Source organism: Paraliobacillus sp. JSM ZJ581, from assembly GCF_044383835.1.
GTDB lineage: Bacteria > Bacillota > Bacilli > Bacillales > Amphibacillaceae > Paraliobacillus.
In genome coordinates this window covers 1-57,671 of sequence record NZ_JBISEP010000009.1, presented here as the reverse complement: position 1 = coordinate 57,671, position 57,671 = coordinate 1, and the positions used below count along the sequence as shown (strand labels likewise).

59 protein-coding genes, 1 pseudogene and 1 other annotated feature are annotated in these 57,671 nt (G+C 34.6%); of the genes and pseudogenes, 6 read left to right on the top strand and 54 right to left on the bottom strand.

Annotated features, from left to right (window positions below; genetic code table 11):
* Positions 1-240: 240 nt before the first annotated feature.
* The 8 genes from ACH6CY_RS07430 to rpsU form a co-directional block, all read right to left on the bottom strand.
* Positions 241-1,215, bottom strand: coding sequence for a PhoH family protein (locus ACH6CY_RS07430; RefSeq protein WP_374066706.1), 975 nt, complete (start codon positions 1,213-1,215; stop codon positions 241-243).
* A 3-nt stretch (positions 1,216-1,218) separates the two neighbouring features.
* Positions 1,219-2,439: a sporulation protein YqfD gene (yqfD, locus tag ACH6CY_RS07425; RefSeq protein WP_374066705.1), complete on the bottom strand. Its 1,221-nt coding sequence runs from the start codon at positions 2,437-2,439 to the stop codon at positions 1,219-1,221.
* A gap of 22 nt (positions 2,440-2,461) precedes the next feature.
* Positions 2,462-2,758 carry a sporulation protein YqfC gene (yqfC, locus tag ACH6CY_RS07420; RefSeq protein WP_374066704.1) on the bottom strand — a complete coding sequence of 99 codons (297 nt, stop codon included), beginning with the start codon at positions 2,756-2,758 and terminating at the stop codon, positions 2,462-2,464.
* A 171-nt stretch (positions 2,759-2,929) separates the two neighbouring features.
* Positions 2,930-3,388: a hypothetical protein gene (locus tag ACH6CY_RS07415; protein ID WP_374066703.1), complete on the bottom strand. Its 459-nt coding sequence runs from the start codon at positions 3,386-3,388 to the stop codon at positions 2,930-2,932.
* A 54-nt stretch (positions 3,389-3,442) separates the two neighbouring features.
* Positions 3,443-4,429, bottom strand: coding sequence for a flotillin-like protein FloA (gene floA, locus ACH6CY_RS07410; protein ID WP_374066702.1), 987 nt, complete (start codon positions 4,427-4,429; stop codon positions 3,443-3,445).
* A 13-nt stretch (positions 4,430-4,442) separates the two neighbouring features.
* Positions 4,443-5,732 (bottom strand): NfeD family protein, encoded by a 1,290-nt coding sequence (locus ACH6CY_RS07405; protein ID WP_374066748.1) that lies wholly within the window; start codon positions 5,730-5,732, stop codon positions 4,443-4,445.
* A gap of 216 nt (positions 5,733-5,948) precedes the next feature.
* Positions 5,949-6,395, bottom strand: coding sequence for a GatB/YqeY domain-containing protein (locus tag ACH6CY_RS07400; RefSeq protein ID WP_374066701.1), 447 nt, complete (start codon positions 6,393-6,395; stop codon positions 5,949-5,951).
* A 66-nt stretch (positions 6,396-6,461) separates the two neighbouring features.
* On the bottom strand, positions 6,462-6,635 hold the full coding sequence (gene rpsU / locus ACH6CY_RS07395) for a 30S ribosomal protein S21 (protein WP_067837072.1): 174 nt from the start codon (positions 6,633-6,635) through the stop codon (positions 6,462-6,464).
* A 181-nt stretch (positions 6,636-6,816) separates the two neighbouring features.
* Here rpsU and ACH6CY_RS07390 point away from each other — a divergent pair, with 181 nt between their 5' ends.
* A complete protein-coding gene (locus tag ACH6CY_RS07390; protein WP_374066700.1) occupies positions 6,817-7,740 on the top strand; it encodes a Na/Pi symporter in 924 nt (307 codons plus the stop codon).
* A 102-nt stretch (positions 7,741-7,842) separates the two neighbouring features.
* Here the strand turns inward: ACH6CY_RS07390 and ACH6CY_RS07385 are convergent, their stop codons facing one another.
* From ACH6CY_RS07385 to gpr, 16 genes are all read right to left on the bottom strand, one after another.
* Positions 7,843-8,670 (bottom strand): MetQ/NlpA family ABC transporter substrate-binding protein, encoded by an 828-nt coding sequence (locus tag ACH6CY_RS07385; RefSeq protein WP_374066699.1) that lies wholly within the window; start codon positions 8,668-8,670, stop codon positions 7,843-7,845.
* A 27-nt stretch (positions 8,671-8,697) separates the two neighbouring features.
* Positions 8,698-9,714 carry a uroporphyrinogen decarboxylase family protein gene (locus ACH6CY_RS07380; protein ID WP_374066698.1) on the bottom strand — a complete coding sequence of 339 codons (1,017 nt, stop codon included), beginning with the start codon at positions 9,712-9,714 and terminating at the stop codon, positions 8,698-8,700.
* Positions 9,715-9,730: 16 nt separating this feature from the next.
* A complete protein-coding gene (locus ACH6CY_RS07375; protein ID WP_374066697.1) occupies positions 9,731-10,390 on the bottom strand; it encodes a methionine ABC transporter permease in 660 nt (219 codons plus the stop codon).
* Positions 10,387-11,409, bottom strand: a complete 1,023-nt coding sequence (locus ACH6CY_RS07370; RefSeq protein ID WP_374066696.1) for a methionine ABC transporter ATP-binding protein — start codon at positions 11,407-11,409, stop codon at positions 10,387-10,389. The genes ACH6CY_RS07375 and ACH6CY_RS07370 overlap by 4 nt, the downstream gene beginning before the upstream one ends.
* A gap of 303 nt (positions 11,410-11,712) precedes the next feature.
* Positions 11,713-13,065: a tRNA (N(6)-L-threonylcarbamoyladenosine(37)-C(2))-methylthiotransferase MtaB gene (mtaB, locus tag ACH6CY_RS07365; RefSeq protein WP_374066695.1), complete on the bottom strand. Its 1,353-nt coding sequence runs from the start codon at positions 13,063-13,065 to the stop codon at positions 11,713-11,715.
* A 5-nt stretch (positions 13,066-13,070) separates the two neighbouring features.
* Complete coding sequence (locus ACH6CY_RS07360; protein WP_374066694.1) at positions 13,071-13,823, bottom strand: 16S rRNA (uracil(1498)-N(3))-methyltransferase; 753 nt, start codon at positions 13,821-13,823, stop codon at positions 13,071-13,073.
* Between the two features lie 22 nt (positions 13,824-13,845).
* Complete coding sequence (gene prmA, locus ACH6CY_RS07355) at positions 13,846-14,781, bottom strand: 50S ribosomal protein L11 methyltransferase (RefSeq protein ID WP_374066693.1); 936 nt, start codon at positions 14,779-14,781, stop codon at positions 13,846-13,848.
* A gap of 65 nt (positions 14,782-14,846) precedes the next feature.
* Positions 14,847-15,968 carry a molecular chaperone DnaJ gene (dnaJ, locus tag ACH6CY_RS07350; protein WP_374066692.1) on the bottom strand — a complete coding sequence of 374 codons (1,122 nt, stop codon included), beginning with the start codon at positions 15,966-15,968 and terminating at the stop codon, positions 14,847-14,849.
* A gap of 197 nt (positions 15,969-16,165) precedes the next feature.
* Positions 16,166-17,998 carry a molecular chaperone DnaK gene (gene dnaK / locus ACH6CY_RS07345; RefSeq protein WP_374066691.1) on the bottom strand — a complete coding sequence of 611 codons (1,833 nt, stop codon included), beginning with the start codon at positions 17,996-17,998 and terminating at the stop codon, positions 16,166-16,168.
* Between the two features lie 30 nt (positions 17,999-18,028).
* On the bottom strand, positions 18,029-18,583 hold the full coding sequence (grpE, locus tag ACH6CY_RS07340) for a nucleotide exchange factor GrpE (protein ID WP_374066690.1): 555 nt from the start codon (positions 18,581-18,583) through the stop codon (positions 18,029-18,031).
* A gap of 179 nt (positions 18,584-18,762) precedes the next feature.
* Positions 18,763-19,785, bottom strand: a complete 1,023-nt coding sequence (gene hrcA, locus ACH6CY_RS07335) for a heat-inducible transcriptional repressor HrcA (protein ID WP_374066689.1) — start codon at positions 19,783-19,785, stop codon at positions 18,763-18,765.
* A 118-nt stretch (positions 19,786-19,903) separates the two neighbouring features.
* On the bottom strand, positions 19,904-21,064 hold the full coding sequence (hemW, locus tag ACH6CY_RS07330; protein WP_374066688.1) for a radical SAM family heme chaperone HemW: 1,161 nt from the start codon (positions 21,062-21,064) through the stop codon (positions 19,904-19,906).
* 563 nt (positions 21,065-21,627) lie between these two features.
* The gene (gene lepA, locus ACH6CY_RS07325; protein WP_374066687.1) at positions 21,628-23,448 is read right to left on the bottom strand and encodes a translation elongation factor 4; all 1,821 of its coding nucleotides are present in this window, start codon (positions 23,446-23,448) and stop codon (positions 21,628-21,630) included.
* A gap of 121 nt (positions 23,449-23,569) precedes the next feature.
* On the bottom strand, positions 23,570-23,899 hold the full coding sequence (locus ACH6CY_RS07320) for a hypothetical protein (protein WP_374066686.1): 330 nt from the start codon (positions 23,897-23,899) through the stop codon (positions 23,570-23,572).
* 22 nt (positions 23,900-23,921) lie between these two features.
* Positions 23,922-25,100, bottom strand: a complete 1,179-nt coding sequence (gene spoIIP / locus ACH6CY_RS07315) for a stage II sporulation protein P (RefSeq protein WP_374066685.1) — start codon at positions 25,098-25,100, stop codon at positions 23,922-23,924.
* Between the two features lie 108 nt (positions 25,101-25,208).
* On the bottom strand, positions 25,209-26,309 hold the full coding sequence (gene gpr / locus ACH6CY_RS07310; RefSeq protein WP_374066684.1) for a GPR endopeptidase: 1,101 nt from the start codon (positions 26,307-26,309) through the stop codon (positions 25,209-25,211).
* Between the two features lie 162 nt (positions 26,310-26,471).
* On the opposite strand from gpr, the gene rpsT reads away from it, so the two are divergent.
* Positions 26,472-26,738 (top strand): 30S ribosomal protein S20, encoded by a 267-nt coding sequence (gene rpsT / locus ACH6CY_RS07305; RefSeq protein WP_374066683.1) that lies wholly within the window; start codon positions 26,472-26,474, stop codon positions 26,736-26,738.
* 62 nt (positions 26,739-26,800) lie between these two features.
* On the opposite strand, the gene holA is transcribed toward rpsT, so the two are convergent.
* The 12 genes and pseudogenes from holA to ACH6CY_RS07245 form a co-directional block, all read right to left on the bottom strand.
* Positions 26,801-27,829 (bottom strand): DNA polymerase III subunit delta, encoded by a 1,029-nt coding sequence (holA, locus tag ACH6CY_RS07300; RefSeq protein ID WP_374066682.1) that lies wholly within the window; start codon positions 27,827-27,829, stop codon positions 26,801-26,803.
* Between the two features lie 315 nt (positions 27,830-28,144).
* Positions 28,145-30,409, bottom strand: coding sequence for a DNA internalization-related competence protein ComEC/Rec2 (locus ACH6CY_RS07295; RefSeq protein WP_374066681.1), 2,265 nt, complete (start codon positions 30,407-30,409; stop codon positions 28,145-28,147).
* 43 nt (positions 30,410-30,452) lie between these two features.
* Positions 30,453-30,896, bottom strand: a pseudogene (locus ACH6CY_RS07290) (ComE operon protein 2); the annotation flags it as partial.
* A 63-nt stretch (positions 30,897-30,959) separates the two neighbouring features.
* The gene (locus tag ACH6CY_RS07285; RefSeq protein WP_374066680.1) at positions 30,960-31,565 is read right to left on the bottom strand and encodes a helix-hairpin-helix domain-containing protein; all 606 of its coding nucleotides are present in this window, start codon (positions 31,563-31,565) and stop codon (positions 30,960-30,962) included.
* 263 nt (positions 31,566-31,828) lie between these two features.
* Positions 31,829-32,578, bottom strand: coding sequence for a class I SAM-dependent DNA methyltransferase (locus ACH6CY_RS07280; protein WP_374066679.1), 750 nt, complete (start codon positions 32,576-32,578; stop codon positions 31,829-31,831).
* Between the two features lie 3 nt (positions 32,579-32,581).
* A complete protein-coding gene (gene rsfS, locus ACH6CY_RS07275; RefSeq protein WP_374066678.1) occupies positions 32,582-32,938 on the bottom strand; it encodes a ribosome silencing factor in 357 nt (118 codons plus the stop codon).
* Positions 32,939-33,511, bottom strand: coding sequence for a bis(5'-nucleosyl)-tetraphosphatase (symmetrical) YqeK (gene yqeK / locus ACH6CY_RS07270; protein ID WP_374066677.1), 573 nt, complete (start codon positions 33,509-33,511; stop codon positions 32,939-32,941). It lies immediately after the preceding gene.
* Complete coding sequence (locus tag ACH6CY_RS07265) at positions 33,489-34,067, bottom strand: nicotinate-nucleotide adenylyltransferase (protein ID WP_374066676.1); 579 nt, start codon at positions 34,065-34,067, stop codon at positions 33,489-33,491. Before ACH6CY_RS07265 ends, yqeK begins: the two co-directional genes overlap by 23 nt.
* A 10-nt stretch (positions 34,068-34,077) precedes the next feature.
* Complete coding sequence (gene yhbY, locus ACH6CY_RS07260; RefSeq protein WP_374066675.1) at positions 34,078-34,368, bottom strand: ribosome assembly RNA-binding protein YhbY; 291 nt, start codon at positions 34,366-34,368, stop codon at positions 34,078-34,080.
* A 1-nt stretch (position 34,369) separates the two neighbouring features.
* On the bottom strand, positions 34,370-35,203 hold the full coding sequence (gene aroE, locus ACH6CY_RS07255; RefSeq protein WP_374066674.1) for a shikimate dehydrogenase: 834 nt from the start codon (positions 35,201-35,203) through the stop codon (positions 34,370-34,372).
* Between the two features lie 22 nt (positions 35,204-35,225).
* Entirely contained in the window at positions 35,226-36,329 is a 1,104-nt protein-coding gene (yqeH, locus tag ACH6CY_RS07250; protein ID WP_374066673.1) for a ribosome biogenesis GTPase YqeH, read from the bottom strand.
* Positions 36,317-36,832 (bottom strand): YqeG family HAD IIIA-type phosphatase, encoded by a 516-nt coding sequence (locus ACH6CY_RS07245; protein WP_374066672.1) that lies wholly within the window; start codon positions 36,830-36,832, stop codon positions 36,317-36,319. The genes yqeH and ACH6CY_RS07245 overlap by 13 nt, the downstream gene beginning before the upstream one ends.
* Positions 36,833-37,213: 381 nt before the next feature.
* Here ACH6CY_RS07245 and sda point away from each other — a divergent pair, with 381 nt between their 5' ends.
* Entirely contained in the window at positions 37,214-37,357 is a 144-nt protein-coding gene (gene sda, locus ACH6CY_RS07240) for a sporulation histidine kinase inhibitor Sda (protein WP_374066671.1), read from the top strand.
* 150 nt (positions 37,358-37,507) lie between these two features.
* Complete coding sequence (gene sigK, locus ACH6CY_RS07235; RefSeq protein ID WP_374066670.1) at positions 37,508-38,206, top strand: RNA polymerase sporulation sigma factor SigK; 699 nt, start codon at positions 37,508-37,510, stop codon at positions 38,204-38,206.
* Between the two features lie 118 nt (positions 38,207-38,324).
* On the opposite strand, the gene ACH6CY_RS07230 is transcribed toward sigK, so the two are convergent.
* The 18 genes from ACH6CY_RS07230 to cymR all read right to left on the bottom strand — a co-directional run bounded on the left by ACH6CY_RS07230 (position 38,325) and on the right by cymR (position 54,885).
* On the bottom strand, positions 38,325-38,543 hold the full coding sequence (locus ACH6CY_RS07230; protein ID WP_374066669.1) for a YrhC family protein: 219 nt from the start codon (positions 38,541-38,543) through the stop codon (positions 38,325-38,327).
* A gap of 83 nt (positions 38,544-38,626) precedes the next feature.
* Positions 38,627-39,322: a 5'-methylthioadenosine/S-adenosylhomocysteine nucleosidase gene (mtnN, locus tag ACH6CY_RS07225; protein ID WP_374066668.1), complete on the bottom strand. Its 696-nt coding sequence runs from the start codon at positions 39,320-39,322 to the stop codon at positions 38,627-38,629.
* A 40-nt stretch (positions 39,323-39,362) separates the two neighbouring features.
* Entirely contained in the window at positions 39,363-40,016 is a 654-nt protein-coding gene (locus tag ACH6CY_RS07220) for a YrrS family protein (protein WP_374066667.1), read from the bottom strand.
* 144 nt (positions 40,017-40,160) lie between these two features.
* Positions 40,161-40,637, bottom strand: coding sequence for a transcription elongation factor GreA (greA, locus tag ACH6CY_RS07215; RefSeq protein WP_374066666.1), 477 nt, complete (start codon positions 40,635-40,637; stop codon positions 40,161-40,163).
* A gap of 163 nt (positions 40,638-40,800) precedes the next feature.
* Positions 40,801-41,442 carry a uridine kinase gene (udk, locus tag ACH6CY_RS07210; RefSeq protein ID WP_374066665.1) on the bottom strand — a complete coding sequence of 214 codons (642 nt, stop codon included), beginning with the start codon at positions 41,440-41,442 and terminating at the stop codon, positions 40,801-40,803.
* A gap of 3 nt (positions 41,443-41,445) precedes the next feature.
* Positions 41,446-42,102, bottom strand: coding sequence for an O-methyltransferase (locus ACH6CY_RS07205; protein ID WP_374066664.1), 657 nt, complete (start codon positions 42,100-42,102; stop codon positions 41,446-41,448).
* A 99-nt stretch (positions 42,103-42,201) separates the two neighbouring features.
* Positions 42,202-43,380 carry an endolytic transglycosylase MltG gene (mltG, locus tag ACH6CY_RS07200; protein ID WP_374066663.1) on the bottom strand — a complete coding sequence of 393 codons (1,179 nt, stop codon included), beginning with the start codon at positions 43,378-43,380 and terminating at the stop codon, positions 42,202-42,204.
* Positions 43,381-43,548: 168 nt separating this feature from the next.
* Positions 43,549-43,827 (bottom strand): DUF1292 domain-containing protein, encoded by a 279-nt coding sequence (locus ACH6CY_RS07195; RefSeq protein ID WP_374066662.1) that lies wholly within the window; start codon positions 43,825-43,827, stop codon positions 43,549-43,551.
* 10 nt (positions 43,828-43,837) lie between these two features.
* Positions 43,838-44,257, bottom strand: coding sequence for a Holliday junction resolvase RuvX (gene ruvX / locus ACH6CY_RS07190; protein ID WP_374066661.1), 420 nt, complete (start codon positions 44,255-44,257; stop codon positions 43,838-43,840).
* A 1-nt stretch (position 44,258) separates the two neighbouring features.
* Positions 44,259-44,525 carry an IreB family regulatory phosphoprotein gene (locus tag ACH6CY_RS07185; RefSeq protein ID WP_374066660.1) on the bottom strand — a complete coding sequence of 89 codons (267 nt, stop codon included), beginning with the start codon at positions 44,523-44,525 and terminating at the stop codon, positions 44,259-44,261.
* Between the two features lie 106 nt (positions 44,526-44,631).
* Positions 44,632-47,265 (bottom strand): alanine--tRNA ligase, encoded by a 2,634-nt coding sequence (alaS, locus tag ACH6CY_RS07180; protein WP_374066659.1) that lies wholly within the window; start codon positions 47,263-47,265, stop codon positions 44,632-44,634.
* 67 nt (positions 47,266-47,332) lie between these two features.
* Positions 47,333-47,539 (bottom strand) — a binding site (T-box leader).
* A gap of 132 nt (positions 47,540-47,671) precedes the next feature.
* Positions 47,672-48,739: an AI-2E family transporter gene (locus ACH6CY_RS07175; protein ID WP_374066658.1), complete on the bottom strand. Its 1,068-nt coding sequence runs from the start codon at positions 48,737-48,739 to the stop codon at positions 47,672-47,674.
* A 27-nt stretch (positions 48,740-48,766) separates the two neighbouring features.
* Positions 48,767-48,988: a hypothetical protein gene (locus ACH6CY_RS07170; RefSeq protein ID WP_374066657.1), complete on the bottom strand. Its 222-nt coding sequence runs from the start codon at positions 48,986-48,988 to the stop codon at positions 48,767-48,769.
* Positions 48,989-49,065: 77 nt separating this feature from the next.
* A complete protein-coding gene (gene recD2 / locus ACH6CY_RS07165) occupies positions 49,066-51,390 on the bottom strand; it encodes an SF1B family DNA helicase RecD2 (RefSeq protein ID WP_374066656.1) in 2,325 nt (774 codons plus the stop codon).
* A 25-nt stretch (positions 51,391-51,415) separates the two neighbouring features.
* The gene (locus ACH6CY_RS07160; protein WP_374066655.1) at positions 51,416-52,084 is read right to left on the bottom strand and encodes a tetratricopeptide repeat protein; all 669 of its coding nucleotides are present in this window, start codon (positions 52,082-52,084) and stop codon (positions 51,416-51,418) included.
* 65 nt (positions 52,085-52,149) lie between these two features.
* Positions 52,150-53,259 carry a tRNA 2-thiouridine(34) synthase MnmA gene (mnmA, locus tag ACH6CY_RS07155; protein ID WP_374066654.1) on the bottom strand — a complete coding sequence of 370 codons (1,110 nt, stop codon included), beginning with the start codon at positions 53,257-53,259 and terminating at the stop codon, positions 52,150-52,152.
* A gap of 14 nt (positions 53,260-53,273) precedes the next feature.
* Positions 53,274-54,413: a cysteine desulfurase family protein gene (locus ACH6CY_RS07150; protein WP_374066653.1), complete on the bottom strand. Its 1,140-nt coding sequence runs from the start codon at positions 54,411-54,413 to the stop codon at positions 53,274-53,276.
* 46 nt (positions 54,414-54,459) lie between these two features.
* Positions 54,460-54,885 carry a cysteine metabolism transcriptional regulator CymR gene (cymR, locus tag ACH6CY_RS07145; protein WP_374066652.1) on the bottom strand — a complete coding sequence of 142 codons (426 nt, stop codon included), beginning with the start codon at positions 54,883-54,885 and terminating at the stop codon, positions 54,460-54,462.
* Between the two features lie 284 nt (positions 54,886-55,169).
* Between cymR and ACH6CY_RS07140 the strand changes: the two genes are divergently transcribed.
* Complete coding sequence (locus ACH6CY_RS07140) at positions 55,170-56,432, top strand: replication-associated recombination protein A (RefSeq protein WP_374066651.1); 1,263 nt, start codon at positions 55,170-55,172, stop codon at positions 56,430-56,432.
* A gap of 121 nt (positions 56,433-56,553) precedes the next feature.
* Positions 56,554-57,225: an RsfA family transcriptional regulator gene (locus tag ACH6CY_RS07135; protein WP_374066650.1), complete on the top strand. Its 672-nt coding sequence runs from the start codon at positions 56,554-56,556 to the stop codon at positions 57,223-57,225.
* Positions 57,226-57,671: the final 446 nt, after the last annotated feature.

Sequence of the window (57,671 nt, the reverse complement as noted above, 5' to 3'; positions counted from 1 at the left end):
TTTCCAGCTACTACACTGTACAAGATAGCTACCGAATGTTTAGTAGGAATCCTTCTATTTATTGTCACTTTTATCATACACTGATTTAAACTTGATGTATATACTTAGTTAATTGTTTTGAAGAAAAGACATATCACATGAATATAAAAAACCTTATAATTATCGAATTATAAGGAAGAGAAACAGAATACCTTGTCCCTGTTATTATTGCTAACTTAGAAGGAAGGATTCTGATATGTTTTATGCCATATGATTACTATCAGATGCTTCAAAGGCATCAATTATTTTTTGGACAAGTGGATGTCGGACAACATCGGTTTGTTGAAGATATATAAATGAAATACCAGAAACGTCATTCAGTTTAGATTCTACTGTTTTCAAACCAGATTGTACCCCTTTGGGTAAGTCGACTTGAGTGATATCACCAGTGATCACCATTTTTGAACCAAAACCAAGACGCGTAAGAAACATTTTCATTTGTGCATGCGTTGTATTTTGTGCTTCATCTAATATGACAAAAGCATCATCTAATGTTCGCCCTCTCATATATGCCAAAGGAGCAATTTCAATTGTCCCTCGTTCTATCAACCTCAACGTGTATTCTACTCCTAATAAATCATGGAGTGCATCATAAAGCGGTCGAAGATATGGGTCTACTTTTTCTTTTAGATCACCAGGCAAAAAACCCAAGCTTTCTCCAGCTTCAACAGCTGGCCTAGTTAAAATGATACGTTTTACATTACCACTTTTAAGCGCTTGGATAGCCATTACTACAGCAAGGTACGTTTTTCCGGTGCCAGCAGGACCAATTCCAAAAACTAAATCATTTGCTTTCATTGCATTAACATACTTACGTTGTCCTAACGTCTTAACACGTATAGGTTTACCTTTGGCATTTTTAATGATTTCATCTTCAAAAAGCGTTTCAAATTGATGTATCTTTCCTTTTTTAGCGAGTTCAACAGCATAAACAACATCTCTTTCAGAAATGGTTAGTCCCTTTCTGATTACTTTTAAGAGTGCATTTAAAATTTCTTGAATAACATTAACCTCTTCTTCATTGCCAGAGATACGAACTTGCTCTCCTCTAGTAATAATAGAAACCTGTAATTGTTGTTCAATTTGTTTCAGAAACTTATCTTCAGTACCGAATAATGTAAGTGCTTCGTTAGGATCGTTAATTTCTAAATCAATAAGGTGTAATGCTTCCGACATAAATTAATCTCCTTGAGACAGATCTTGTATTTTCGCTATGTTTTCCCTTACGGTAAAGTATAAGCGTAGTTTCACTTTACCACTCTCAGCAGTTTCATGCAAAATTTTCTCCTTTTTTATTTCCGCATCGCTTCCTAATTGCTGTTGTAAATTTTTTTTCGCTTGTTCAATACCTATTTTCTTCACTTCTTCCTTTGTTCGTTTTTCTTGTACATGTTCTCTTTCATACACTTCCTTTTTAATTATATGTATGGGTAATTTCCATTGAAAAAAGTGAATTGAGCGTTTCTCTATCTCGACTTGTTGATCAGTATATTCCTCTTCAAAAAAACCCCATATAGGTATAGAAAAATTGGCTACATTAAAATAATATTTGTTTGCTGTTTCACCAGTTAGCACATGATAATCCGCTTCAATAGGAATAGTAACATTAGATTCATACCATGTGCTTGCATAGATTTCTGCTGTCGCAGCTATCTGATTATGGCGCTTCTTTTGATCTTTATTCTTTTCTTTTTTCACTTCTTCTTCACTTAACGTCCCTGCAACTAAAATATCCCCTTTATTTACATAATCATTTACCGAAACCATTGGACGACCTTTGGATACATACATATCGGTAATCACCCCATTTTTCGCTGCTACAATATGACGTGGTGAAGCGTCTTCTTTCTCCGATATTTGAGTTTTCTCTACGCCTTCTAATGCATAAGTTGTCCCATTTTCTTTAACACCTATCCATAATAATTCAGGTATTTCGTCCAATAACAGTTGCTGCATTTCTGTTACCGAGCGAATTGAAAATTTCAACTTCCCTTTGTACACGCCATTTTCGTTAAGTGTAATGCGTATTTGTTTTTCTAGTTCTGGTCTTACACCTTGTACGTCAATGCTCCATACCATATTAGATAAAAATAACACTAAAAAAAAACTAGCTGTTAACCCTAATATTAAGGGAAGATTATTTGTCGTTTGCTTAAACAGAAAAGGGAGTCCATTCTTTTTTATGAAATATACTTTAAATCGTGTTTGTTTTCTTAATCTTCGCATTTTTTTAATATCTTTAATGTAAATATTACCCGTACAAGTTGTTTGATCGATTTTTTTTATATTCCAAGCATTGATATGATGTCTGACACATAAGTCAAAGAATAGCTCTGGATGATACCCTACTATCTTCAATTGAACATAACCTTGTAACCATGTGGCCTGAATCTTATTCATATTCCATCCCCCAATAGTTTGACTACTGTTCGTTATTGTCACTATTCACAAATCGAATAGCGTAAATGGTTCCCTCAATAAGTATTTCTTCTGGCAAAAGTGTTTTTATGACAAAATCTTGACCTATAATTTTCAATATTCCTTGCTCCATCTTTAATTGTATTTCTTTATCTTTAAAAATAATTAAACCTCGATGATTTTCAATATAAGCATGAAACTGACCAATTGTTGTAATTCTTGGTAGCTCTAACACGGTATCAGAAGGTAATTTAAGATGATGTATTAACCAATTACTAAAACGTTGTTGCCATTTATTCATCCAAATACCCCCTCCATTTTTAATATATGTATGTGGTAAAAAAACAGAACTAGGAAAATAATGAAGTGTACATGATGCTTTTATTTAATCAAGACTTGTTTATCATTCCATGTTAAGTTTTATTAACAGAAAACCCCCATACCTTATGACTGGGTATGGGGGAAGATCTTATCATTTATATATTTTTCTTTGATATGGTTTTTTGGCTCGTGGCGGGCCGAGTACTTCTGCCATAATAACACTTTCGGCTAATCCTTCTTTAGAAATATTTTTACTAATAGAGAAAGAAGTTTTTCTTTTATTAACTTTAACCTGCTTTCTATCTTTCTTATAAGTAGTTCTGTTTTCTACAGGTGGTAAATTAACTTGATCATAATTAATTTCCATATTAGCTTTTAAGTCATCTAACTGAGCCTGTTTTTCATCAAGATAAACATTCGTATTTTCTGGATTTGTTTCATTATCCTCTGCCTTATACTCTGCTTTCTTATGAGATGTTTGTATCTTTTTTTGATTTGGCAAAGGCATAGATGTTTTTTTGTCATCTGAGTCGTCTTTCTGCCCAAACAAACCAAACAACCCACCACCAACAGCAAATAACATTGTTAGGATGGCTACAATATCATCCATTTGCCATCGCTCCTTTTAGAAGATATCTGTTTACACGTTAAGCGATTGTAGTACTTATTCGTCATCAGAATCGTCTTCAGATAATTTACCTATTGAATCACGCATGTCAGTATCTGCATCAATATTTTTATAGTTCATATAATCCATAACACCCATATTACCTGAACGTAACGCTTCAGCCAATGCCAATGGAACGTCAGCTTCTGCTTCCACAACTTTAGCACGCATTTCTTGAACACGCGCAACCATTTCTTGCTCTTGAGCAACAGCCATCGCGCGACGCTCTTCCGCTTTTGCTTGCGCAATGTTTTTATCTGCCTCTGCTTGATCAGTTTGCAAAATCGCACCGATATTTTTGCCAATATCAACATCAGCAATATCTATGGAAAGAATTTCAAATGCCGTTCCCGCATCTAGTCCTCTATTTAAAACATTGTGTGAAATAGAGTCTGGGTTTTCTAAAACTGCAGTATGTGCTTCTGAACTACCAATCGTACTTACTACTCCTTCACCAACACGAGCAATAACGGTATCTTCACCAGCACCACCGACTAAACGATCAATATTTGCACGAACAGTGATTCGAGCTTTTGCTTTTACTTCAATCCCATCCATGGCAATACCAGCGATGAATGGTGTTTCAATAACTTTCGGATTGACACTCATTTGAACCGCTTGAAGTACATCACGACCCGCTAAATCAATTGCAGCAGCTCGCTCAAAGCTAAGTTCAATATTTGCACGTTGAGCCGCGATTAATGCATTAACGACACGGTCAACATTACCTCCTGCTAAATAGTGACTTTCTAGCTGATTTGTATTCACATTGATTCCAGCTTTGTGAGCTTTAATCAATGGATTAATAACACGAGCAGGTACAACACGTCTTAACCGCATTCCTACTAAAGTGAAAATACTTACTTTTACTCCTGCAGCTAGTGCACTAATCCATAACATTACTGGAATAAAGGTAAATAGTACAGCAATTGCTATAATGATAATACCAATGATAACCAAAGATATAATTTGATCTGGTCCCATAACTCAATTCCTCCTATGTGTTTTTCATTTCTCTTACAACAATTCTTGAACCTTCTGTTTTGATTATTTTTACTGGCTGTTGGCTAGCGATATACCCCCCCTCTGTGATAACATCAAGTCGTTCTCCTTCAAATATAGCTGTTCCTGATGGACGAAGTGGTGTGAGTGCTATGCCTTCTAATCCGATTAATTCTAATCGATTTACTGAAGAAACATATCCTTTTTCTCTTGTTGTGGCATCACTAAGAATAACATGTCTAAAAATACCTTTTTCCAACCCCATTAATTTATACAATAATATAGCTGTAATAACAGCTACCACAAATGCAATTGCAATGCTTACACTCATCATTCCTACATCAGGTGCTGACATATATAATGAACCTACAACAGCACCAACACCTAGAGATCCGACAATTCCTCCAGGTACAAATAACTCTGCAACAATTAAAACAATGCCCAAAACTAATAAAATGATTGCTTCATATCCAGCAAATCCAGCAACAATATGTCCATAGAAAAACAAAAGAAGTGAAGCTAAGCCAATCGAACCAGGTATACCAAATCCTGGTGAATATAATTCGACAATTAAACCAATACTAGCTAATGATAATAATATCGGTACTACTGTAGAACTTGTAAAAAAACGTGCCAAAGCTTCTGAAAAGGTCACTTCTGTTTCTACAATCTCCGCATTACTAAGCCCCAGTTCATTCAATAATTCCGTTCGATGATTGACTATAGCTTCTGCATAACCAATCTCCACCGCTTCAGATGGCCCTAATGTTAAGTATTCGCCTTTTGGCGCATTATATTCAGGAAGGTCAATACTAGCATCAGCCATAGCCGCTGCATACAATGGATCTCTTCCTTTTGACTCAGCCGCACTACGCATGGCGCTTAGCCATGCTGATTGCGCTTTTTTATCTGCTGCTGATCCATCTGAGTTAATGACTCCACTAGAGCCCATCGTAGCTTGTGGCTTCATGTATATTTTATCTGTATTTAATGATATATACGATCCAGCAGACAGCGCACGACTAGTAATAAGTGATGTTGTTGGAATATCTAAATCTTGCAACAACACTGCAATATTATTCGCCGCATCCACCCGACCACCAGGAGTATTCAGTTCAAGTATGATATGATCAGCAGATGCTTCTTTCGCTTCCTTCGTTGCGCGCTTCAAAAAAGCTTCCAAACCACGTTCTACTTCTTCTTCAATCGGTATGATATATACTAATTTTCCATCTCCGTTACCATTGTCTTCAGCATGACTAATTGGCATTTGAAAACTTATCATACAGACTAAGGTCATCAAAGTTATCCAAGTAAAACGTTTCAAACTTTTCACTCTCCCTCCCTCCTTTCCATTCTTACTATTATGTACATTATCTACGCAGAATCTCAGTAAAAAGTTTCATTTAATTATATATTATAGCATAAATAGTTTCATAAAAATAATCTCCTACCACGTAAATATGATAGGAGATTATTCGTCTATAAATCATTAAACAGATTAAGACAAGTGCTTTTGAACCAGCTGCTTCACTTCAGTTCCATCCGCTTTGCCTTTTACTTTAGGCATTAAAACACCCATTACTTTACCCATTTCTTTTTTTGAAGTAGCATTGACTTCTTCAATGGTTTGCAATACAATTTTTTCCAATCTTTCACTTGACAGCTGTTCAGGCATATATGCTTGTAAAACATTCAATTCGGCTACTAATTTTTCTACAAGATCATCGCGTCCAGCTTCTTTAAATTCATGGAGGGAATCTTTTCTTTGTTTTACCTCTCGAGATAAAACAGTTACTTCTTCTTCTTCACTTAATTCGTCTTTACCAAATTTGATAGATTCATTTTGTAAAGATGCTTTAACCATGCGAATAACGCTTAGTTTTTCTTTATCTTTACTTTTCATTGCTACTTTCATATCTTGGTTTAGACGTTCTAGTAATGACATTATCGTTCTACACCCTCTTCTCGGAAAAAAAATCAAGCTTCTTCCTTTCCGTTCATGCAATTAAAATTACTTGCGCTTTCTAGCCGCCTCAGACTTTTTCTTGCGACGAACACTAGGTTTCTCATAGAATTCACGCTTACGGTATTCTGACAATGTACCCGATTTTGATACACTGCGCTTAAAGCGACGAAGAGCATCTTCAAGAGACTCGTTTTTACGAACGCGAGTTGTGTTTGACATGCTAATTTCCCTCCCTCCGAAGCATCAACAATTTGTTACGACATATGTATACGCTACACATGTCTCTTTGACATTATAATATAAGGAATTTTGTAGGTCAACTTTTTGTTTAGGCTAATCGTTGAATTCTTAACATGTTTGTCGGTGCATGTCCATATAGTTTAATTAGAGGTGAGCCATTATGGAACTTATATCTTTATTATTCGTATTTATCATGCTATTTTTTATAGGCATGCGCTTATTACAAACTGGTATGAAGTTTTATGCGGAGTCAAAGCTAACTAATTGGATTTCTACAAGTACCAATCATCTACTTGGAAGTATTATGATCGGTACAATAGCTACTGCCATTTTACAAAGCAGTTCTGTTGTTTTGATTATTACGATTAGCATGGTGACTGTTGGGATTCTAACATTTAGACAAACAATAGGAATTATTCTTGGTGCCAATATTGGTACAACCATTACTGGGGAATTACTTACTCTAGGAGATATATTTCCTTTTCATATCAGTTTATTTGCTGGAATTATATTTGTTTTTATTAATCAAAAGAATATTTTTTATATTGGATGTATTCTTCTAGGTCTAGGAAATATATTTATTGCGATGGATGGGTTCCAATCATTAATGCCCTTAATTAATGATAGTTTTTCTTTAAAATACGCATTTTCATCTGCACAAACTTATCCAGAGATGGGGTTACTCATTGGTGTTATCATTAGTGCAGTCATTCAATCTTCAAGTGCCACCTTTGCTTTAACAGCTAGCTTATTACATGAAAACATCATCACGTTAACCACCTCCATTGCAATTATGTTAGGATCGAATATTGGTACTTGTGTAACAACTTTAGTTGCCTCGATTCGAACATCAAAGCAAGCTAAATTAGTTGCTATCACACATACCATCTTTAATATATTCACCGTATTGATAGTTGTTCCTTTCTTATCACTGGTTACTTATATTGGTGGACAACTAGCAACAAATAGTGTGAATCAACTGGCTCATACTGCCGTTTTATTTAACATTTTTTCTGTTATAATTGTGATACCTTTTATACCATTTTTAGAGAAAAAAATAATATCTAAGTCACAAAAAATATAACAAGGCGTAGCAGTAAATACTTCACAGCATACACCTAGCCTAAATGAGATTTTTCCTTATAAAATTAATATAAACAGCAGAGATACGTCTCTGCTGTTTATATTAATTATTATCTTCCCATGCTTCCGGTAATATAAAGCCATCATATTTTTCTTGTGATAAAATATATTCTTCAAATTCCACTGACTCATATGCAGCGGTTAAATCTGCCGCCCACTCTGTATCTTTATCTTCTGCTAAGGTGGTAACAATAATCCGGTGCTCTAATGGTGTATCCTCTATTTTTAATGCATCGGTAATTTTCATACCAGCATCGGCAATGTAATTTCCATTCACAACACCAAAATCAACATCTTCTAAAGATACTAAAATTTGTGCTGGATCTAACACTTTAAATTCTATTTCATATTTATCTAACTCCACACTATTTAAATTAAAGTCAGTAGTCCCAGCACCTTCTTTAACTTTAACCCATCCTAAGTCTTCCAATATGCGCACTGCTCGTTCTTGATTGACAGGATCATTCGGTAGTGCAACTGTAATATTATCTTCAACTTCATCCATCGAATCATATTTAACAGAATGTAAACTTTGAGGAGCACCCGGAACATACGCAATAGGTGACATTTCCATCCCTAATTCGTCATTAATTCCTTCCATATACGCTGTGCTTTGAAATACACTTGCATCAATTGACCCTTCTTTCATCGCTGGATTAAGTTGCATGTTTTGTGAGAATACTTCGACCGTCACATCATACCCTTGTTCTTCTAAAATGGGCAAGATACTTGCACGAAATTGTTCTTCATATGTCCCCACACCAAAACCAACCACCAAATCTTTTTTCTCCTCACCTGTAGCTTCATCATCTCCACAAGCTGTAAATAAAAACAATACTCCTAAAGCAATAAATAATAGTAATTTCTTCATTTGCATTATCACCCTTTTCACATGTATTTATTTAATGTTCTCTCTTAATTCTCGAAGCGCTGCATCTGTTACATCAAATGACACGCAACAGTTTGGAACTAATAAAAATGGTTGGTTTTTCATTGTTTCTAATGCGTATTCTATCTGTTCACGAATTGATGTAACTGATGCTTCAGCGAACGTGTGATGATCTATACCAGCTACTTTTGTTTTATTCAAAGAAATATTTAGTCCTGGATTCCCTTCAGCATTTGCGTCCCAGCTAATACCTTCAATTGGATAATTATCAAATCGTTTTGGATGTGCTTGTGCACCACACGTATGCAAAATCCGTTTACCTTTACTCATTGCATTTAATACAATTAAATCGTACGGCCTAGAAAACTCATTAAAAGCTGCTTCGTCAAATAATGCTGGATGTGCAGTACCTGTCACGGCGTAAAATATACCATCAGCACCTACAGTTTCCAACTCTTTCACATAGCTTGCCATTGTTAGCGAAATTGCATGTAACGCCTTATGAACACCTGACCGTTCTTTTCTAAATAAATCTTTAATTAATAATGGGTTCTCACTACCATATACCGATTGATCAACATAAGGAGAATTACCAGTAAGAAACAACAAGATGGTTAAGGGAGAGAAAAGGGTCTGCACAATTGGTGTTTCAGGTAATGCTTTTCGTATTATGCTAACTGTTTCAAGTTGTTCTTGTAACGGAACTGATTGCTCCACATCAATCTCATTAATGTTCCATACATCCTTACTCTCTTTTACAACTGCGTTAGTTTGTTTAGGAAAAACCCATTGATAATCGTTTAAATCGTATTGATTACCGAATGCCTCCGCTAGATAAGTTGCTCGAGGATTAATTTTTATCCAATCCCAATTAAATTTATTGGCAAACTCGATTGTTGCCTCAGCTAAATCTAAAGCAGTTTGTTCTTTATCTAGGAAGTGATACCAAGCACTAACAATCGGTCGATCTGCATGTTTTCCATTTAAATGTGCCTCAAACCGGCTTTTCTTATTCCACTCAACCATATTTTAGCCTCCTAAATTAATTTCTTCTAATATAACGTGCTAATTTGTTACCCGAAGACTGAATTACCTGCACAAAAATAATTAGTATCACAACTGTAGCAACCATAGCGAATGTATCGAAGCGCTGATAGCCATAAACAATTGCTAAATCTCCAATCCCCCCTCCTCCAACGGTTCCAGCCATTGCTGTAGCTCCAATCAATGAAATTGTTGCAGTGGTTAATGAGAGAATTAAAGAACCGAATGCTTCTGGTAATAAAAAGTACCAAATCACCTGAAAAGGCGTTGCTCCCATTGATTCTGCAGCTTCAATAATCCCAGAACTTACTTCAAGTAAAGAATTCTCTACTAATCTAGCAATATACGGTGAAATATAAATAATTAACGGAACAATTGCTGCGTTAGTGCCAATTGATGAACCTACTATTATTCGTGTGAAAGGAATAATTACAACTAGCAAGATTATGAAAGGAACGGAACGAACTATGTTAATAATTGGATTTAACAATACATAAATCCAATTCATTCCTATGACACCACCTGGACGAGTGACAACGATTAAAACACCTAAAAAAAATCCGATAAGCGCCCCAATTAATAACGCCACTCCTACCATGTATAAAGTATCAATGATAGCTTGCAAAAATTGTTCTAAGGTAACATTTGTTTCTATCATTCTATTGTAACCTCCTTAATCCGAACTTTTTGTCTCTCTAAAAAATCAATTGCAGCTCGCTTTGTTCGCTCTTCTCCCTCGATTTGCACATACCAGATTGCAAGTGTCGTTTCTTGAATTTCTGCCATGTTTGTATAAATGACATTGAGGTGCAGCTGATAGTTAATTATTAATTGATGAAGAATAGATTTTGTAGCATGATTACCAACCATTTCAAGTTTGTATATATTTTTTTCGCTTTTTTCTTTTAATTTTCTTTTGATACTTGAGGGAATTTTATTGCTAATTACTGTTTGAACAAATTTTTTCGTTGTTAGCTGTTCAGGATAACCAAATACATCTAATACAGATCCAACCTCAATAACCTCTCCTTGCTCCATTACAGCAACTTTATTACATATTTGCTGAATAACCTGCATCTCGTGTGTAATTAGCATGATCGTTATGTTATATTCCTTATTTATTTTTTTTAATAATTCTAAAATTGATTGTGTTGTTTGAGGATCTAAAGCAGATGTTGCTTCATCACACAATAAGATTCTTGGATTAGTAGCAAGTGCTCTTGCTATTCCAACACGTTGCTTCTGACCACCTGATAATTCATTTGGATAACTCATTTGCTTATCTTCTAAACCGACAAACTGTAAAAGTTCATTAACTCTTGTTTTCATTTCATTTTTGTTCATTTTTTCTAAAATTAGCGGCATGGCAACATTTTGAGAGATTGTTTTCGACTCCAATAAATTAAAGTTCTGGAAAATCATACCGATTTGTTTCCTGGTGTTGCGTAACTGGTGTTTATTTAATTTGTTCAAACACTGTCCATCAACAACTACTTTTCCACTTGTTGGTTTTTCCAGATAATTCACCAATCGAACAAGGGTACTTTTTCCAGCTCCACTATAACCAATTACCCCAAAGATATCGCCTTGTTCAACTTGTATGTTAATATCTTTTAGCGCATCTATTTCTTGCCCTTCTCGATGATATTTCTTACAAATTTGTTCTAGAAGAATCATACTGTTCACCCTTTCTATACATGATATTGTGCTCTTGCGTTCAATCACATACTTGTTTTATTAGCTTAATACAGCCTAGTTTATCTAAAAGCTTAAGGTATCTGAAAGTCTTTTTGTTTCACTAGAATTTAATTTCATTTTAATTCCGATTTAATTCATCGGATTAGTTCATTTAATAATAATATATAAGTTAAAATTTAGCAATACTTAAAATTAAAAATTCTAAAAATTTTTATCTCAAATTAATTTTGCGCATAAAAAATACCACAGTTAAAAATACTGTGGTAAATAAATGTTTGATATTTAAACGGTAATTGTTTCATTTCTTGCAGGTTGATCCATCACACGAACAAATACAGCATCATTGAGTGGATACCCAGCTTGTGTTATTTTCACACGAACAATTTCTCCAATCATATCTGATGTACCTGCAAACCTTACTTTTAAATAATTATCTGTATAACCAATTAACATCGTTTTATTATTATCTGATTGATCTTGTTCCTCAGGAATAACTTCTAATATCTCTCCTTCATATTGCGAAGCATATTCTTTGGCTTGCTGATTAGAAAGTTCAATAAGTTGGTGAACACGTTCATTTTTTATATCATCATTCACTTGATCAGCCATTCTTGCTGCTGGAGTGCCTGTACGTTTAGAAAACGGAAATACGTGAAGCTCAGAATAACCTATCTCTCTTATAAAATTATATGTTTCCTGAAATTCTTCATCAGTTTCTCCAGGAAAACCTACAATTACATCAGATGTAATAGCAAGTCCAGGTAAGGCTTGCTTCATTCGATCTACTTTTTCCTTATAATAACTAGTTGAATATTTTCGACGCATTCTTTCTAATACTGTATCTGAACCAGATTGTAGTGGAATATGTAAATGCCGAACAATTTTTTCTGATTCATCTAACACTTGAATCACTTCATCCGTAATCTGACTAGCTTCTATGGAAGAAATACGAATACGTTTTAATCCTTCTACTTTATGCTCAAGATCACGTAATAAATCAGCAAAGTTATAATCCTTCATGTCTTCACCATATCCAGCAGTATGAATACCAGTTAACACGATTTCCTTATAACCCGCATCAACTAATTGTTGTGCTTGATTTAACACATTTTCAGGTTTTCTTGAGCGAAGGAGTCCTCGTGACCAAGGAATAATACAAAATGTGCAGAAGTTATTACATCCTTCTTGAATTTTTAACGAAGCACGAGTTCTATCTGAGAATACCGGAACATCCATTTCTTCGAACACACGATTTTTCATAATGTTAGATACACCATTGATTGGCAAACGTGTTTCTTGATGTTCTTTAATTAACTCAATCATTTTTTCACGATCCTGCGTGCCAACAACAATGTCTACCCCTGGAATTTCCATAATTTCTCCTGGTGATGTTTGCGCATAACAACCCGTTACACAGATTACTGCTTCTGGATTTTTACGAATCGCTCTACGAATGACTTGACGACTTTTTTTATCTCCTGTATTTGTTACGGTGCATGTATTAATTACATAAACGTCTGATTCACGATCGAAGTCAACTCGTTCATAGCCGTGCTGTTTAAAAATTTGCCAAATTCCTTCTGTTTCATAATGGTTTACCTTACAACCTAATGTATGAAATGCCACTGTAGACATTTAGATCACTCCATTTCCTCAAAATGATACGAGAGGGTAGCTAACGTATATAATCCAGCTGTTTCTGTTCTAAGTATCCTCGGACCCAAGCGAATACATGTGAAATCATTTTGTTTCAATGTAGCTATTTCTTCGTCCGTAAAACCGCCTTCTGGACCAATACAGATAAATACCGATTCACCTGTACGTATTTTTTTGTAAGCTTCATATAGTTTATCACTTTTTTCTGAGCGTGTTGTTTCTTCATATGCTACAAGCTTATGATCAAACTTAGATGCTTGTTCTAACAATTCGGAAAAACGCGTCAGCATGATTACAGTAGGTAAACATGAGCGGTGCGATTGCTCTGCCGCTTCCTTCACAATTTTACGGTATCGAAGTAATTTTTTATCAGCTTTTTTTGTATCTAATTTTACAATAGAACGAGCGCCTTGAAAAAGTAAAAAATCAACTGCGCCTAACTCGGTACCTTTTTGTAAAATTAAATCTAATTTATCACCTTTCGGAAATGCTTGAGCAATTGCCACTTTTATAGGCATTTCAACATTAGTTTCTATCCAATTCACAATGCTTGTAACAACTTGGCTTTCAGTTATGTTTGATATCTTACAAGTTGCCGATCGTCCATCTGGTCGATTACAAATAATCTGATCACCTTGTTGCATACGCATTACTCGACAAATATGGTGAAAATCATCACCTGTAATAAACACTTCGTTCGTTGTCCATTGATTTGCAGGAACAAAATAATGTTGCAAGCTGTTTACCAACTTTCTATTTTTACTTTTGAGCAATAATGCATATCCAATCTTCCATCTGATTGACCTCAATTATTCGAAAACCAGCATCTACTAACGCATGCTTCACTTGCTCCTTTTTCGCTTGTATAATACCCGATGTAATAAAAATACCTTCAGGCTTTAACAAACGGAAAGCATCCTTTTCAAAACGCATAATAATTTCCGCAAGTATGTTGGCGACAATCAGATCAGGTTTTTCGTCGATATGATCTAATAAATTATTTTGTTTCACTTGAATTTGATTGTGTACTTTATTAATCTTCGTATTGATGCGAGCAGCATTTACTGCTACTTCATCAAGGTCAAAAGCAGATACTTGATTCGCTCCAAGTAAAACCGACGCAATACTAAGTACACCTGAACCTGTACCAACATCGATCACACTGTCGTTTGGTTTAATATAACGTTCGAGCGCTTGAATACTTAACACTGTAGTTGGGTGTGTTCCTGTACCAAAAGCCATCCCTGGATCTAACTCAATAATCAATTCGTCACTAGAAACAGGAGTATATGTTTCCCAAGTAGGAGTTATCGTAATCTTTTCAGAAATTTTAACTGGTTTATAATACTTTTTCCAAGCTGTTGCCCACTCTTCTTCATTTACTTCACTTAACGTTATTTGGTTTGTCCCAAGATCAATATCATATAGCAATAAATTGTTGATAGCTTGTTTAATCTGTTCAACTGTTTCACCTAAAAAACTGTTCATAGGTAAATAAGCTTTAAGAAGTACACCTTCTTCTGGAAAGTCAATTGGATCTAATTCATACATTTCACCAAGGTCTGTAGAGCGATCTCTGTCTAACTCTTCTGAGTCTTCAATTACAACTCCACTTGCTCCTGCTTCATGTAAAATGTTCGAGATTGGCTCAATTGCTTCATTAGTAGTGTGAATACAAAGTTCAGACCATTTCAAGTGAATCAACTCATTTCTAATGATTTATTTCATTTTCATGATAACTTATCTTATTGATTAAGATATTATTCTCCTTTAAATGCCCGTTTCACTTTATTAAAAAAGGAGTCTTCATGTTCATCTGTAGGTTTGTGTCCACTAATCTCATTTAACTCACGTAATAACTCTTTTTGACGATCTGTTAAATTCGTCGGTGTGATCACACGTATTTTAACATGTTGATCACCATGGCCATAGCCACGTACATTAGGTGCACCTTTTCCTTTTAATCTGAACGTTTTTCCAGTTTGTGTTCCAGCAGGAATTTTTAGTTTTACCTTACCATGTACAGTAGGGATCTCAACTTCATCGCCAAGTGCGGCTTGAGCAAATGTAATCGGCATTTCACAGAATATATGATCACCATCACGTTTGTAAAACTCATGTGTTCTTATTTGAACAACAACATATAGATCACCAGCAGGGCCACCGTTTACACCAGGTTCTCCTTGACCAGCAACTCTAATTTGTTGACCATCATCGATTCCAGCAGGGATATTTATATGGATTTTCTTACGTTTTTTCACCTTACCTGCTCCACCACAAGTCGCACATTTTTCTGGTATGATTTTACCAGTTCCATTACACTGATTACATACGCGTTTATTCACAACACGGCCAAATGGTGTATTTTGTTCAACATTTAATTGGCCACTCCCATTACATTGACCACATGTTTTTGGCTTAGTGCCTGGCTTTGCACCAGAACCACTACATGTCTCACATGATTCATCTTTAGGAATTTCAATATCAGTTTCTTTCCCAAAAATGGCTTCCTCAAAGTTTAACACCATTGTATATTGTAAATCTGCTCCTTGTCTTGGTGCATTGGGATCTCGACGACGTCCGCCACCAAAAAACATATCAAAAATATCACCAAATCCGCCAAAGTCTTCTGCGCCTCCAAATCCACCAAAACCTTGACCTTGTGGCCCAGCATGGCCAAACTGATCATATTGTGTACGCTTTTGATCGTCACTTAGAATTTCATACGCTTCCTTTGCTTCTTTAAATTTATCCGCCGCATCATCTGCTTTATTTACGTCTGGATGATATTTTCTTGCGAGTTTTCGGTAAGCCTTTTTTATCTCGTCTTTCCCTGCCTCTTTAGAGACACCAAGTACATCATAATAGTCTCTTTTACTCACTGCACGATCACTCTCCCGACTCTTCTTTGCATAGATTTTATCATAACATTGGAACTCTGTTTTGAGCAAATTGCTTATACATGAGATGCATGATAGACATTAATCGTTTATGAAGGAAATAAACAGAGGAAAAGTCAAAGCCAAGTGAAACCTGACTTTGACTCTTTCTACAAGTTTGTGTATAACCATTTTTTAGCTTACTTCTTATCTTCCTCATCATCATTAACTTCTTCATAATCGGCATCTACTACATCATCAGCTGCTTCACCATTTTCGCCTTGTGCAGCTTGCGCTTGTTGTTGTGCTTGTTCATACAACTTCACTGACAATGCTTGTACTTGTTCTTGCAAGGCATCTTTCTTTTCTTTGATTGCATCTAGATCATCGCCTTCAAGCGCTTGTTTTAATTCATCTTTAGCAGACTCAGCTTTTTGTTTTTCATCATCAGACACTTGTTCACCCAAATCTTTGATTGTTTTATCTGTTTGGAAAACAAGTTGATCTGCTTCATTACGTAGTTCCACTTCTTCACGACGCTTCTTATCTGCTTCCGCATTCTCTTCTGCATCTCTTACCATTTGTTCTACTTCTTCGTCAGAAAGACCAGAAGAAGATTTAATTGTAATAGATTGCTCTTTGTTCGTTCCCAAATCTTTCGCGCGAACATTCACTATTCCATTTGCATCAATATCAAAAGATACTTCAATTTGCGGTACCCCACGAGGTGCTGGTGGAATATCTGTCAATTGGAAACGTCCAAGTGTTTTATTGTCTTGCGCCATTTCTCGTTCACCCTGAAGTACATGAATATCAACTGCTGTTTGGTTATCTGCAGCTGTTGAGAATACTTGTGAATGACTTGTAGGAATCGTTGTGTTACGCTCAATTAGTTTTGTTGTTACACTTCCCATTGTTTCAATACCTAATGACAATGGTGTAACATCAAGAAGAACAACATCTTTCACATCTCCTTGTAATACGCCACCTTGAATGGCTGCACCAAGTGAGACTACTTCATCTGGATTAACACCTTTAGATGGTTCTTGACCTGTTTCTTTTTTGATTGCTTCCTGCACTGCAGGTATACGTGTAGAACCACCAACAAGTAATACTTTATTTATTTCACTTGGTTTCATTCCAGCATCTGTTAATGCTTGACGTGTTGGTCCCATCGTACGTTCTACTAAATCCGAAGAAAGTTCTTCAAATTTAGCACGTGTTAAATTCATCTCTAAGTGTAATGGACCAGCTTCACCAGCTGTAATAAATGGTAATGAAATTTGTGTTTGTGTTACGCCTGAAAGATCTTTTTTAGCCTTTTCAGCAGCATCTTTCAAACGTTGTACTGCCATTTTATCTTTAGATAAATCAATACCATTTTCTTTTTTGAACTCTGCAACCATATGATCAATGATTACTTCATCAAAGTCATCACCACCAAGGCGATTATCCCCTGCAGTAGCTACTACTTCGAATGTTCCTTCACCAATATCAAGAATTGATACGTCGAACGTACCCCCGCCAAGGTCATAAACTAATACCGTTTGATCTTGATCACCTTTATCAATACCATATGCTAGCGCTGCAGCTGTTGGCTCATTGATGATACGCTCAACTTCAAGCCCTGCAATTTTACCAGCATCTTTTGTAGCTTGGCGTTCTGCATCATTAAAGTAAGCAGGAACAGTAACTACAGCTTTATCTACTGTTTCACCTAAATAATCTTCTGCATATGATTTAATGTGTTGTAAGATAATTGCAGAAATTTCTTGTGGTGTGTACTCTTTCCCTTCGATTTCTACTTTATAGTCTGTACCCATATGTCTTTTGATTGATTGTATCGTATTAGGATTTGTAATTGCTTGGCGTTTTGCAACTTCCCCTACTTGTCTTTCTCCATTTTTAAATGCAATCACAGAAGGTGTTGTACGGTTTCCTTCAGGGTTTGGAATAACCTTTGCTTCGCCACCCTCCATTACTGCGACACAAGAATTTGTTGTACCTAAATCAATACCAATAATTTTTCCCATGATTCATTTCCTCCTTCTTACAATATGTAATTACTGATTTACTTTTACCATTGCTGGTCGAATGACACGATCTTTTAGTTTATATCCTTTTTGTAGTTCTTCAACTACGATATTGGAATCATATTGATCGTCTTCAACTTGCATCACCGCTTGATGAAAGTGCGGGTCAAATTCAGCACCAACAGTTTCAATGACCTCAACGCCTTCTTTATTTAACGCATCATTTAATTGACGGTAGATCATTTCCATACCTTCTACAAATGACTTTGTACTGCTATCTTGTACTTCTGTGCTTAATGCACGCTCAAAATTATCAACTACTGGTAACAATTCAGTAATCAAAGATTGTGATCTATATTTTCGATCAGCTTCTTTTTCTTTTTGCGTTCTTTTACGGAAATTATCATATTCTGCTTGCACTCTTAGCATTTTTTCATATAATTCATCTTTTTCTTTTTGAAGTGTTTCTACTTCTTTAATAGTTGTTTCATTTTCCATAGGTGATTCATCAATTATTTCTTGTTCAACATCTGCTACTTCTTCAACAGTCTCTTGTTCTCCTACTTTTTCTTTATTGTTTTCCATGACTGTCACCTCCTCCAGTTCTTAGCAATCAAGTATTTTTGAATATATCATGAATAAAAACCGAAATAAAGTATTTCTTTTAATTAATAAATCGTATTATTTATTCATGATCAAAAAGGAGATAGTCTACCTCCAAAATTGTAAAATACTTCATCAGTGTTTCACAACTTTATTACTATCTAAAACCATGAATGAAACGTATGTGACATTCGATTAGATAATACATGCAATAAAGAAATCACTCGAGCATACTCCATACGTGTTGGTCCAAGTAAGGCAATCGTACCTAATTGTTGATTACCAAGTGAATAATTTGCAGTAATTAAACTACAATCTTGCATTTCATCCATTATGTTCTCTTGGCCAATTGAAACATGAAGACCACTCTTATAAGACCTTAACATATTTGCCATTACATCTTCTTGTTCCATCACTGAATAAAGAGAATGTATTTTGTTCACATCTTTAAATTCAGGTTGAAGTAAGATATTCGTAATACCACTAACATATAACTGGACTGGTTGCTCATCAAATAATGCAGCCTTTAAATATTGGTAAGCAACGTCAAAATCATTCATGTACTTTTGCATTAATACAGTCAGTTCATTCTGTAGTCGATCATGTAAATGGATAATTGGTACATTATTCAATCGTTCATTAAGCATGTTAACTAATTTTTCTAAGTCGCTTGGTTCTATTTCCGTCGGAATTGAAAAAGAACGATGCTCTACATGACCAGTATTTGTCACAAGTATGGCAATTGCTAAATGCGACGATAATTGGATGATTTCCAACTGTTTCAATGTTGTTTCGTAAACTTTCGGACCTAAAATAATTGACGTGTAATTCGTTAGCTCAGATAGTACCTTCGCTGATTTTTGAACTACTTGTTCGAATTCAAGCATTTCTTCTTCGAAAGTATTAGATATCACTTCCATTTCTGATTTTGAAAGATGAAAAGGTGATAATAGATGATCCACATAAAAACGATATCCCTTTTCAGACGGAACTCTACCTGATGAAGAATGCGTTTTTTCGATGAACCCCATCTCTTCAAGGTCAGCCATTTCATTGCGAATAGTCGCAGGGCTAAATGTAATTTCATCCTTTTTAGAAATTGCACGCGACCCTATCGGTTGTGCAGTTTGGATGAATTCATCAATAATTACTTGTAAAATCAATAATTGTCTTTTAGACAGCATGATGATCACCTCTGTTAGCACTCTTGTCTATCGAGTGCTAAATCTATTATATAAATTATCAAAATCGATTAAAAATGTCAATGCGAAAGCTTTGATTTATCAAAATCCGTTTTCTTTTTTATTGCATTGTAGCTTGTGTTGGGTCATTGTCTAGCAAAAAAGCTTGAAATACTTCATTCCCAAATAGTTTGCCACTCTTCGTTAAACGGATGCCGTTTTCATCTTGAATGATCCATTGTTTATTTTTAAGATGCTCTAATTCTTCTTTATATATATCGGTTAAGGCGATATTGTATTTTTCTTTAAAGGAATGAAAGCTTACACCTTCCTGTTTACGCAACCCTAAAAATAATTCTTCTTCCATTTGTTCTTTCCTACCTATCGGCTCCGTGTGAAGTACTGGTTTTCCTGTCTCATTCGCTCGTTTCACATAAGCAGGGAATGGTCTCAAATTAATTATTCTTTGACCAGGTAAGTATCCACTTGCACCTGCTCCAAAACCATAATAATAATTGTTATCCCAATAAGTTAAATTATGTTTACTTTCAAAATCTTTTTCTGCAAAGTTACTAATTTCATATTGATATTTACCCTTTCTCTCCATCTGATCGATCAACATTGTATACATTGTGGCTTCTATTTCTTCTGGCGGCTTATGCAGCTTTCCTTTGTTATATCGTTGATAAAAAACTGTTTTAGGCTCAATTTGCAATGAATAAGAGGAGTAATGCGGTAAATCAAAGGAAAGTGCCTCTTGTAAAGATTGGTTAAAACCATCTATCGTTTGATTCGGTAATCCATACATTAAATCAATGCTTATATTTGTTATGTTATGTTTTTTTAAATCATTTACGTTTTGGTATACATCTTTTATTCGATGTAACCTTCCTAAGTTCTCAAGCAACACATCATCAAACACTTGTGCTCCCATGGAAATTCGGTTAACACCATAAGCAACTAATAGCTTTATTTTCTCTTCATTTAAGTCTCCAGGATTTGCTTCAAAAGTATATTCTTGAACATTATTCACATCAAAGTGTTTATCAATGGTTTGTAACAATTTTTTTAATTGTTCCAAATTTAATGCAGTGGGCGTACCTCCACCAACAAATATTGTGCGCATTGGTTGTCTGCCTTGTTCAATATATGTTGAAATTTCTTTTTCTAATGCCGCTAAGTAGTCATCTGCCATTTTCTCTTCATAGAAGAATTTCGTGAAATCACAGTAATGACATATTTTTTCACAAAAAGGAATGTGAATATACGCGGATGATATCATACAAATCACCTTGTTTCTAGAAAATTTTGTACCATACATTTTAGCTTATAAGTTGTTTACCGTACATTATTTTGATTTATAATCAACGATTGAAACCCTTGTCCGATTAGTTGACAAGGGCTTTATTATTATCCATCATCCATTCGTTATATAACCATGAGAGTTTATTATTTCACGCCAGTATCACTATGTATTTTATCATATTTTAATATAAGGTACTACATAATGTCTTAATAACATTTTCGTAGCTACTGTTATTTAATTATCTGCTTCATTATTCAATTTAACTTTATGGAATCAGTACAAAATGATGATATGCACGTTATTCTAATTACCCCATTCCTCCTCCAACAAGGACACCTGCTTTATTTTTAGCAAAAAAACTCCCCATATGATAAACAAATCTTCACCTGCCTACCTTAAAGGGAGTATACTATTGGCTACGTTTTAGGCTCTGTAGTTAGATAAATTGTTATCCAATTTTCTACACTTGAGTAGCAATAAAGTGAGAGGGATCAAAGTTAAAAAGTATGATAAAATAAAGAAATTTTATACATCGTTAATTAATCTTCATCCATCTTTAAAACAGCCATAAAGGCTTCCTGGGGAACCTCTACTGAACCTACCATTTTCATCCGTTTTTTACCTTCTTTTTGTTTTTCTAAAAGCTTACGCTTACGTGAAATATCTCCGCCGTAACATTTAGACAGAACGTTTTTACGCATTGCTTTAATTGTAGAACGGGCTACAATTTTATTGCCAATTGCAGCTTGTACTGGCACCTCAAATTGTTGTCTTGGAATTAAATTTTTTAATTTCTCAACAATCTGCTTTCCACGTTCGTAGGAAAAATCACGATGCACAATGAAAGATAGTGCATCAATTGTATCGCCATTTAACCAAATATCCATTTTCACTAAATTAGAAGGTTGATAGCCGATAATTTCATAATCAAAGGAAGCATAACCTTTTGTTTGTGATTTTAACGAGTCGAAGAAATCATAAACAATTTCAGCTAGTGGAATTTCATAAATTACGTTCACACGATTATCATCTAAGTACTCCATATTTTGAAAAATACCGCGTTTTTTCTGACACAATTCCATTACTGCTCCGACATAATCATTCGGTACCATGACTGAAGCTTTCACATATGGTTCACTAACTTCTTGAATCGATTGATTATCTGGCATGAATGATGGGTTATCGATCGATATTTCTGAGCCATCAGTCTGGGTTACTTGATAAATAACACTAGGTGCCGTTGTAATTAAATCAATATTAAATTCTCTTTCTATTCTTTCTTGAATGATTTCCATATGAAGTAAACCTAGAAATCCACAACGAAAACCAAATCCCAATGCTTGGGAAGTTTCGGCTTCATATTGAAGGGACGAGTCATTTAATTCCAAACGTTCTAACGCTTCTCGCAAGTCATTATATTTATTTGCATCTACTGGATACAGCCCACAGAAAACCATGGGATTTAATTTTCGGTAACCTGGTAATGGCTCATTAGCTGGATTTTTGGCCAACGTAATCGTATCACCCACACGAGAATCACCAACATTTTTGATTGATGCAGTAAGATAACCAACATCCCCAACAGATAAAACATCTAACGGTTGCGGCTTAGGTGTAAAAACACCGACTTCGTTTACTTCAAATTCTTTTTCAGTGGCCATCATTTTGATTTTGTCGCCAACTTTAACCGACCCTTCTTTAATACAAACATAAGCAATAACACCGCGATAAGAATCATACAAAGAATCAAAGATTAGACCTTTTAGCGGCTCCTCTTCTCCCCCTTGTGGTGATGGTACATCTTCGACAATTCTCTCCAAAATTTCATCAATTCCTATACCATCTTTCGCACTAGCAAGAATTGACGCTTCCCCATCTATCCCGATAACATCAGTAATTTCCTGTTTCACTCGGTCAGGGTCTGCACCTGGTAAGTCAATTTTGTTAATTACCGGGATAATTTCCAAATCATTATCAAGTGCTAAATATACATTTGCTAACGTTTGTGCTTCAATACCTTGTGCAGCATCAACCACTAAAATGGCACCTTCACAAGCTGCTAAACTACGTGACACTTCATATGTGAAGTCTACATGCCCTGGTGTATCAATTAAATGAAAAATATATTCTTCATCATCATGGTGTTTATATTTTAATTGTACTGCATTTAATTTAATTGTAATACCACGTTCACGTTCTAAATCCATTGCATCTAAAAATTGTTCTTTCATCTCTCTTTGTGTCAGTGCTTTTGTTTTCTCCAAAATTCGATCTGCTAGTGTTGATTTCCCGTGGTCAATGTGAGCAATAATCGAAAAGTTTCGAACTCGTTTTTGATTTCTGTTTTTTGGCAATTTCATTCACTCCTATTTTTCGAGCACAATACTAGGATTGATTATAGCAGTGAAAACGTGATGATTCAATTATTTTTGAGATGAATAGGTGTAAAGGTTTTTCTGACGTTTTGTATCTTAAATACGTTTACACAAATATTTCTGAAATATTGTATGCTACTTGTATTGCTTGATCATAGACCCATATAACTGTTTCTTCAATCATTAACGCCGCTTTTTCTATTGCTGGTTTATTTTTTGAAATATCCTCTTGATTTGATTTGGAAGTTGATTTTTGGTTATCGTCAGACCGTTGTTCTTGATCCATCATAATTGGATCTGCTACATCTTTAGTATCGTCTACCTCAATTTTTTCTTGCTTTGGAGCTTGAACCATGAATTCCCTATTCGTTGTACCTAAAAGTATTCCAGTCAAAAATATAACAGCAATTAACAGCACATACACAAGCATTTTCATTAAGCTATCTCCTTTCCGCCATTTATTGTTGGCTTTGAACAGCTTCCGCATTCCAATAATAGTCAGCAAATACTTCAGCTAATGCATCTGCAGATCGATAGAGTTCAGTCATTGTGTTATCTACTCCACCAAATTCAATTAAAATAGCATTGTCTGATAAATTTTGATTGTACACGCCATTTCTACCAGCTCCACCTTGCTGTGTGACTCCCCTACTTAAACCTGGATATTTCTCTTCTAACTTTTCGTGTAATGCAGTTGCCAATGCTACATTTTTACTATTATTACTATAATCAGATCCAATCACAAAAAATAAACTAGCATGTTTCTCTCCGTTTATTGTTATTGTTGTATCTTCTCTTCTTCTACTATCACGATGTAAATCGAATACATAGCTTATATGTTTATTGTTGGCTAAAGCCTCTTTAACGATTGGCTGTGAAGCATCGTAGGATTGCCAATACTCCCAATCTTTTTGGTTTAATATTGACATAAAATCCGTATGGTCCACTTGTGCACCAATTCCATTTTTCTTTAGACTTGAAGCTAATCGATCACTGACTTTTGTAATGTTCACTTCTCTATGAAATGCTTGATTCGGATCTTTCACACCATCTAAGTGCGGAAGAAATGATTCACGGTTGTGCGTATTATATAAAAAAACAACTTGCTTATCTCCGGTTGAATGCTCCAAATCCGGTTTATCTTCAGGTTTTTGATCTGGCAAATCTTCTTCTAATGACGCATCTCTATTTTCTAACACGACATCTAGCGGAGGTGCAGATTCAATTGGCAAATCTGTATAATCAGTTCCTTCTCCTGCAACAATAATTTTTTGGTCATACGCATAGAAATTTGGTATTTCTCTTCCAAGTAAACTTCTTATGTCATTTATTCTTATATTTGTTGCGAATTCAAATAATAAGTCAGACCAGCTTAACTGCTCATGTTCATTCGAAGAAACATCACTTATATATTGTTTGTTTTCCATTCTTAATAAATATATAAAAACAGATTCATCTATTTGACTAGTCCAATTAGTAATAATAGAAGAGGACAGTCGATAAGCAGGCTTAATGGTTGTAACGAAGCTAATGCTCATAAATAATAAACTGAATAGTACGATCCATATTGTTCCACGACGCAAATAATTCAATAAACGGAATACAATTTTACGCCATAACTGTAGCAGGTAATCCATAAACATTCCTCTCCCACTTTTCTATCAACTTTACTAGATGGTATGATAGAATGTGAAAAAGTAGAACCTATGCTTACCTAATTTATTTCGTTTTATATTTAACTGTAACTATCTTGTGTAATAACCAGTTGATTCAACTTGAATTGTTTGATGTATCGCAGCATTTAGACCAGAAGAAATAAGATGTGCCATGTCTTTCATATAACCGTCTACTTCTTTTGGCGTTACCATCAAGTTATGCCCAATAGGTGTGAGGACTTCTGTAATTAATGCACGCTTTTCTGCTTCATCTAGCTTACCTATCATGCCAAAAACAGCCTCTCTTTTCTCAACACTTGGAAGATCATCTTCTGATAATGTTCTTTCCCCAAAACGCATGCTTGCAGGAGCTAAACGCTTTGATGGTCGATCCTTCTCCTTCCATTCCCTACCAAAATGTTTGAATACATAATCAATTGTATCACTAGTAATGGTTACAGCATCTACGACAGTTGGGACACCAATTGCAATCACTGGAATCCCCAGCGTATCTTTACTTAACTCTTTTCTTTTATTTCCAACCCCTGAACCCGGATGGATTCCAGTATTAGCTAGTTGGATCGTAGCATTGACTCGTTCAATGGATCTTGATGCTAAAGCATCGATAGCAATAACAAAATCAGGTGATTGTTTATCAATAATTCCTTTTATGACATCGCTTGTTTCAATACCTGTCACACCCATTACACCTGGGGTAATAGCAGAAACTGGCCGATATCCTTCAGCAACTGTTTCTGGGTGCAGTGAAAATAAGTGGCTTGTAACAAGTACTTTCTCCACAACCATTGGTCCTAATGCATCTGGAGTAACATTCCAGTTTCCTAGACCAACAATTAAACAAGTAGCGTTTTCTGAAATACCTTCTTTCTTTAACAAAGCTTTTAATTCTTGTGAAAAGGTATTCGCTGTTTCATTTTGTTCGTTACTATCTTGGGATTTTACACTTTCCGTATGAATGGTAATGTATTCACCGGGTTTTTTCCCTATTTTTTCAGCACCTGTTTGATCTATCGTTACATAAGAAACTGTAGTGTTACCCTGTTTCGTTTCTTTTATATTAATACCTTCTAATTGTTTCTCTTCTACTGCGGATTCCTCTACGAACATATCCTTTGCTTCAACAGCTAAATCTGTTCGAGTAGAATAAGATTTTTTGTTATCATGATTCATTATTTTTCACCATCTTTTTATTTATATCGTTGCCATTTTTTTAAAAAAAGATACGTTTCTACGACTTATAAAACAGATTTATATTGAAAATTGTCCGCAGCTTTGGTACAATGACGATTGTTCTATGGTTGTTTTTCGAATTGAGAACGTGGAGGTGAAAAAATGGCTAACATTAAATCTGCAATTAAACGTGTGCGTTTGAACAACGAATTACGTGCTCATAACGCACCTATTAAAAATGATATGCGTTCACACATTAAACAAGTTGAAAAGCTTGTTGCTAATAAAGATGTGGAAGATGCAAAAGTAGCTTTACAAAAAGCAATTAAGAAAATTGACAAAGCAGTTCAAAAAGGCATTATCCAAAAAAATAATGGTAATCGTCAAAAATCACGTCTTGCTAAAAAAGTAAATGAGCTTACGGCTTAAATTCTTTTATTATGACCAACACAAAAAGCTTGTAGAATTTATGTTCTACAAGCTTTTTTTAGTTAGGTAGATTGGATAATTTGATAAAGTAGCAATTCAAACGCTAGTCTTTTGTCCATTTGACCTTGTTTTATTTTGATATCTGTATATGTACATTGGTCTAAAATAGTTTCTATTTTTTTCTTTGAGAAATATTTCTCACGCGTCATGGCCATCTTAATGACATAGGGATGTACTTTTAATTGTTGAGCCATTTGTTGTTGACTGTAGCCTGATTTTTTTAGTGTTTTAACATGATGAATTGTTCTGAATTGCGAAGCCAATAATGCTAAAAGCGCAATTTCATCTTCGTTAATTCTTGATAAATCTTGATAGATGTCAATTGCTTTTGCTAAATGCTTCGCAATGACTGCATCAACTAACTTTAACCCTGAATTATTTGTTGATTGATGCGCTAATAACTCTTCTGCTATTTCAGGAGTAATGGTACCGCCTTTCCCCACATAAGTCGCGATCTTTTCTATTTCTTTTTCTAATAACATTAAATGTGGACCTGTTTCTTGACTTATAATTTCATAAGTATCTTTTTCGATATCTACTTCGAATTGTTTTGCTAAAAAGTTAATCCACTTGTCAATGTCCCACTCTTTTACAGGGTGACAAGCAATCATTTCTGTTTGTTTTTTAAGTGTTTTTGTAACTTTTTTTCTTTCATCTAATTTTTCATAAGGAGCAATTAATACGAGAGTAGAATAATCAACTGGATTAGAAGCATACTCTAATAAAGCGTCAATTTGATGTGACAAGCCTGTTTTGTCAGGCTTAGCTGTTAAAAATATCGGATGATATGCTAACACAATCTTTCGTTCGCCAAAAAAAGGATAGGTTTCTACATCCATGATTACTTCTTGTATTGCTGTTTCTTCTAAATCATACCGAATAAAGTTTGCACCATCATCATTGTCAGACAATCCATGTTGCTTAAGTTTACTAATTATATTTTCAATTAAATATGATTCTGTTCCATACAATAAATACATGGGTTTCAATTGTTTTTGTTCAATTAAATTTATTGCTTTAAAATAATCCATTTACTCACATCCTGATTACAATTCTATATCCATCCTAATTGTAATAAGGCAGGAATACAAGCATATTTTTCTAAATAGAGCAATGGAGGAAGTAATGAAGTTACTCCCTCCCCAATCTATATGAACGTCCAATTAACAGTCCTAGGCAGCTGTTAATTACACGATGTTTTCAAGTATAGATTGACCAAAAAAATGAGAAGTAAGCATGTCAAGTCTTGCTAACTTAGGTAAACACAAGCTAATATGACAATAAGCCGTGCATACTTTGTTACACTAGCTTGACGTAACTTACTTCTGTATTTCTTCTAGAATATATTATGGTAAAAATGTAGAAAATGTTCCGATTTCTCCATTATCTTTATATGAATATTCTATTGCACCTTGTTGATCTGTTCTTAATATACTTACACCATTACTTTCTAAACGTTTCAAAACTTCATCAGCAGGATGTCCATAACGATTATCCCTTCCTACAGAAATCAAAGCTATATTGGGCTCAAACTGACCGATAAACCGCTCGGATGTTGAATCAGCACTTCCATGATGAGCAAGTTTCAATACATCTACTGTCATATTCGAATAGTTGTTAATTAATTCTTGCTCGACCTCTTGACTAATATCTCCTGTAAATAACCAATTCAATTGACCCAGCTTTGTCAAAATAACGAGTGAATTATCATTCCGATTTTTCATGTCCTCTTTGGGATGTATTACTTTAAAATATATGTCCTTATAGTTAAATCTCATATCATGGCCTACTGCATTAAAATTTACGCCATCTATTAATAATTCAGACAGGATACTACGATCAAAATATTTGCTTGTTACAATATGTTTAACGTGCATATTTTGAAGAAGATATTGTAAGCTCCCGATATGATCATGGTCAGCGTGTGATAAAATCATTACATCGACTTGATTAATTCCTTTACTATATAAGAAGGGCGCGATCACTTGTTGATACGTTTTATCAGAGGACGTTTGAAAGTCTTTTTCAAGTGTTCCTGCTATGTCAATCATGATGACACCTTTTCGATAAGGCAGTTCAATGACAATAGCATCTCCTTGCCCAACATCTAGCATGGTCACTGTGCCATTTTCATTCGCATATGGACGTAGTTCTAACCAAACTATCCAACATAATATTAAAGCAGTACCCATCAATATCAGTCTCTTTTTATTTTTTTCTATCGCAAATAATAATCCGATCAGCACGATATAATAAATCCAAACATAAACAAGTGGAAATTCACCAATTACTAACGGAAAAAATAAATGGTCATCTATCCAAGTGATTAAATCAAGCATAGGCTGGTGAATTAATTGAAAAAAATTATCTAAATACATTGATAACGTAGGTAATATAAAACTAACAAACAGTAATAAGAACAAAAGAGGCATAACTAAAATAGAAAAATACGGTATAATAAAGATACTGAGCAAAATCGCGAATGGATTAACATAAAAAAAATGCATGAGTTGAAGAGGTAAGAGGACTAATATACTTATCAAACTGATTCTAAATAATAATTGTACTTTCGTTGTCTGTACAAACCATTTTTTTGACAGCACTAAGCTGAAGGTAACAAGAAATGAAAATTGAAAACCAAGCTGGTAAATTAATTGTTTATTAAACAAAATACATACCAAAAATACAATACTGAGAATGTCAACCATACTCATATTTTTGCGAAAGCGAAGTAGAATCATTGCTACACTTGTCATTAAAGAAGCTCTCCAAACAGACGGCGCTCCCCCACTAATAAATGGATACACAAATAAAAACATTAAAATAACATACGTACTTTTCTCTTTTGACAGTAACGATGTTTTCACCAATAAAAAATAAAGAAATCCCGAGATCAACCCAACATGTAAGCCAGATATCGCTAATAAATGTAACAGGTTCCAATGCTCAAACACTGTAACAATATTTTCATCAAGTTGTGAATCAAAGCCAAAAAATAGCGCTAATAACCAACTAGAAGTAAATGTGCTAAACTGATCGCTTATATGGTTAATGGTCGCTTCTCTCAAGCTATATATATTGTCTAGAATATTTTCACCTTCACATTGTAAGTCGCTTGTTGTTGCTAAATCTAGCTGCTTCGTAATTCCTTTTTGTAATAAATATGCTTGATAATCAAATTGACCAGGATTTGTACTCAGTGAGGGCGTTCGGGGAATTCCATTTAATTCACAAGAAGCTCCGGTTTTCCATGTTGATGGTGGTTTTGACTCATTTTCCGGAAAATAAAATAGTTGAATGTTGATGTTTTCTGATGTATTAAATACAAAGGAAAGATAACTTTTTTCTTTTATTATCGAAGAGGTAATGGTTCCTGTATAGTTTTCTTTCGCGGTGATCGATTTAGTATCCACCCCTGTTGGAAGGTAATACACAGAGGTGAATATAGTGATGCCCAATAATAACATTAGGTGTAATATACGAATACGTTGACGTTTATAAAGTATGTATACCCAGATAAAATATAATCCATATAAGAAATAACTCTGAAAAGTTATTGCAATAATAGATAGTAATGAAGCAAATACAAACAGATGCCAATATCCTCTCATGGGTGACACCTACTTTCTAACCTTCTTTTGATTTTCTCGGCAACAAATCAATCGAAATTTGTTCTAACTCCACCTTCTGAGTATACACACCGGCTTGTTCAAATAACTCCATCGCATATGGATGATTTTTATAATCAGCAGCATAGTAAACAGCCTTGATTCCAGCTTGGATAATTGATTTAGTGCACTGTAAACAAGGAAAGTGTGTAACATATATTTCTGCATTACTTGTAGCAACACCGAATTTGGCGCACTGTAATAACGCATTAATTTCTGCATGTACTGTCCTAACACAATGGTTATCGATGACATAGCAACCTTCATCAATACAATGGTCACTACCAGAAACACTACCGTTGTATCCACCTGCTATGATTCGTTTATCACGGACAATTGTCGCCCCTACCATTAGTCGTTCACAAGTACTGCGTAAAGCTAAAAGATGACTTTGTGCCATAAAATATTGGTCCCAAGAAATTCTATCCACTATCATTACTCCTCTTGTTTTTTAATTCAGTTTATGAAAAACTGTAGCTTCCGTCAATATGATTTAAGGTATTTGAATATACGGTTCTAATTTTTCTATTGTTTTTTTTCCTATACCATTTATCGATTCTAGATCATTAAAGGACTGAAAAAAACCATGCTCGTCTCTATACTGAACAATTGCCTCAGCCTTTACAGCACCAATTCCAGGAAGTGTTTCAATCTCTTCTTTTGTGGCTTGATTAATTCTTAATAATGAGGAAGATTCAGATGAGGTAGAAGAGGAGGTTTGTTTTAAATCTTCACCTTTCTGTGGAACAATAATAACCATTTCGTCAAACACTTTTTGCGCTAGATTCACCCCACCAGTATCCGCTTCTTTTGTAAAACCACCAGCAAGTAGAATCACATCTTTCACTCGTTCTGTTCCTGAAACTTGATAAATATCGGGGGTTTTCACTTCTCCTTTTACATCGACAAATAGCTTATTCGATTCAGCGTTATCTTGTTTACTTGCTTCATCTGTTTCATCAATAGCAGCATGTTTCACATCTAGTTCACTAGTTGTTCGATCTATTTTGTCAGATCCGATCCATTCCCAAGCTCCTAGAATTAGAGCAAGTACAATGATACATGATAGTAACCAATTGTGCTTAAACCAATTTTTCATGCACTACACCTACCATATTAAATTTTTTATAAATATACCCGATATTCATTAGTGTGCTGTTTTGAGAGAAAAAATGAATCAAAGGAGGGTAAAGATGTGGAAAGCTTAAGTAGTAAATCAGTTGTAGGTTGTCCGGTGTACAATGTAATCTATCCTCATAATCTGTATATTCGACACGAATAAATAAATTCCTGCAATTTATTTAAAATTATTTAATTGTTCATAGTTCGGAATCTAAAAAAATAAAACGTATGTAAAACGTTTTATTTTTCACAGATTATAAATATGCGTTGTGCGTGATCGGCTTGTTCTGCTGTAATACAAGTCGTATCAAAGTCAGCATAAATACCAATGATGTCAAACCCAACATTTTTCAGCCAAGTAAGATACGTATTGGTTGGAAAGGTACGCTGATGATGTTGTTCATCAAAACGATCATATTGCTCTTTATCTTTAACAAAGAATGTCATATCATGATACATTTCCCCAGGATATGATGCCGCTTCACAGAACCAAACATAACCCATATCCTCATACATCTCGGAATAAATATTATCTTTCAAATCATTTTCAACATAAGACATTGCGTGCGCATCAAAGATAAATATCCCGTCATTAGCTAAACTTTCGTACACATTTGAAAAAACTTGCTGTACTTTCTCTTCGCTTGTAATGTAGTTAATTACATCGCAATAACTAATAGCCACATCATACGATTTACCAACATCTAATGCAGTTAAATCTTGTTGAATCCATTGGATGGGTGTATTTTGCTCCCCCGAACGCTGCTGCGCGATACTTAGCATATCTGAAGCAAAATCTACACCTGTCATCTCATAACCTAACATTGCTAAACGTAATGTTAAGTTACCTGTACCACACCCTAGATCAATCACATTTTTAGCATCTGGTCGGAATTTTTCAAGTATTTCTTTTGTAAATAATGTCCATTGATCGTATGGGGCACTCTCCATAAAACGATCATAGACAAGAGCCATTTTATTGTATACCATTATTTATCCTTCCTTCGACAACTCTAAATCTACGTATGGTGCATCTCCCCAAAGTCGTTCTAAATTGTAATAGTTACGCTCATCCTTATGAAAAACATGGCATACCACATCACCTAAGTCTACTAAAATCCAACGTGCTTGTTCAAATCCTTCTAATCTTTTGACTTGAATGTCATTCGCTTCCGCTTGGTCTTTAATTTCTTTGGCAATCGCCTGTACTTGCCTTTCGTTTGAACCATCACAAATTAAAAAATAATCCGCTACTAACGATACTTCATTCATATCTATAGCAATAATATCATTAGCTCGTTTATCATCACAAGCTTGTGCTACTAATTTAACGATTTCTTTATAATCCATTTATTTAACACCTCTTGTTTTTCTATTAAAATAATTATATGCATGAATAGTATCTGGATAGATGAGCTGTTGTTTATTTACCAAAAAAGAAATTGTATTTTGAAGTGCTAAAAAACAGGCTCTATCTAAATTCTCCCATGCCTGTTTTCTTACTTCTTTTAATCCAGGAAAATCACGTCCAGGTTCAATATAATCAGCAATAAAAACAATTTTTTCCATCGCAGTCATATGTGCTTTCCCAGTTGTATGCCAATGAATACTATTCAAAATATCAGCATCCAAAATACCAATTTCTCGCTTCACTAATATAGCACCAACCGGCCCGTGCCATAACTCTGAATGATAATCCAACAAATCCTTCGGTAGATTAGAGTTAATAATAATATGTTGCATTTCAAAAACGTCTCTATACTTGGCATAATCATGAAGAATAGCTGACAACTCTACTTTTTGTTGATCAACCTGATAATGCTCTGCTAATGTTAAAGCAACATCTGTTACTCTAATAGTATGCTCATATCGACTCTGATTTAATTGTCCCTTAACAATTTCAAGTGCGCTCTGACGATCCATATAAATTATTCTCCTTTATCAAACGTCTTACTGAAGAAGGTATAAAATAAGTAATCGGTTTATGTTGAGCAATTCGATCACGAATCATAGTAGATGAAATATCTAATCCTGGAACATCAATAGTATGAATTGGGTAATTCGTCGTTAGCTCATATTCCGGTCTTTTTACACCGACAAATATAACCATATGTACCAATTCATCAATCCGATTCCAATTAGGTAGATACTCAACCATATCTGCACCAATAATAAAGTAAAAAGATATTTCTGGATGTTTTTGAGTTAATAATTGAATTGTATCAAATGTATATGATTTACCTGAACGTTCTATTTCAATGGTATGTAGCAGAAAATGATCATTATTAGCGATCGCTGCTTCTACCATTGCAACTCGATCTTTGACAGCTGTATTTGCCTTATTTTTATGTGGTGGTTCATTCGAGGGAATAAACCAGACTTCATCCAAATTTAGTTGATGATAAACCTCTTCCGCAATAACAAGATGCCCAATATGGGGTGGATCAAATGTACCACCTAATAACCCTACCTTTTTCATATGTTACTCCTTATGGTAATTCTATCGTTTTGTTCTCTAATGATTCTTTATATAAAATAATATTATTCCCAATAATTTGTACTAATTCCGCCCCTGTGCCCTGAACTAATCCTTCTGCAACCTCATCTTTATCCTCTAAACAATTTTGCAAAATACTTACTTTAATTAATTCTCTTTTTTCTAATGCTTCTTCAATTTGTATAATCATGTTGTCATTCACACCGACTTTACCTACTTGAAAAATCGGTCGTAAACGATTTGCTTTTGCTCGCAAAAATCTTTTTTGTTTTCCTGTTAACATATTATTCATCCTTTATTAATCGTTTTTCTAGATCATTTATTAATGAAGCTACTGTAACGTTTTTACCTGACCATTTTTCAAACGCTAACTTAGCTTGGTATATAAGCATTGTATGACCTAAATGAATCTTTGCACCTTTTACTTTTGCTTGTTGTAAAAATGTCGTGCATAACGGCTGATAAACAATGTCACTTACAACCGTTTCTTTTGTTAGGTTATCTAATGACAGTACTGCAATATCTTCATTCATGCCAACAGATGTTGTTTGTATAATTAAATCATAATTGTTAATATTTTTTTCAGCTTCTTCAAAAGTTAAACATTTAGTTTCAACTTGCTTTGTTTGGTTAAGTGATTTTAAAGCTATCGCTTTTTCAATTGTACGATTGGCTATATCAACCTGTTGAAAACCTTCTTGACACAAAGTATAAAAAATACCTCTTGCCGCTCCACCAGCACCAATGACTAAAGCATTGCTTTGTTCTGAAAATAATGCTGGATATTGATCTTTGACAGCCCGAATATATCCTAACCCATCTGTATTATAGCCTACCCATTTACCGTCCTTATGAACAACAGTATTAACCGCACCGATTTGCTTTGCATAAACATCTAATTCATCAAGATATGGAATAATCGCTTGTTTATAAGGAACCGTTACATTAAAACCCGATAAAGACGCTTCTTTTATTTCTTTAACGGTTTGTGATAGCTTATCTTCGGTTGTTTCGTAGAGCTCATACTGTCCTTCTTGATGAATTTGCTGTAAAAACCGGGTATGAATCCATGGTGACAATGAATGTTTAATTGGGTATCCGATCAATCCTAATTTCATAGTTTATCCCCTTTGTTTCACTTTAAATGATCGCATCTCGCTTAGTTGCTGCCACTGTCTTCGGTGTATGGATCGTTACTGTCGCAGGCTCTCCTGACATCGTTATCCAACCAAGACCCGGTATAACAATATCACTTTTGTCTCCATCAATTTTAAATGAACGCGTAGACCATTCTGGTAGTTCAGATAAGTTTTCTTTGCTTGGCGGAGCAAGTAACTCACCTTTGTGCGCTTCATATAAAGCATCAGCATTCTCCAGTTTTGTTCGATGAATCGATAACTGATTTGCAAAGTAACAAACAAATGGTTGTTTATTACCTTTAATAAAATCAATTCTTGCCAATCCACCAATAAATAAAGTTTGACCTTGTTGAAGTTGGTGAATAATAGGCTTTATTTCTTTCGTCGGAGTAATTACTTTTAAATCTGTTTTAGAAATATAATGAGCCATCTGCCCCCTATTAATGACACCAGGTGTATCAAACAATGCTGACTGTTCATCTAATGGTATTTCAATAAAACCAAGCGTAGTACCAGGAAAATAAGAAGTTGTTATCGCATCTTTTGTACCTGTTGACTCATTAATTAAACGGTTGATAAATGTTGATTTTCCTACATTAGTACAACCAACAACATACACATCTTTTTTATTGCGATAGTGTTCAATTGCCCCCTTAACTTCTTCCATTCCTTTTCCTTTTGCAGCAGATATTAAAAAGACATCTTGAACAACTAACCCTAAATCTGCAGCTGTTTTTTTCATCCAATGTTTTAACCGATTTAAATTAGTTGATTTAGGTAATAAATCCACCTTATTTCCAACTAATATAATTTCGTTTTTTCCAGTTAGGCGATGCAAACTTTTTATAAAACTACCACTAAAATCAAAAATATCGATAATTTTTACAATTAAACTTTTTGTTTGATTTATTTGACCAATCATATCTAAAAAGTCTTGATCTGTATAGGGAACATCCTGTATTTCATTGTAATGTTTTAACCGAAAACAACGCTGGCAAATGATTGTATCATTTGTTAATGCAGAACTAGGAGCATATCCTGGTTCTTGTTTATCATTTGTTTGTATAATGGCACCACAGCCCTGGCAATAATTCACTCTTCCCATGTAATTAATCCTTTCTTTCTCATCCAACTTAGTATTCTTCTTTCCATACGACGGTTGATTCTAGTCCACACTCCATCTGTTTGAACAATAGGAACAACAAGTATAGTGTAAAAACCAGCGCTATTCCCACCAAGGACATCAGTCATTAATTGATCACCTATTACTACAATCTCATCCTTTGACAATTTCATTTGTTTTGCTGCCCTTTTAAAAGCTTTGGACAAAGGTTTACGAGCACTATAAACAAACGGTGTTTTCAATGGCTCTGAGAATAACTTTACACGTTTCTCATTATTATTAGAAATGATCGTAATGCGGATACCGTTTTCCTCCATCTCCTTAAACCATTCGATAATTTCTGGCGTAGCATCTGCTACATCCCACGCGACCAATGTATTATCTAAATCTGTAATAATCCCCTTAATTCCTTTTTCTTTTAACATCATTGGCGTTATTTCAAAAATATCTTGCACATGTTGACTTGGTAAAAATCTTTTTAACACGAGTTTATTCACCTCAGCATTCTATAACATCAATTCCACCTATTCATCATAAACAATTTATACCTTTCTTTCAAAGCTATTCGTTAAAAATCAATAAAAAATATATTTTATGCATTTGTTTACTAAAATATATCCATAAATCGTTCGACAAATTCTTTGTTCTTTCCATCATGTGGATAACATTATCAACAAAACAACACCTATTAAATTAATGTTTTTTTCATTTTTCTTATCTTTTATACACATGTTATCTACAAGTAGCTGTAGATAACTAACCACTTGTATCTCCAATATTTATTTGCTACTGTTATATTAGCTTATTTCACTGGTCTATTGAAACGAATTAATCAAATTATATCAAATAGTAACGGAGGCTAGCTCATGCAACATTTATCAGATGAATTATTAGTTGAGTCATATTATAAAGCAAATGAATTACAACTGAATCAAGAATTTATTATTTTAATTGAGCAAGAAATGCATAGAAGATCGATCAAACTTGAATTAAGTTATATTATAAGCTAAAGGTACCCTACATGATCACCCTTTTTAGTGCATAACCGTTCATGCTTGATTCAAAAAATAACATATTCGAGATGGACAGACACAATCCATTAGAAACGAACATAGAGTAAAGTATAGGCTAATGCCCAAATACTTTATGGAGGTGCATCTATGTCCGTTGTTTTAAGTGCACTTGCCTTTATTATGAAGGATGTACTTTTTTTCGTTTCATATGTTAAAAATCACGCTTTCCCACAACCACTAAATCCAAAAGAAGAAAAGATACACATAAAAAATATGTTAGAAGGTGATGAGGGCGCAAGAAATAAATTAATTGAACATAATTTACGTTTGGTTGCCCATATCGTCAAAAAATTCGAAAATACGGGGGAAGATACAGAAGACTTAATTTCAATCGGAACAATCGGTTTAATAAAAGGGATAGAAAGTTATTCATCAGGTAAAGGAACGAAATTAGCAACATATGCTGCACGATGTATTGAGAATGAGATTTTAATGCATTTACGTGCCCTGAAAAAAACCAAAAAAGATGTGTCATTACAAGATCCTATTGGGCAAGATAAGGAAGGTAACGAGATTAGCTTAATTGATATTTTACAAGCTGAAAATGATGATATTGTTGAATTCATACAACTGAACATGGAAGTTGAGAAGATTAAACAATACTTAAACATATTAGATAATCGAGAAAAACAAGTGATTATTAGTAGATATGGTCTTGCTGATGAAGACGAATTAACACAGCGTGAAATAGCAAGCAGATTAAATATTTCACGAAGTTATGTATCAAGAATTGAAAAACGTGCACTAATGAAAGTTTTTCATGCATACTACCGTAAAGAAAAGTAGCGATGCTATCACCAATATCAATCTAGTTTATCGTCTGCTGTAAACTAGCTATTAAACAGATATGGAGCAAATATACTTGTCATCGTAGATTTGTTCCATATCTGTTTTAGAAAAACACCTATATATTTTGTTTATTTAACTGGCTTATCCGCATGGTGAATATCCAAGCCCCTATTAAGCACACAGCTACTAAACTAACTATAAAACTAATATGTTCCGTAGTCTGCTTCATATATAATTGAATCAACATCCCCACATATAAGTATGCACTTAAAATGAGAAGTATAAAAGTAAAGCGGCTATAGTCAGCAATTTTATTCCTAATCGCTTGCTCCATTTTTCCTCCCCCTCTATCATGGTATAAATACATCTTAACATGACAGAAGGCATTATCTATCTGGTAATTCATTCAATTCGCCACTACATTTTCTTAATTACTTTCATAATTAATTCCGCTGCATGTTTAGCTGCTGTTTGTAAAAATGTATCAAATGAAATAGAAGATTCTTTTCCTGCAATATCTGATAACGCTCGAATGATAACAAATGGCGTTTTATATTGCTGACAAACTTGAGCAATTGCTGCAGCTTCCATTTCAGCTGCAATAAGTTGCGGAAATTTGGTTCGAACATATGCCACATGATCGGGATCACTCATGAAAGAATCACCAGTTGCTATTAACCCTTTTTTACTTTTATTCACACCATTAAGCTCATTAATAGCTGTTTCTACATGTTTCATTAACTGATTATCCGCTAGATAACGCGCTGGCAATCCCGGAACTTGTCCATATGCATAATCAAATGCGGTTACATCGACATCATGATGTGTTACTTCATTACCTATGACTAAATCGCCAACTTGCAAATCCGTATCGAATCCACCAGCCGAACCGGTATTTATTACATGTGTTAGTTGATATCGCTCATGTAAAATGGTCGTTGCCATTGCTGCATTCACTTTGCCTATCCCAGATTGTAATAAAACCACATTTTTATTTTCTAATTTTCCTTCAATAAATCTACAATTAGCTATGATTACCTCTGAATTTATCGCCATTTTATTTCTTAATAGCGTAATTTCTTCATCCATTGCACCGATAATACCAATTTTCAACGTTCATTCTCCTCTACTTAACTGCTTGATCTGAAAAAAATCAGTTTTTTTGATCATTTTCAGTTAAATGGTCTACTCTTGTTGGCTGCCAGCCTTCATTTTCAATCCAAGATAAATACACACGAAAATGTTTTGTTTCTGCTTTGTTTGAAAATGTTGCAATTACTTTCTGAGGGCCATCACCTGATACCCATAAATAAGACATGTTATCCGGATCAATATCAGTTGCTAGCTTGGCAGCTTCCAGCATCTCTTTCCAATCTTGTGACTCTTGTTCCCAAGAAATTTCGTGTGGCTCTGATTGCTTAGTTGGAATAGGTTCCCAATTACCAGTATATGCATTGATTACTAACTCGTCATCTACTTCTATTTTCTCTAAATTAACTTCTGGGGCCCCGGTGCTTTCTGCTTCATCACTAATAGATTTTGAATTTTCATTTGATTGTTCACTCTCATTTTCTTCTAAGTCTTCAGTATCTCCAGCTTCATTTTCCTCTTCCTGATTCATATCTTGTGTGGATTCCCCTTCATTCTGAGCTGTTTTTTCATCTGATGAATCGGAAGTTATTAGTTGTATCACAAAAAACAATACAATAAATGTGACAGCACTAATGCTGAAAATTAATAGTAATTTTTTGTTTTTTCGACGCTTTTCAAACCGATTTGCCCTACTTAAATGATGATCATCTGGCATGTTTCTCCCTCCCAGGTATTTTTTCTTTTAAATTAGATGAAACTAAAATCATTATATATCATACTGTTTTTTACTTTTTATATCATTTATTTCATTTAACAGACTTATTGATGAAAAGAACTTGGCAATATGCCAAGTTCTTTGTTAATCAACACGTATAATTTTAACATCCATCTCCCCAGCAGGAGTAGGTACAGTTACTTCTTGACCGATCTCACAGCCGAGTAAACTCTTAGCAATCGGTGAATCATTTGATATTTTTCCTTCGAAAGGATCAGCTTCTGCACTACCTACAATAACATATGTTTCTTCGTCACCATCAGGTAATTCCTGAAACGTGACTGATTTTCCTAATGATACCATATTAGGATTTTGGTCATTATTTTCAATAATGACCGCATTACGAATCATATTTTCAACCTGAACAATTCTAGATTCTACAAAAGCTTGCTCATCTTTTGCTGCATCATATTCTGAATTCTCAGACAGGTCACCAAAATCACGTGCTACCTTAATACGTTCAACAACTTCTTGGCGCTTTATTGTTTTTAAATCATGTAATTCTTTTTCTAATTTTTCTTTTCCTTCTTGTGTCATATAATAGCTTTTCTCTACAGCCATAAGTTACACTCCTTTAACCCAAACCTTTTTTAAGTATTTTTCTGATACTTATTCTTACGAAAATCAAAATATACCCACTTACTTTTATTTAAAGTAAACGGTTAATAAATGTACTAATCAATACTATGGCAGATTTTAGAGGATTTTTCAATAGTTTCTTTTTTTAAAGCGACATATTTTCTTTTCTATTTAAAATAGCTTGAATTTTGGTTGCCATTAAATCAATAGCGACATGATTTTCCCCGCCTTCAGGAATAACAATATCTGCATAGCGTTTTGTTGGTTCGACGAATTGCAAATGCATCGGTCGAACAACATTAATGTACTGATCAATGACAGACTCAATCGTTCGTCCTCTTTCTTTCATATCTCTTAGTATACGACGAATAATTCTAACATCTGCATCCGTGTCCACATATACTTTAATATCCATTAAATCAACTAATCGAGGGTCTTCCAAGATTAATATCCCCTCTAAAATAATCACTTCTTTAGATTCTATTTGTAATACATCTTTAGACCTTGTGTGACGCTTATAATCATAAATTGGTTTATTAATAGTTTGATGATCGATTAACTGATTAACATGTTCAATTAATAAGTCATTATCAAACGCAAAAGGATGATCATAATTCGTTTGTAACCGTTCTTCAAACGGAAGGTGTGATTGATCTTTATAATAATAGTCTTGTTCAAGGACTAAGATCGTTTTATCTGCAAAACGTTGACAAATAGATCGAGTTACAGAAGTTTTCCCTGAACCGGATCCCCCTGCCACACCAATAATAATAGGCTTTTCTTTCATTTTTTAAAAACCCCTTTTTTCCTCGTCTGCTATATTTTTATTTTTTGTAGTGATAGCTACACCGTCTCCGATTGGAATAATAGATGTATGGTATTCTGGATGATTAGATAGCCATTCATTGTATGATTTGATTTTATTGACTAATTTATTTTTTACATCGAAATATGATTCAGAGGCAACTAACCCTTTAAACAAGACATTATCTGAAATAATTATGCCATCCTCTGCAAGCATAGGTGAGTATAGCTCAAAAAAACGTTGGTATTGTCCTTTTGCTGCATCAACGAACAGTACATCATAAGGACCTTCTTCTCTAACCATTTCAACGCATGCTAGTGCATCGTCAAATATGATATTAACTTTGCTTTCTTGGTCGTATTTTTCCATATTATTTAGTGCTTGCTTGTAACGTGCTTCATCCCGTTCAATTGTTGTAATAGATGTTTGCGGATAAGCTTGTAACATCCTTAATGCAGAATAGCCAATAGCAGTACCAATTTCCAGTATTTTCTTTGGTCGTTTTATTTTTATCATTTGAACTAAGAAATCAATTCCTAATGGTTCCATGATTGGGACATGATTTTGCTCGGCGTAATCTTCTAATTCTTTTAACCATTCAGGCGATTTTTGCAATAAATTTTCTAAGTATTGATCTTTCATTTCTTTGATTCATCCTATCTAATAAAGAGTATATTCATCCACTTGATGATGAATAAGATAGAAAAGAAGGGAAACTTGTATGAAGTCTCCCCATTACAATTATTCACTTCGGCGTAAATGTTCTTCAACTAACCTTTTATGTTTTTCATATGTTTCAGCATAATAAACCTCTCCATCTGGAGCCGCAACAAAATAAAGATAATTTGTCTTTTCAGGTTCTAGAACCGCTTTAACTGAATGCTCGCCAAAGTTGGAAATTGGCCCAGGAGTCAATCCTTTGTTTTGGTATGTGTTATAAGGTGAGTCTACTTCTAGGTCTTTATACAATACCCGTTCTTTATGTTCTCCTAATGCATACAATACAGTTGGATCAGTTTGAAGGATCATATCTTTATTTAAACGATTAAAGAATACACCAGCAATACGTTCGCGATCTTCTTGTGTTCGTGCTTCTTTTTCAACTAAAGATGCTAGTGTTAACATGTCATGCATATTATATCCTTTTTTCTTCTCCATTTGTGGAAGGTAATTCAATGCCACTTGCTGCGTCTTTTCTAACATATCATGCACAATACTATCAATCGATGGATTTTTTTCATAAAACTGATATGTTGCGGCAAACAAATAACCTTCTAAAGGATAGCGAATATCTTCAGCTAAGATCTCTTCAGACAAGATTTGGGGATATGCTTCGATTAGCGTTTTAATATAATCTTGATCATTCATTTTTTCCATAAATTGATCTGCGTCTATATTCGCATGTTTTTCATAGAGCTGAGCTATCTCTTCCAATGTTTTACCCTCAGGAATAGTCACAGTAAAAACTGGGTCTTGCATCATTATACCTGTTTGGATTTTTTCCGTAATTTCTTCTAGAGACATGGAAGGTGAAAGTTGATACTCACCTGCTTGAAATTGTGAAGCATTATTGAATTTAACATAAAAACGATAGATTAAGTCGTTTGAAATTACCCCGTCATCCTCTAAAATACTGGCAATTTGTGAAGTTGAAGATCCCAATGGAATAGTTACTGTTTTAGTTGATTCATCAGATGGATCAACTGGCTTCAGTCCATTTTTAATATAAAAATATCCTGAGATCCCACCAACAATAAGTAATATAGATAATAATAATAGTACGCTAGCGACAATTTTCCTAACCGTACTTGCTTCTTTACAACGTTTTATAAAATTTTCTTTTTTCACTTGTTCATGGGTTTGATTATGATTATTATGCATATCGGCTTGCTTATTCTTCTCATGATCAGATGTGGACATCTTGATCCCTCCCTTCACCCGGTATATTATACTACAACATTCCACATAATTTCTATGTAATTTTTGAAATCTTTGTTTTTTACAGACGATTATAGAACTTTTAAGTAGAACTTTCAACATTTTTGAATAAAGAAAAAAGCAGAAGGCTTGATCCCTCTGCTTCATCAATTATTCCATTTCTTCGGTTAGCGTATTTAGCATTTCCTCAACCATTTGCCATTCTTCTTCTGTCTCAATTTGGAATAGTGCTAAGTCATCTTCATTTTCTTTATCTTCATAACGAAAAGCAAAAACTTCTACCTCTTCATCATCTTTTTGTTCAACAGGTACAACTGCAATGTATGATTGTTCGTTCTCATCAATATCAAAAGTGAAAAGCACTTCAAATAAGTGTTCTTCTCCTTGCTCATCAGGTATAATAATACGTTCTTTTTCTTCTAAAGCCATAGTTAGCCTCCTAGTTTTGATTAGCATCTAGATAACCTTGTAAGATCATCACAGCTGCCATTTTATCGATTACTTTTTTTCTTTTTTTTCTACTTACATCCGCTTCTAACAGAACTCGTTCTGCTGCCATTGTTGATAATCGTTCATCCCATAGTACAGTAGGCAAAGAAAATTGCTCCTCAATATATAGAGCGAATTTTTTTGACATTTCTGCCCGTTCTCCTATCGTACCATTCATGTTTTTCGGTAACCCAACAATTACTTCGGATATATCATTTTGTTGAATAATCAGGGCTAACTCATCTTTCGCAGTCTGATAATCACTTTCATTCCATCGAATTGTTTTAAGACCTTGCGCTGTCCAACCCATTGCATCACTAACAGCTACTCCAATAGTCTTAGACCCGACATCTAAAGCCATTTTTTTCATATTAAACCTCTTTATGTTGTTGCAAATAGAACGTAACTAGTTCTTCAATTAGTTCATCTCGCTCTATTCGGCGTATTAAATTTCTTGCATCTTTATATCTGGGAATATAGGCTGGATCACCTGATAGTAAATAACCAACTATTTGATTGATTGGATTATAACCTTTCTCGTGCAACGCTTCATAAACTGTTAATAATACAGCATTTATATTTTCTTCAAAAGGTTCTTCAGAGAAGTTAAATTTCATTGTTTTATCCATTGACCCCATGATAACACCCGCCTTTATCCATATAAAATCTTATTCTTACAATCATCATAACATAAATGACTGCTTGTTTAGTTAATTATACCTTTTTTAATAGTAAAATATCAATCTAAACTAAATTAGCAATGTATGTTTTTGCATACTCCAGTGCATCATGTACTTTTTCTGGATTTTTACCACCAGCTTGAGCCATATCAGGCCTACCACCGCCACCACCTCCACAGTGTGTAGCTGTTTCTTTAATTAATTTGCCTGCATGATACCCTTTTTCTATTAAGTCTTTTGATACCCCTGCAGCCAATTGTACTTTTCCATTATTAACGGCAGCAAGTAAAATAATACCTGAAGCAATTTTTTGTTTTAGTTCATCTACCATGCCTCGCAATTGATCCATATCAGAAGCATCTACTTTTTCGATTAAAACTGGTACATCACTTACTTGTTCCACTTTATTTAAAATAGAAGCTACTTCTAGATTAGATAGCTTTTGATTTAGTTTTTCTTTGTCTTTTTGTAATTCTTTTATCTCCATGAATAAATCATTAATTTTTGTTGGTACTTTATCCTTTGACACTTTCAATAACTGCCCAGCTTCAGATAGAAGTGCTTGTTGATGGCTGACAAATTGATAAGCACCTTTAGCGGTTACAGCTTCGATCCTTCTTGTACCCGCTCCAATACCTGTTTCTGTTAAAATCTTAAATAAGCCTATTTCAGAAGTATTTTTCACGTGACAGCCACCACATAACTCTAGACTGTAGTCTTCGATAGAAACAACTCGAACAACATCACCATATTTTTCTCCAAATAACGCCATGGCACCCATTTGTTTTGCTTCATCTATAGAATGATAGTTCGTTTTAACACTTAAAGCATCCCAAATATTTTGGTTGACGCTCGATTCGATTTTTTGAATTTCATCTTCGGTAATCGCACTAAAATGAGAAAAATCGAATCGCAAGCGATCTGGTGCAACAAATGATCCTGCTTGATTAACGTGGTCACCAAGTACATCTTTTAATGCTTGGTGCAATAAATGTGTTGCAGTATGATTTTTTTCAATCCGTGTTCGTGCGTTGTTATCAACAACTGCCTGAACCTTACTACCTTGTACTATAATTCCACTTGTAACAACCACTCTAAGTAGATTTTGTCCTTTTGGTGCTTTTTGCACATCTTCTACTCTTGCTTCACCATGCTCAGAATAAAGCCAACCTTTATCAGCAATTTGTCCGCCACTTTCCGCATAGAAAGGTGTTTCTGTTAAAACAATGTACAGTTCCTCTTCTGAAGATTGATCAACAAATGTTTTGTTTTCAATGATAGCTCCAATCGTTGTATCGACTGTTAATTGATCATAACCGATAAATTCACTTTCTACTTCTAATGTATGAAACACTTCGTCTTGTACTTGCATTGAATCTACTTTTTGCCTTGCATTTCGCGCACGCTCTTTCTGCTTCTGCATTTCTTTTTCAAAGCCCACTTCATCCATAGTAAATCCAACATCAGCTATATATTCTTCTGTGAGCTCTTTTGGAAATCCATAAGTATCATATAATCGAAATACTTCGGTACCTGGGAAAACATTTTTACCTTGCTGTTTTTCTTTTTCAATAATCTCTTCTAATATTACCAAACCTTCATGTAATGTTTCGTGAAATCTTTCCTCTTCTGTTTTCACGACATTTTCGATAAAGCTTTGTTTTTTCTTTAAGTCAGGATAAAATGCTTGCATAATTTCTGCAACTGTACCAACTAGCTGATACATAAACGGCTTTTCAACTCCAATTTGTTTTGCGAAACGAACCGCTCTTCTCAACAACCTTCTTAAAACATAACCACGACCATCATTTGAAGGTAATGCACCATCCGCAATGGCAAAAGAAACTGTTCGGATATGGTCAGAAATAACTTTAAAAGCTACATCCGTTTGTTTGTTTTTTCCATATTTAACATTTGCAAACGTCTCAATTTTTTTAATTAAGGGAAGGAAAAGGTCAGTCTCAAAGTTCGTTGGTGTGTCTTGAATAACGGAAACCATTCGCTCTAGTCCCATTCCTGTATCAATATTCTTCTTAGGTAACGGGGTGTATGTATCATCTGGGTTATGATTAAATTGTGAAAATACTAAATTCCAAATCTCTAAATAGCGATCGTTTTCTCCACCTGGATACAATTCCGGATCATTTGGATCATTGCCAAATGATTCGCCTCGATCATAGAATATCTCTGTATTTGGGCCACTTGGACCTTCTCCAATATCCCAAAAATTCTCTTCTAATCGAATGATTCGTTCTTCTGGAAGTTTAACTTGATTTTTCCAAAGATCATATGCCTCATCATCCTCTGGGTGGACAGTTACAGACAATCTCTCTGGATCAAAGCCAATCCATTTTTTATCCGTTAAAAATTCCCATGCCCACATAATTGCTTCTTCTTTAAAATAATTCCCAATGGAGAAGTTTCCTAACATTTCAAAAAAAGTATGATGTCTAGAGGTAAAACCAACATTTTCAATATCATTTGTGCGAATTGATTTTTGTGCATTAACAATTCTTGGGTTATTCGGAATCACTCGCCCATCAAAATATTTTTTCAATGTGGCTACACCACTATTAATCCATAGTAGTGTTGGATCATCTTTTGGCACAAGAGATGCACTAGGCTCGATGCGATGCCCTTTCTCTTCAAAGAAATCTAAAAACATTTGTCGTACTTCCGCAGACGTTAATTGCTTCATCTTTTAAAGCCTCCTAAATAATTAATCTTCTTTTGATAATAAAAAAACTCTCTTCTCTGCAAAAATATGCAGGGACGAGAGTTGACTATCGCGGTACCACCCTGATTATGAACCATAAGATTCATCACCTTAAAACGATAACGGTGTTTAGCCGGCAGAAATTAGCTGCACTCCAAACTAGCTTCTGTAACCCTTCATTTAGAATTTCTTACAGCCACGGAAATTCCTCTCTTAAAATGGTCTGTTACATACTATTGTTTCTCTACGTTTTTCAATCACTATTTACGATAGTATAGTTAATTTTTGATTTTCTGTCAATCTTTCATGGATTTTGAAAAGAACTTGAGCTAATAACTAATATACATCCTTTCACTTAAGTTAAATTCAATACACTCAACAAGCAAGATTATGGTGATAAATTGTCACGCTTACTTTGATTCATAACAACTTTGAAAATGGTTACTAATGGAATAGCGATGATCATGCCAATAATTCCAGCAATTTCTCCACCTACTAATAAAATGAATATAATCAAAACCGGGTGTAGATGTACACTTTTTCCAACGATATATGGCGATAGTAAATTCCCTTCAATGATTTGAACGAATATCACGCCTAAACCGACATAGATTACTTGTTTCGTTGAAATGGTAAAAGCAATAATAATTGCTGGCAACGCACCAATAAGTGGACCAAAGTAAGGTATAATATTTGTCACTGACATAATAATCGCTAATATTAGTGGGTATTTCATATTAATTAGTACTAAAATGAAATAAGATGTTAAGCCAACAAAGAAACAAACGATTAATTGTCCTCGAATATAACTTCCTAATCCATGATCAACCGCAGGTAAAAGTAGTTTTATTTTGGACTGGTGCTTCTTTGGAAATAACTTAATTAAGCTTGATTTGATTAAATCAAAATCTTTTAACATGTAAAATACTAAGACAGGAATAACTGCTATAACCATTACGATATCCATGATTCTGGTCGCCCGTTTTAATATATTCGCAACCCAATCCTCAACGCTATTTTCTATATGACTAAAAAAACCATCCATTTGATCATGAAATGTTTCAGGTAAAAAAGCAGTGTTTTCATACAATCGATAAATTGTATGACGATATGTATTAAAGAAATTTGGTAATGCTTGTTGTAACTCCTTTATTTGTTTTACTAGCGCTGGAAATCCATAATAGCTAGCAACAGCAGCACCTCCAAAAAACAAAATATAAACACCAATAATCACAAAACTTCTAGGAATATGATAGTGGTGAATCTTTTCAATTAGAGGATGCAATAAATAGGCTATAAATGCCGCAATAAAAAAGGGCAGCAAGATTTTAATGATGATCGCAAGTAATTGACGGTAAAAAGGAAATAAGAGATACAATAGATAAACGAAAAGTAGTATAACAATTCCCAAAATAAATAGACCAAGCCACTTTCTAATAATTCTTCTTGAAAGCATATCGATTACTCCTTATTAAGATATCCATTATCTTTGTAAAGATCGATCTTCTTCTGTAAAAAGATCATTTAATGAACTTAAGGAGCCATCTTCTTCTACTTGATCCATATGAAATATATTTTCCTCTAATTTTAATTCTATAAAGCATTCCCAACAATAATAATGTTGATTACCTATCCGACCAATGTTTTTACTTTTACAATTTGGACAACGCAATACACTCACTCCTGCTACTATTTTTACTATCATTTTCCCCAAAATAAAATGATTATATACAAATATCATAGTAAAATAGAGCAGATTGTATGAAGCAATACTAGATCAGATTACAAAAAATCATATGGAGATAATTCACCATCTTCTCTATCAGCTTGTTCTTTCATTATCAATTCTCCATCCAATAATAGTTGGAGCTTTTCTGTTAAAGTGGTATACCTACTATTTTTATCTTCCTCTTGCACACCTTTTAGAAAGGAATGTTTATCTCCACACAACAGAAGTGACTGTTTTGCTCGAGTAATTGCAGTATACAATAAATTTTTTTTAAGCATTCGGCGGTAACTCGAAACAATTGGAAAGATAACAATCGGAAATTCGCTTCCTTGTGATTTATGGATAGATATACAATAGGCATGCATAATATTTAATACATCTTTGCGGTTATACGCTACCTCTTTTTCATCATAAGCTACAATAACTTGTTCCTCTTGTTCTTCTGACTCATCTTCTTGCTTGATTGCTATAATCTCTCCAATATCCCCGTTAAAAACACCATCTTCTGGCTGATTAACTAGTTGAATAACTTTGTCACCTGTTCTAAAAATAGCATCTCGAGTTTTTATTTCCCTCTTCCCTTTTTGTTTTGGGTTAATTAATTGTTGCATTTCTTCGTTTAGTCGATGAATCCCAGCTTGTGTGCGATACATCGGGGCAACTACTTGCATGTCTTTTAGATCTAATCCTTTTGTCTGTGCTTTGTCCATTATTTGTTTCACTACTTCTATCACTTGATCTTCATTACAATGAATAAAGTTAAAGTCAGATGATTTGGTTAATGAATCTATCGATAAGATATTTTGTTTCATTTCATGTGCAAGTTGAATAATTTTTGATCCTTCTTTTTGACGATAGACTTCATCTAGTTTGACTGCTGGGATACGATCACTTGCTAATAAATCAGCTAACACTTGACCTGGGCCAACAGACGGCAATTGATCCTCATCCCCAACTAATAAAACTTGCATTTGATTCGGTATTGCTTTAAATAGTTGATTCGCTAAAAATACATCTACCATAGAAAATTCATCAACAACTAACAGCTTTCCGTCTAATTGATTGTTTTCGTCTTTCTCAAAACTATCATTACCGTCCCACCCTAATAATCGATGAATCGTCACCGCAGGTAACCCCGTTGATTCAGTCATTCGCTTCGCAGCTCTTCCGGTAGGAGCAGTTAAAATGAAAGGGAAGTCTGATTTTTTATCGTATGTAATTGGATCAAGTGACATATCATGTAAATCACTGTAAGCACGTAAAATCCCTTTAATAACTGTTGTTTTTCCCGTCCCCGGTCCTCCTGTCAAAATCATTACCTTTTGGGATAACGCCTGCTGAATAGCTTCGAACTGTTCTTTTCCATAACTTAAATGCTCTTCTTCTTCAATTTTACCAACAATCTTTAATAAGTCTGCCTCAACAATTCCGCTATCAAGTTCGTGTTCAAGGGTACGCTTTAACTGTGTACAAAAACCTGTTTCCGCATAATATAAAACTGGTAAGTAAACTCGTTCATTATCAATAATCACATGCTTACTCGTATGTAATGCTTCCAGTTGTGCAATTAAATCCTCTTCGGAAATTTGATAACGTTGCGCTTGAATTAAACGACTAGTCTTAGCTAGTAATGTATCAATTGGTAAATAAACATGCCCATCTTGAATAGACTCATGCAATGTATATAAACAACCAGCTTGTAAACGCATTGGATAATTCATTGTTAACTCATTTTGTTTAGCCACTTCATCAGCCCGTATAAATCCAAACCCGTCAATGTCAAACACATATTGATAAGGATTGTTTTCCAATATATTAATTGCTTCCTCTTGATATGTACCATATATTTTTTGAGCCATTTTTAATCCAAAGCCATATTTGGACAAATGCACGACCACGTGCTCAAAACCTTGATGTTCTTGAAGAATACGAGATAGATTCTCCGCTTTTTCCTTTGACAATCCTTTAATAGAATTTAACACACTTGCATCTTTCAAAATTTTAGATACAGCTGTATCACCTAACTTGTCAACAATTCGCTGGGCTAGCTTCTTACCTACTCCATGAAATAAATCACTCGAAAGGTAAGCAATTAATCCTTCTGTTGTGTCTGGAATAAAACGGCGATAATGCTCCACTTGATATTGTAAACCAAATTTTTTATGATCAACGAAATGACCTTGAAAAATATATGGTTCTCCAATTGCTAATTCACTAAAGTACCCTTTAATTACTAATTCATTTTCAGCAAATGATTCATTTGTATCAAGCACTTTTATTTTTGCAATGGAGAAATGCTCCTGTTGATTAGAAAAAATAGTATGGATAAGTTCTCCCTTTATATATCGCTCTTCTTTATTTTTTTGTACTTTTTCCATCACAGAAGGACCCCCTTTGCCATCATTATTCCTCTTTTTGTTGCACTATTTCCTCCACTTGCCCCTTCAAGCTCAAAGCTAGCGTATGCTCTGGTTCCAAATTTATCGCTTCGTTCAAGTGGTATAGTGCTTGTTCAATATTTTCTTCAAATAAGAATGCAACGCCTAAATTATAATGTGCATCACTGTGTGACTCATTGATCGCTAGCACTTGTTCAAACGTTTCTTTTGCTAGAGACAACTGTTTTGTTTGGGCAAGCGACAAACCATATTGAAAAAGAATAACTTCATCATCTGGTTGAATTTCTTTTGCACGTTGAAAATATGGTAATGCTAGTTTATCATGATTTTCTTGTTGAAAGGACAAACCTAACATAAAAAACACATCCGCTTCTTCAAGACCATAATGCACCGCTTTTTGATAATAGCGTTGCGCTTTCGCATAATCTTCTTGTTCAAAGTATAAATTAGCTAACCCATAATAAGCTGTCGCAGCTGTTTCGTCTAAGGCAATTGCTTTTTGAAAAAAACGAATGGCACGATCAAAATCATTTATATGTACTAATAAATTGCCAAAGTTAATATAACCTACTGGATCATCAGGGGACTGCTCAATTACATCATTAAAATATTGCGCTGCTTCTTGATATTTTCCTTCTTGCATATATTGAATACCTTGATTCATTTCTTCCATAAAAACATTCACCTTTCTAATAATATGAAAATACAGAACAGAAACGTAATCTGTTCTGTATTTCTTTATCCTACATAGTTTAATCGTTTGTTATTTTTAAAGATTTCATCTATGGTTGCCCCACCTAGACACACATCTTCATTATAAAAAACAACTGCTTGACCAGGTGTAATTGCACGTTCAGGTTGATCAAATATTACTTCCACTCGATTATCATCTAATGGAACGACTGTTACCTTGCTATCTTTTTGACGATAACGAAACTTTGCCGTACAAATGATTGCTTGAGTTGGCGCCTCGTTAATCCAATTGACATCCGTAGCAATTAATCCATCTGAATATAAATAAGCATTATCATATCCCTGTTCTACAAGAAGAACATTTTCCTTTAAATCTTTTCCTACAACAAACCATGGATCACCTGGACCACCAATACCTAAACCTTGGCGTTGTCCAATTGTATAATACATTAATCCCTCATGCTGTCCTTTATCTTCCCCAGTCATTGTTTTCATTCTGCCTGGCTGTGCTGGTAAGTACTCACTAAGGAATGCTTTAAAATTACGTTCACCAATAAAACATATTCCAGTGCTATCTTTCTTTTTAGCAGTTGCCAACTCATGTTCGTCTGCTATTCGACGGACTTCTTTTTTCGGTAGATGCCCTAGCGGGAACATCACTTTTGCTAATACATCCGAAGATAGCTGGTTCAAGAAATACGTTTGATCTTTATTATCATCTACACCACGGAGCATTTCATAGTGGTCGTTCACTTTTCTTACTTGGGCATAGTGACCTGTCGCTACATAATCAGCACCTAATGATAGTGCATGTTCTAAAAATGCTTTAAATTTAATTTCTTTATTACACATCACATCTGGGTTTGGTGTTCGACCCGCTCTATACTCATTCAAAAAATAAGTAAACACCTTATCCCAATATTGTTTCTCAAAATTCACTGCATAATAAGGTATGTCTAATTGGTTACAGACACGAACAACATCATCGAAATCCTCTGTGGCCCTACAAACACCAAACTCATCTGTGTCATCCCAGTTTTTCATAAAGATACCAACGACATCATATCCTTGTTGTTTAAGCAATAAGGCTGTGACAGAAGAGTCTACTCCACCACTCATTCCTACTACAACACGTGTATTACTATTATCGGTCATCTTTTGTCACCTCACTACTTTCTAAGTCGTTTAACAATCGTTGCTACGCGATTAGCAGCCATTTTTATTTGTTGTTCATCATTTGCTATCCCAAAGCTAAAACGAATGGAATTGAGTGTTTTTTCGTTCCCTCTTCCAAACATCGCAGACAATACATGAGAGGCTTCAACTGATCCAGCAGTACAAGCACTACCACTTGATGCTGCAATCCCCTCTAAATCCAAGTTCATCAATAATGCTTCAACATTCGTTCCGGGGAAACTAATATTAATAATCGTAGGAATTATTTCAATCGAGCTATTGACTGAAAAATCAACACTATTTTCTTGAAGACTGTTTAAAAATAACTGCTTCAATGATTGATATTTTTTCACTCGCTCTGTTCTTTCTGTTCCAGCTAATTCAATTGCTTTTTTAAAACCAATAATTGCTGTAATATTTTCTGTTCCAGGACGTCGTTTTCGTTCCTGTTCTCCTCCATGATGTAACGCTTCAAATTTCGTACCTTGTTTAATATAAAGAAAGCCAACGCCTTTAGGACCATTTATTTTATGTGCAGAGGTAGTCAATAAGTCAACACCGAGCTGTTGCACATTGATTGATAACAATCCGTAAGCTTGTACTGCATCTGTGTGGAAATAGGCTTGGTGATCTTGAAGTAACTCCCCTATTTGTTTAATTGGTTGAATAGCCCCTGTTTCATTATTTACCATCATAATTGTAACAAGGATTGTTTCATCCGTTAGTGCTTTTTGAACATCTTCAACCATCACTTGACCCGATTCATTAACAGGTAAATAGGTTACTTGAAACCCTTGTTTCTCCAAATACTGAATCGTATGCAAGGTAGCGTGATGCTCTATTTCGGTCGTTATAATATGATTTCCTTTTCGTTTGTTGGAAAAAGCAACACCTAACAAAGCCATATTGTCTGCTTCTGTACCACCACTTGTGAAAGTAATTTCTTTTTCATTTGCTCCAATACTACTTGCGGCTACACGTCTAGCCTCATCAAGTTTTTTTCGAGCATTTCTACCAAAAAAATGCACACTAGATGGATTACCAAACGTATTTTCCATTGCATGATTCATTTCCTTTATCACATCAGGATGCATAGGTGTAGTTGCTGCATGATCAAGGTAAATTGGCTCCATCTTTTTCGCCTTCTTTCTAAATTTAACGTACCTACAGATTTTATTTTTAAATATAGAACATGTATGGATCTTGGCTTAGTTGATCCTCTTCATTATATTTTGACAAATCATCCAGTGTTGTCGTATCTAGCACATTTTTCACAGCATCACGAATCCTAATCCATAGTGCTTGTTTCGCTGGCTCTTCATTTTCAATACCTTCTACTGGTGTGATCGGTCCCTCTAAAATTCTGATGATATCGCCAGCAGTAATATCTTTTGCTTCTTTGGCTAGCATATATCCACCATATGCACCGCGAACGCTTTTGACTAAACAAGCGTTACGTAAAGGCGGGACAAGTTGTTCTAAATAATGTTCAGATAACTGCTTTTCATTAGCAATTGTTTTTAATGAAACAGGTCCTTCACCAACTCGTTTAGCTAATTCAATCATAATGGTTAGTCCATAACGACCCTTCGTAGAAATTTTCACCGTAACACTCTCCTGTTCAACGCTATTCATTAACAAAAAGTAGTTTTATACTGTTATATTAATATAGCTTCTTACCATTTTACAAAATCATTCAATGAAATAGTAAATAGTATAAATTTCACTAACTTTTATTATAGCACGAATCGTATTATTCTTGCATTTTCAAAAGGTTATCAGTACGCTAGAGAAAATAACTAAATAGAATGCTTGAAAACAATGTAATATTTTAGCTATTTATTAATTATAAGTCAAGTCAAGTATAAACTAAAAGGAGCATATTCATTATGGTACAAAACCCTCTAGCCTATCGTATGAGACCCTCCCATATTGATCATATCATTGGGCAAGAACATCTGGTTAGCGAAGGTAAGATGATCAGGCGCATGGTGGAGGCGAATCGGTTAGCTTCAATGATTTTATTTGGCCCCCCAGGTACAGGTAAAACGTCGATGGCGATCGCATTAGCAAAAAGTCTAAAAATGAAACATAAATTATTAAATGCAGTAGTGGATAAAAAGAAAGATATGGAGATAGTTATAGAAGAAGCAAAAATGTTCGGTCAGCTAGTAGTAATTTTAGATGAAGTTCATCGATTAGATAAAGCGAAACAAGACTTTTTGTTACCTCATGTAGAGAGTAATCTAATTACATTAATCGGCTGTACGACTAGTAATCCTTTTCATTCAATTAACCCCGCCATCCGAAGTCGTGTGCACTTATTTGAACTAGAACGATTGCAACCAAGTGATGTAAAAGTAGCAATTGAACGAGCTATCCAAGATAAAGAAAATGGGTTAGGAAATTTACTAATCAACATATCAACTGAGGCGTATACTCATTTTGCTCAAGCAGCAAATGGTGATTTACGTGCTGCTTTAAATGGATTAGAACTTGCTGCTTACTCGACACCAAAAAATGATCAAGGTCAAATTAATCTTACACTTGATATTGCAGAAGCTTGCATGCAGAAGAAAAGTTTTTCACACGATAAGAATGGTGATGCACATTACGATGTACTTTCTGCATTCCAAAAATCTATTCGAGGAAGTGATGTAAATGCAGCACTTCATTACTTAGGTAGATTGATTGAAGCTGGCGACTTAGATAGTATTGCTCGTAGAATGATTGTTTGCGCCTATGAAGATATTGGTGTTGCGAACCCTCAAGCAGGAGCTCGCGCTTTAGCTGCAGTTGAAGCTGCTGAAAGACTTGGCTTTCCAGAAGCGCGTATACCTTTATCTGTAGCAATTGTAGAATTATGTTTGTCACCAAAATCAAATTCAGCATACAAAGCATTAGATCAAGCATTATCTGATATCAGACATGAAGACATAGGTGACATTCCTCCACATCTAAAAGATGCGCACTATCAAGGTGCGAAACAGTTAGGTAGAGGAGTTGACTATCAATATCCTCATCAATACGAGAGTGGATGGGTCAAGCAACAATACTTACCAGATAAACTACAACACAAAAAGTACTATCATCCAAAGGAAACCAGTAAAGTAGAACGGGCTTTTAAACAAATCTATGACAATTTAAAATAACTTTTGTATATTGCTAATCATTTCTGATCATACTAGTAAAAAACAATATTCGTTCTAATCCAGTAACTAGTTTTATACTGCAAAGTTACTAGATAGAAAAAGGGTTAAGGAGTGAAAAAAATTGGCAAAGGTTAGACAAGACGCCTGGTCACATGAGGATGATCTATTATTAGCAGAAACGGTGCTTAGGCATATTCGTGAAGGTAGTACGCAGTTAAATGCATTTGAAGAAGTCGGAGATAAATTAAACCGAACCTCTGCTGCTTGCGGGTTTCGATGGAATGCCGAAATCAGACAACGTTATGAACAAGCAGTTGCTATTGCGAAAAGACAACGAAAAGAAAAGAAAAGAAATATTGCTAGACAACAAAATCAATTAAATCGTTCTTTTCATTTAGAAAATAACAAACCAAAGGAAACTAGTGAAGAGGCATTTATCAATCAATCTTCTGTTTCTAATTCTTTATCTACCAAAGTAAAAGAATTAAATTTAAACCAAGTCATTCAATATTTAAAAACTGTAAAAAAAGAAATGGAAGAAACAACTTATTCTAAAAACATCCTGCAAAAGACCAAGCAAGAACGTGATCATTTACATAATGAAAACGAAAAATTGCAAAAAGAAGTGAAACACTTGGAAAAACAACTAGAAACAGTTCAATCTGATTACCAAGCTTTCTTACAAATCATGGATCGAGCCAGAAAAATGGTCGTATTCCAAGATCAAGACGATACTGCTACACCTACATTCCGAATGGAGAAGAATGGTAATTTAGAACAAGTAGCCAGATAGAATCATATAGCTGATTTCTAATAAAAGAATGGATTAAAAAGAGCTTGAGACAAAACAATATTTCTCAATAGAAAATACGAACATTTATTTTAATGAAGAAGAACAAACACCGCTGTCGAAATATACTTTCTTTCCGCAGGCACGGCTTCGGGGCCACAAGACGTGGGTCAGTTAGATGTTGTCACAGGACGTGACGGTTTTAGTATAAGGTCCATTCCTTTAAGGAGTGGATCTTCAGCTCGCTCTGTTCCTACAGGACAAGGAATACTTCGACAGCAATGCATCGCACGAAGAAAATTGCACTTCATTTTCGAGGAGTATCGTATATTTCCACAGCTAATTTGCTTGCTTAAGATAAAAAGGTTCTATGTCAAATCACGTTGGTGAGTCAGAATAGTCAACTGAATTATTTTATGTTCGCGTCCTAAAGTAGCTAAGCTGCTTTA

Coding starts and splice junctions, on each gene's coding strand:
- ACH6CY_RS07280 (WP_374066679.1), bottom strand. CDS start 32,578: ATGGTATACAATAAAATGGCTCTTGTCTATGATCGTTTTATGGAGAGT.
- ACH6CY_RS07140 (WP_374066651.1), top strand. CDS start 55,170: ATGGTACAAAACCCTCTAGCCTATCGTATGAGACCCTCCCATATTGAT.
- yhbY (WP_374066675.1), bottom strand. CDS start 34,368: ATGTTAACAGGAAAACAAAAAAGATTTTTGCGAGCAAAAGCAAATCGT.
- mnmA (WP_374066654.1), bottom strand. CDS start 53,259: ATGACCGATAATAGTAATACACGTGTTGTAGTAGGAATGAGTGGTGGA.
- hrcA (WP_374066689.1), bottom strand. CDS start 19,785: ATGCTGTCTAAAAGACAATTATTGATTTTACAAGTAATTATTGATGAA.
- ACH6CY_RS07265 (WP_374066676.1), bottom strand. CDS start 34,067: ATGAAAAAGGTAGGGTTATTAGGTGGTACATTTGATCCACCCCATATT.
- grpE (WP_374066690.1), bottom strand. CDS start 18,583: ATGGAAAACAATAAAGAAAAAGTAGGAGAACAAGAGACTGTTGAAGAA.
- sda (WP_374066671.1), top strand. CDS start 37,214: ATGCAACATTTATCAGATGAATTATTAGTTGAGTCATATTATAAAGCA.
- mtaB (WP_374066695.1), bottom strand. CDS start 13,065: ATGTCTACAGTGGCATTTCATACATTAGGTTGTAAGGTAAACCATTAT.
- rsfS (WP_374066678.1), bottom strand. CDS start 32,938: ATGGATTATAAAGAAATCGTTAAATTAGTAGCACAAGCTTGTGATGAT.
- yqeK (WP_374066677.1), bottom strand. CDS start 33,511: ATGGATCGTCAGAGCGCACTTGAAATTGTTAAGGGACAATTAAATCAG.
- alaS (WP_374066659.1), bottom strand. CDS start 47,265: ATGAAGCAATTAACGTCTGCGGAAGTACGACAAATGTTTTTAGATTTC.
- spoIIP (WP_374066685.1), bottom strand. CDS start 25,100: ATGGATTACCTGCTACAGTTATGGCGTAAAATTGTATTCCGTTTATTG.
- ACH6CY_RS07170 (WP_374066657.1), bottom strand. CDS start 48,988: ATGATAGTAAAAATAGTAGCAGGAGTGAGTGTATTGCGTTGTCCAAAT.
- ACH6CY_RS07160 (WP_374066655.1), bottom strand. CDS start 52,084: ATGGAAGAAATGAATCAAGGTATTCAATATATGCAAGAAGGAAAATAT.
- ACH6CY_RS07220 (WP_374066667.1), bottom strand. CDS start 40,016: ATGCCAGATGATCATCATTTAAGTAGGGCAAATCGGTTTGAAAAGCGT.
- floA (WP_374066702.1), bottom strand. CDS start 4,429: ATGGGACCAGATCAAATTATATCTTTGGTTATCATTGGTATTATCATT.
- yqfC (WP_374066704.1), bottom strand. CDS start 2,758: ATGAATAAATGGCAACAACGTTTTAGTAATTGGTTAATACATCATCTT.
- aroE (WP_374066674.1), bottom strand. CDS start 35,203: ATGAAATTAGGATTGATCGGATACCCAATTAAACATTCATTGTCACCA.
- ACH6CY_RS07415 (WP_374066703.1), bottom strand. CDS start 3,388: ATGGATGATATTGTAGCCATCCTAACAATGTTATTTGCTGTTGGTGGT.
- ACH6CY_RS07400 (WP_374066701.1), bottom strand. CDS start 6,395: ATGTCATTACTAGAACGTCTAAACCAAGATATGAAAGTAGCAATGAAA.
- ACH6CY_RS07185 (WP_374066660.1), bottom strand. CDS start 44,525: ATGGGGTCAATGGATAAAACAATGAAATTTAACTTCTCTGAAGAACCT.
- recD2 (WP_374066656.1), bottom strand. CDS start 51,390: ATGGAAAAAGTACAAAAAAATAAAGAAGAGCGATATATAAAGGGAGAA.
- ACH6CY_RS07320 (WP_374066686.1), bottom strand. CDS start 23,899: ATGAAAATGCTTGTGTATGTGCTGTTAATTGCTGTTATATTTTTGACT.
- yqeH (WP_374066673.1), bottom strand. CDS start 36,329: ATGGGAAGAGTGAATTATTGCCAGGGCTGTGGTGCCATTATACAAACA.
- mltG (WP_374066663.1), bottom strand. CDS start 43,380: ATGTCCACATCTGATCATGAGAAGAATAAGCAAGCCGATATGCATAAT.
- ACH6CY_RS07405 (WP_374066748.1), bottom strand. CDS start 5,732: ATGATAAGTTTTCAAATGCCAATTAGTCATGCTGAAGACAATGGTAAC.
- ACH6CY_RS07370 (WP_374066696.1), bottom strand. CDS start 11,409: ATGATTCTTCTAGAACAAATTTGTAAGAAATATCATCGAGAAGGGCAA.
- ACH6CY_RS07385 (WP_374066699.1), bottom strand. CDS start 8,670: ATGAAGAAATTACTATTATTTATTGCTTTAGGAGTATTGTTTTTATTT.
- gpr (WP_374066684.1), bottom strand. CDS start 26,309: ATGAATCATGATAACAAAAAATCTTATTCTACTCGAACAGATTTAGCT.
- sigK (WP_374066670.1), top strand. CDS start 37,508: ATGTCCGTTGTTTTAAGTGCACTTGCCTTTATTATGAAGGATGTACTT.
- ACH6CY_RS07375 (WP_374066697.1), bottom strand. CDS start 10,390: ATGATAGAAACAAATGTTACCTTAGAACAATTTTTGCAAGCTATCATT.
- ACH6CY_RS07430 (WP_374066706.1), bottom strand. CDS start 1,215: ATGTCGGAAGCATTACACCTTATTGATTTAGAAATTAACGATCCTAAC.
- rpsU (WP_067837072.1), bottom strand. CDS start 6,635: ATGTCAAACACAACTCGCGTTCGTAAAAACGAGTCTCTTGAAGATGCT.
- ACH6CY_RS07205 (WP_374066664.1), bottom strand. CDS start 42,102: ATGAAAGATCAATACTTAGAAAATTTATTGCAAAAATCGCCTGAATGG.
- hemW (WP_374066688.1), bottom strand. CDS start 21,064: ATGATATCATCCGCGTATATTCACATTCCTTTTTGTGAAAAAATATGT.
- ACH6CY_RS07230 (WP_374066669.1), bottom strand. CDS start 38,543: ATGGAGCAAGCGATTAGGAATAAAATTGCTGACTATAGCCGCTTTACT.
- holA (WP_374066682.1), bottom strand. CDS start 27,829: ATGGATTATTTTAAAGCAATAAATTTAATTGAACAAAAACAATTGAAA.
- ACH6CY_RS07295 (WP_374066681.1), bottom strand. CDS start 30,409: ATGAGAGGATATTGGCATCTGTTTGTATTTGCTTCATTACTATCTATT.
- ACH6CY_RS07195 (WP_374066662.1), bottom strand. CDS start 43,827: ATGGCTTTAGAAGAAAAAGAACGTATTATTATACCTGATGAGCAAGGA.
- dnaK (WP_374066691.1), bottom strand. CDS start 17,998: ATGGGAAAAATTATTGGTATTGATTTAGGTACAACAAATTCTTGTGTC.
- ACH6CY_RS07390 (WP_374066700.1), top strand. CDS start 6,817: ATGGAACTTATATCTTTATTATTCGTATTTATCATGCTATTTTTTATA.
- ruvX (WP_374066661.1), bottom strand. CDS start 44,257: ATGAAAAAAATGGCTTTAGATGTCGGGTCTAAGACTATTGGAGTAGCT.
- ACH6CY_RS07150 (WP_374066653.1), bottom strand. CDS start 54,413: ATGGAGCCAATTTACCTTGATCATGCAGCAACTACACCTATGCATCCT.
- greA (WP_374066666.1), bottom strand. CDS start 40,637: ATGGCTGTAGAGAAAAGCTATTATATGACACAAGAAGGAAAAGAAAAA.
- ACH6CY_RS07285 (WP_374066680.1), bottom strand. CDS start 31,565: ATGAAAAATTGGTTTAAGCACAATTGGTTACTATCATGTATCATTGTA.
- udk (WP_374066665.1), bottom strand. CDS start 41,442: ATGAAAGAAAAGCCTATTATTATTGGTGTGGCAGGGGGATCCGGTTCA.
- ACH6CY_RS07175 (WP_374066658.1), bottom strand. CDS start 48,739: ATGCTTTCAAGAAGAATTATTAGAAAGTGGCTTGGTCTATTTATTTTG.
- lepA (WP_374066687.1), bottom strand. CDS start 23,448: ATGAAATTGCCAAAAAACAGAAATCAAAAACGAGTTCGAAACTTTTCG.
- rpsT (WP_374066683.1), top strand. CDS start 26,472: ATGGCTAACATTAAATCTGCAATTAAACGTGTGCGTTTGAACAACGAA.
- ACH6CY_RS07380 (WP_374066698.1), bottom strand. CDS start 9,714: ATGGTTGAGTGGAATAAGAAAAGCCGGTTTGAGGCACATTTAAATGGA.
- yqfD (WP_374066705.1), bottom strand. CDS start 2,439: ATGAATAAGATTCAGGCCACATGGTTACAAGGTTATGTTCAATTGAAG.